Origin of the sequence: Streptomyces sp. NPDC090025, from assembly GCF_044748125.1 — a bacterium.
Lineage (GTDB): Bacteria > Actinomycetota > Actinomycetes > Streptomycetales > Streptomycetaceae > Streptomyces.
On record NZ_JBIVFL010000001.1, the window covers coordinates 941,127 to 997,490 of the forward strand.

Annotated in this window: 51 protein-coding genes (2 of these 51 running past the window's edge); 19 read left to right on the top strand and 32 right to left on the bottom strand. The window is 71.0% G+C overall.

All coding sequences use genetic code 11. The features are described from left to right. Positions 1-1,404: the 5' portion of a fumarate hydratase gene (locus ACIPXM_RS04495; RefSeq protein ID WP_401651816.1), read on the bottom strand. It extends 264 nt beyond the left edge of the window; the window shows 1,404 of its 1,668 coding nt (coding positions 1-1,404); it begins with the start codon at positions 1,402-1,404; the stop codon falls past the left edge of the window. A 174-nt stretch (positions 1,405-1,578) separates the two neighbouring features. Between ACIPXM_RS04495 and ACIPXM_RS04500 the strand changes: the two genes are divergently transcribed. Continuing rightward, complete coding sequence (locus ACIPXM_RS04500) at positions 1,579-2,322, top strand: DUF1707 domain-containing protein (protein ID WP_401651818.1); 744 nt, start codon at positions 1,579-1,581, stop codon at positions 2,320-2,322. Between the two features lie 143 nt (positions 2,323-2,465). Beyond that, a complete protein-coding gene (locus ACIPXM_RS04505) occupies positions 2,466-2,837 on the top strand; it encodes a WhiB family transcriptional regulator (protein WP_401651820.1) in 372 nt (123 codons plus the stop codon). 112 nt (positions 2,838-2,949) lie between these two features. On the opposite strand, the gene glpX is transcribed toward ACIPXM_RS04505, so the two are convergent. Continuing rightward, complete coding sequence (glpX, locus tag ACIPXM_RS04510; RefSeq protein WP_401651822.1) at positions 2,950-3,981, bottom strand: class II fructose-bisphosphatase; 1,032 nt, start codon at positions 3,979-3,981, stop codon at positions 2,950-2,952. Positions 3,982-4,107: 126 nt separating this feature from the next. Between glpX and ACIPXM_RS04515 the strand changes: the two genes are divergently transcribed. Continuing rightward, a complete protein-coding gene (locus ACIPXM_RS04515; protein ID WP_401651824.1) occupies positions 4,108-4,632 on the top strand; it encodes a DUF4245 domain-containing protein in 525 nt (174 codons plus the stop codon). Between the two features lie 78 nt (positions 4,633-4,710). Here the strand turns inward: ACIPXM_RS04515 and ACIPXM_RS04520 are convergent, their stop codons facing one another. The 4 genes from ACIPXM_RS04520 to ACIPXM_RS04535 all read right to left on the bottom strand — a co-directional run bounded on the left by ACIPXM_RS04520 (position 4,711) and on the right by ACIPXM_RS04535 (position 8,547). Continuing rightward, on the bottom strand, positions 4,711-5,301 hold the full coding sequence (locus ACIPXM_RS04520; RefSeq protein ID WP_401651826.1) for a malonic semialdehyde reductase: 591 nt from the start codon (positions 5,299-5,301) through the stop codon (positions 4,711-4,713). Positions 5,302-5,446: 145 nt separating this feature from the next. Beyond that, positions 5,447-5,758, bottom strand: a complete 312-nt coding sequence (locus ACIPXM_RS04525; RefSeq protein WP_401651828.1) for an exodeoxyribonuclease VII small subunit — start codon at positions 5,756-5,758, stop codon at positions 5,447-5,449. 74 nt (positions 5,759-5,832) lie between these two features. Beyond that, positions 5,833-7,053 (bottom strand): exodeoxyribonuclease VII large subunit, encoded by a 1,221-nt coding sequence (xseA, locus tag ACIPXM_RS04530; protein ID WP_401651830.1) that lies wholly within the window; start codon positions 7,051-7,053, stop codon positions 5,833-5,835. Positions 7,054-7,137: 84 nt separating this feature from the next. Further along, positions 7,138-8,547, bottom strand: coding sequence for an APC family permease (locus ACIPXM_RS04535; RefSeq protein WP_401651832.1), 1,410 nt, complete (start codon positions 8,545-8,547; stop codon positions 7,138-7,140). A 143-nt stretch (positions 8,548-8,690) separates the two neighbouring features. Between ACIPXM_RS04535 and ACIPXM_RS04540 the strand changes: the two genes are divergently transcribed. Both ACIPXM_RS04540 and ppgK read left to right on the top strand, forming a co-directional pair. Continuing rightward, positions 8,691-9,707 (top strand): 4-hydroxy-3-methylbut-2-enyl diphosphate reductase, encoded by a 1,017-nt coding sequence (locus tag ACIPXM_RS04540; protein ID WP_401651833.1) that lies wholly within the window; start codon positions 8,691-8,693, stop codon positions 9,705-9,707. 76 nt (positions 9,708-9,783) lie between these two features. Beyond that, entirely contained in the window at positions 9,784-10,545 is a 762-nt protein-coding gene (ppgK, locus tag ACIPXM_RS04545; protein ID WP_401651834.1) for a polyphosphate--glucose phosphotransferase, read from the top strand. Positions 10,546-10,552: 7 nt separating this feature from the next. Here ppgK and ACIPXM_RS04550 read toward each other — a convergent pair whose 3' ends face one another. Continuing rightward, entirely contained in the window at positions 10,553-11,218 is a 666-nt protein-coding gene (locus ACIPXM_RS04550) for a DUF6542 domain-containing protein (protein WP_401651836.1), read from the bottom strand. A 205-nt stretch (positions 11,219-11,423) separates the two neighbouring features. Here ACIPXM_RS04550 and ychF point away from each other — a divergent pair, with 205 nt between their 5' ends. After that, positions 11,424-12,512 (top strand): redox-regulated ATPase YchF, encoded by a 1,089-nt coding sequence (gene ychF / locus ACIPXM_RS04555; RefSeq protein ID WP_401651837.1) that lies wholly within the window; start codon positions 11,424-11,426, stop codon positions 12,510-12,512. Positions 12,513-12,991: 479 nt separating this feature from the next. Here the strand turns inward: ychF and ACIPXM_RS04560 are convergent, their stop codons facing one another. The 5 genes from ACIPXM_RS04560 to ACIPXM_RS04580 all read right to left on the bottom strand — a co-directional run bounded on the left by ACIPXM_RS04560 (position 12,992) and on the right by ACIPXM_RS04580 (position 17,566). Further along, complete coding sequence (locus ACIPXM_RS04560; RefSeq protein WP_401651839.1) at positions 12,992-14,419, bottom strand: hypothetical protein; 1,428 nt, start codon at positions 14,417-14,419, stop codon at positions 12,992-12,994. Between the two features lie 130 nt (positions 14,420-14,549). After that, positions 14,550-15,095, bottom strand: coding sequence for an HAD domain-containing protein (locus ACIPXM_RS04565; protein WP_401651841.1), 546 nt, complete (start codon positions 15,093-15,095; stop codon positions 14,550-14,552). 35 nt (positions 15,096-15,130) lie between these two features. After that, complete coding sequence (locus ACIPXM_RS04570; RefSeq protein ID WP_401651843.1) at positions 15,131-15,823, bottom strand: class I SAM-dependent methyltransferase; 693 nt, start codon at positions 15,821-15,823, stop codon at positions 15,131-15,133. 1 nt (position 15,824) lies between these two features. Continuing rightward, positions 15,825-16,736, bottom strand: a complete 912-nt coding sequence (locus ACIPXM_RS04575; RefSeq protein WP_401651845.1) for a phosphotransferase family protein — start codon at positions 16,734-16,736, stop codon at positions 15,825-15,827. Between the two features lie 80 nt (positions 16,737-16,816). Continuing rightward, the gene (locus tag ACIPXM_RS04580) at positions 16,817-17,566 is read right to left on the bottom strand and encodes a hypothetical protein (protein WP_401651847.1); all 750 of its coding nucleotides are present in this window, start codon (positions 17,564-17,566) and stop codon (positions 16,817-16,819) included. 223 nt (positions 17,567-17,789) lie between these two features. Between ACIPXM_RS04580 and ACIPXM_RS04585 the strand changes: the two genes are divergently transcribed. From ACIPXM_RS04585 to ACIPXM_RS04600, 4 genes are all read left to right on the top strand, one after another. Beyond that, positions 17,790-19,145 carry a tetratricopeptide repeat protein gene (locus ACIPXM_RS04585; RefSeq protein WP_401651849.1) on the top strand — a complete coding sequence of 452 codons (1,356 nt, stop codon included), beginning with the start codon at positions 17,790-17,792 and terminating at the stop codon, positions 19,143-19,145. A 1-nt stretch (position 19,146) separates the two neighbouring features. Next, entirely contained in the window at positions 19,147-19,677 is a 531-nt protein-coding gene (locus ACIPXM_RS04590; RefSeq protein ID WP_401651851.1) for an NUDIX domain-containing protein, read from the top strand. A 1,185-nt stretch (positions 19,678-20,862) separates the two neighbouring features. Continuing rightward, complete coding sequence (locus ACIPXM_RS04595) at positions 20,863-21,375, top strand: hypothetical protein (RefSeq protein ID WP_401651853.1); 513 nt, start codon at positions 20,863-20,865, stop codon at positions 21,373-21,375. Between the two features lie 122 nt (positions 21,376-21,497). Then, positions 21,498-22,088: a S1 RNA-binding domain-containing protein gene (locus tag ACIPXM_RS04600; RefSeq protein ID WP_401651855.1), complete on the top strand. Its 591-nt coding sequence runs from the start codon at positions 21,498-21,500 to the stop codon at positions 22,086-22,088. Positions 22,089-22,255: 167 nt separating this feature from the next. Here ACIPXM_RS04600 and ACIPXM_RS04605 read toward each other — a convergent pair whose 3' ends face one another. From ACIPXM_RS04605 to ACIPXM_RS04650, 10 genes are all read right to left on the bottom strand, one after another. Then, positions 22,256-23,407, bottom strand: a complete 1,152-nt coding sequence (locus ACIPXM_RS04605) for a hypothetical protein (protein ID WP_401651857.1) — start codon at positions 23,405-23,407, stop codon at positions 22,256-22,258. Positions 23,408-23,896: 489 nt separating this feature from the next. Beyond that, positions 23,897-25,237 (bottom strand): hypothetical protein, encoded by a 1,341-nt coding sequence (locus ACIPXM_RS04610; RefSeq protein WP_401651859.1) that lies wholly within the window; start codon positions 25,235-25,237, stop codon positions 23,897-23,899. Next, a complete protein-coding gene (locus tag ACIPXM_RS04615; RefSeq protein WP_401651861.1) occupies positions 25,234-27,234 on the bottom strand; it encodes a hypothetical protein in 2,001 nt (666 codons plus the stop codon). Before ACIPXM_RS04615 ends, ACIPXM_RS04610 begins: the two co-directional genes overlap by 4 nt. Further along, positions 27,231-28,025 carry a toll/interleukin-1 receptor domain-containing protein gene (locus tag ACIPXM_RS04620; RefSeq protein ID WP_401651863.1) on the bottom strand — a complete coding sequence of 265 codons (795 nt, stop codon included), beginning with the start codon at positions 28,023-28,025 and terminating at the stop codon, positions 27,231-27,233. Before ACIPXM_RS04620 ends, ACIPXM_RS04615 begins: the two co-directional genes overlap by 4 nt. A 306-nt stretch (positions 28,026-28,331) precedes the next feature. Further along, positions 28,332-29,585, bottom strand: a complete 1,254-nt coding sequence (locus ACIPXM_RS04625) for a helix-turn-helix domain-containing protein (RefSeq protein WP_401652499.1) — start codon at positions 29,583-29,585, stop codon at positions 28,332-28,334. 399 nt (positions 29,586-29,984) lie between these two features. Then, positions 29,985-30,149 (bottom strand): hypothetical protein, encoded by a 165-nt coding sequence (locus ACIPXM_RS04630; RefSeq protein ID WP_401651865.1) that lies wholly within the window; start codon positions 30,147-30,149, stop codon positions 29,985-29,987. A gap of 552 nt (positions 30,150-30,701) precedes the next feature. Further along, on the bottom strand, positions 30,702-31,097 hold the full coding sequence (locus ACIPXM_RS04635) for a twitching motility protein PilT (protein ID WP_401651867.1): 396 nt from the start codon (positions 31,095-31,097) through the stop codon (positions 30,702-30,704). Further along, positions 31,094-31,360 (bottom strand): hypothetical protein, encoded by a 267-nt coding sequence (locus ACIPXM_RS04640; protein ID WP_152370712.1) that lies wholly within the window; start codon positions 31,358-31,360, stop codon positions 31,094-31,096. The genes ACIPXM_RS04635 and ACIPXM_RS04640 overlap by 4 nt, the downstream gene beginning before the upstream one ends. Before the next feature lie 899 nt (positions 31,361-32,259). Continuing rightward, positions 32,260-32,523 (bottom strand): type II toxin-antitoxin system RelE/ParE family toxin, encoded by a 264-nt coding sequence (locus ACIPXM_RS04645; protein WP_401651869.1) that lies wholly within the window; start codon positions 32,521-32,523, stop codon positions 32,260-32,262. Further along, on the bottom strand, positions 32,516-32,785 hold the full coding sequence (locus ACIPXM_RS04650) for a type II toxin-antitoxin system Phd/YefM family antitoxin (protein WP_055621811.1): 270 nt from the start codon (positions 32,783-32,785) through the stop codon (positions 32,516-32,518). The genes ACIPXM_RS04645 and ACIPXM_RS04650 overlap by 8 nt, the downstream gene beginning before the upstream one ends. 139 nt (positions 32,786-32,924) lie before the next feature. Between ACIPXM_RS04650 and ACIPXM_RS04655 the strand changes: the two genes are divergently transcribed. Next, positions 32,925-33,233, top strand: coding sequence for a hypothetical protein (locus tag ACIPXM_RS04655; RefSeq protein WP_401651871.1), 309 nt, complete (start codon positions 32,925-32,927; stop codon positions 33,231-33,233). Here the strand turns inward: ACIPXM_RS04655 and ACIPXM_RS04660 are convergent. The 4 genes from ACIPXM_RS04660 to ACIPXM_RS04675 form a co-directional block, all read right to left on the bottom strand. After that, entirely contained in the window at positions 33,211-33,963 is a 753-nt protein-coding gene (locus ACIPXM_RS04660) for a 2OG-Fe dioxygenase family protein (protein WP_401651873.1), read from the bottom strand. The two genes, ACIPXM_RS04655 and ACIPXM_RS04660, sit on opposite strands and share 23 nt — an antisense overlap. A gap of 4 nt (positions 33,964-33,967) precedes the next feature. Further along, on the bottom strand, positions 33,968-34,465 hold the full coding sequence (locus tag ACIPXM_RS04665; protein ID WP_401651875.1) for a hypothetical protein: 498 nt from the start codon (positions 34,463-34,465) through the stop codon (positions 33,968-33,970). Between the two features lie 147 nt (positions 34,466-34,612). Continuing rightward, entirely contained in the window at positions 34,613-36,079 is a 1,467-nt protein-coding gene (locus ACIPXM_RS04670; protein WP_401651877.1) for a glutamine synthetase, read from the bottom strand. 92 nt (positions 36,080-36,171) lie between these two features. Further along, complete coding sequence (locus tag ACIPXM_RS04675) at positions 36,172-37,368, bottom strand: pyridoxal-phosphate dependent enzyme (RefSeq protein ID WP_401651879.1); 1,197 nt, start codon at positions 37,366-37,368, stop codon at positions 36,172-36,174. Positions 37,369-37,618: 250 nt separating this feature from the next. On the opposite strand from ACIPXM_RS04675, the gene ACIPXM_RS04680 reads away from it, so the two are divergent. After that, a complete protein-coding gene (locus ACIPXM_RS04680; RefSeq protein ID WP_401651881.1) occupies positions 37,619-39,196 on the top strand; it encodes a S8 family peptidase in 1,578 nt (525 codons plus the stop codon). A gap of 77 nt (positions 39,197-39,273) precedes the next feature. Here ACIPXM_RS04680 and ACIPXM_RS04685 read toward each other — a convergent pair whose 3' ends face one another. Then, entirely contained in the window at positions 39,274-40,473 is a 1,200-nt protein-coding gene (locus ACIPXM_RS04685; protein ID WP_401651883.1) for a serpin family protein, read from the bottom strand. Positions 40,474-40,646: 173 nt separating this feature from the next. Here ACIPXM_RS04685 and ACIPXM_RS04690 point away from each other — a divergent pair, with 173 nt between their 5' ends. After that, positions 40,647-41,996, top strand: a complete 1,350-nt coding sequence (locus ACIPXM_RS04690; protein ID WP_401651885.1) for a DUF4190 domain-containing protein — start codon at positions 40,647-40,649, stop codon at positions 41,994-41,996. Between the two features lie 236 nt (positions 41,997-42,232). Here the strand turns inward: ACIPXM_RS04690 and ACIPXM_RS04695 are convergent, their stop codons facing one another. Continuing rightward, positions 42,233-43,612 carry a glycoside hydrolase family 18 protein gene (locus tag ACIPXM_RS04695; RefSeq protein WP_401651887.1) on the bottom strand — a complete coding sequence of 460 codons (1,380 nt, stop codon included), beginning with the start codon at positions 43,610-43,612 and terminating at the stop codon, positions 42,233-42,235. A gap of 263 nt (positions 43,613-43,875) precedes the next feature. Here ACIPXM_RS04695 and ACIPXM_RS04700 point away from each other — a divergent pair, with 263 nt between their 5' ends. From ACIPXM_RS04700 to ACIPXM_RS04725, 6 genes are all read left to right on the top strand, one after another. After that, positions 43,876-44,628 (top strand): GntR family transcriptional regulator, encoded by a 753-nt coding sequence (locus tag ACIPXM_RS04700; RefSeq protein WP_401651889.1) that lies wholly within the window; start codon positions 43,876-43,878, stop codon positions 44,626-44,628. Between the two features lie 194 nt (positions 44,629-44,822). Beyond that, a complete protein-coding gene (locus ACIPXM_RS04705) occupies positions 44,823-46,580 on the top strand; it encodes a purine-cytosine permease family protein (RefSeq protein WP_401652501.1) in 1,758 nt (585 codons plus the stop codon). A 162-nt stretch (positions 46,581-46,742) separates the two neighbouring features. Continuing rightward, entirely contained in the window at positions 46,743-46,928 is a 186-nt protein-coding gene (locus ACIPXM_RS04710; protein ID WP_401651891.1) for an SPOR domain-containing protein, read from the top strand. Positions 46,929-47,070: 142 nt separating this feature from the next. Next, positions 47,071-47,499, top strand: coding sequence for a (deoxy)nucleoside triphosphate pyrophosphohydrolase (locus ACIPXM_RS04715; protein ID WP_401651893.1), 429 nt, complete (start codon positions 47,071-47,073; stop codon positions 47,497-47,499). 130 nt (positions 47,500-47,629) lie between these two features. Next, positions 47,630-48,217, top strand: coding sequence for an ATP-binding protein (locus ACIPXM_RS04720; RefSeq protein ID WP_401651895.1), 588 nt, complete (start codon positions 47,630-47,632; stop codon positions 48,215-48,217). Positions 48,218-48,361: 144 nt separating this feature from the next. Then, positions 48,362-51,106 (top strand): SpoIIE family protein phosphatase, encoded by a 2,745-nt coding sequence (locus ACIPXM_RS04725; RefSeq protein ID WP_401651897.1) that lies wholly within the window; start codon positions 48,362-48,364, stop codon positions 51,104-51,106. Between the two features lie 86 nt (positions 51,107-51,192). On the opposite strand, the gene ACIPXM_RS04730 is transcribed toward ACIPXM_RS04725, so the two are convergent. The 4 genes from ACIPXM_RS04730 to ACIPXM_RS04745 form a co-directional block, all read right to left on the bottom strand. Then, the gene (locus tag ACIPXM_RS04730; protein WP_401651899.1) at positions 51,193-51,900 is read right to left on the bottom strand and encodes a PspA/IM30 family protein; all 708 of its coding nucleotides are present in this window, start codon (positions 51,898-51,900) and stop codon (positions 51,193-51,195) included. A gap of 99 nt (positions 51,901-51,999) precedes the next feature. Then, the gene (locus ACIPXM_RS04735) at positions 52,000-54,138 is read right to left on the bottom strand and encodes a TPM domain-containing protein (protein ID WP_401651901.1); all 2,139 of its coding nucleotides are present in this window, start codon (positions 54,136-54,138) and stop codon (positions 52,000-52,002) included. 120 nt (positions 54,139-54,258) lie between these two features. Further along, entirely contained in the window at positions 54,259-55,029 is a 771-nt protein-coding gene (locus tag ACIPXM_RS04740; RefSeq protein WP_401651903.1) for a succinate dehydrogenase/fumarate reductase iron-sulfur subunit, read from the bottom strand. Next, positions 55,026-56,364 carry the 3' portion of a fumarate reductase/succinate dehydrogenase flavoprotein subunit gene (locus tag ACIPXM_RS04745; protein ID WP_401651905.1) on the bottom strand. It continues 629 nt past the right edge of the window, so the window shows 1,339 of its 1,968 coding nt (coding positions 630-1,968); the start codon falls outside the window, past its right edge; the stop codon is at positions 55,026-55,028. Before ACIPXM_RS04745 ends, ACIPXM_RS04740 begins: the two co-directional genes overlap by 4 nt.

Sequence of the window (56,364 nt, forward strand, 5' to 3'; positions counted from 1 at the left end):
CTGCGAGCGGTTGCCCTTGGCCAGCATCACCTTGGAGCCGCCCGCCGCCTGGAACTGCTCGACGTAGCTGTCCATCCGGCCGGCCGTGGTCGGACCGAAGGAACCGGAGGCGTAGCCCTCGGGGGTCTTCGCCGGGCCCGCGTAGTAGACCGGGTGGTCCTTCAGGTACTGCGGCATCTCCTCGCCCGCGTCCAGCCGCTCCTTGATCTTGGCGTGCGCGATGTCCCGCGCCACGACCAGCGGACCGGTCAGCGAGAGCCGGGTCTTCACCGGGTACCTGGTCAGCTCGGCCAGGATCGCGTCCATCGGCTGGTTCAGGTCGATGTTCACGACCTCGCCCGCGTCCAGGTGCGCGTCCTCGGTCTCCGGCAGGAAGCGCGCCGGGTCCTTCTCCAGCTGCTCCAGGAAGACCCCCTCGGCGGTGATCTTCGCGACCGCCTGGCGGTCGGCCGAGCAGGACACGGCGATCGCGACCGGCAGCGAGGCACCGTGCCGGGGCAGCCGCACCACGCGCACGTCGTGGCAGAAGTACTTGCCGCCGAACTGCGCGCCGATGCCGATCTTCTGCGTCAGCTCGAAGACCTTCTCCTCCAGCTCCTTGTCCCGGAAGCCGTGGCCGGTCTCGGCCGAACCCTCGGTGGGCAGCTCGTCCAGGTAGTGCGCGGAGGCGTACTTGGCGGTCTTCAGCGCGAACTCGGCCGAGGTGCCGCCGACGACGATCGCCAGGTGGTACGGCGGGCAGGCCGCCGTGCCGAGCGAACGGATCTTCTCCTCCAGGAACTTCATCATGCTCGCCTCGTTGAGCACGGCCTTCGTCTCCTGGTAGAGGAAGGACTTGTTGGCGGAGCCGCCGCCCTTGGCCATGAAGAGGAACTTGTACGCGCCGCCGTCGGTCGCGTACAGCTCGATCTGCGCGGGCAGGTTCGAGCCGGTGTTCTTCTCCTCCCACATGGTCACCGGGGCCATCTGCGAGTAGCGCAGGTTGAGCTTGGTGTACGCGTCGAAGATGCCCTTGCTCAGGGCCTCCTCGTCCTGGCCCCGGGTCAGCACGTTCTGGCCGCGCTTGCCCATGACGATCGCGGTGCCGGTGTCCTGGCACATCGGCAGCACACCGGCCGCGGCGATGTTCGCGTTCTTCAGGAGGTCGAGCGCCACGAACTTGTCGTTGCTCGACGCCTCCGGGTCGTCGATGATCCGCCGCAGCTGCGCGAGGTGCGCCGGGCGCAGGTAGTGCTGGATGTCGTGGATCGCCTCGGCGGCCAGCTCGCGCAGCGCCTCCGGCTCGACCTTGAGGAACGTACGGCCGTCGGCCTCGAAGGTCGAGACGCCTTCGGAGGTCACCAGGCGGTACGGCGTGGTGTCCTCTCCCAGGGGGAGCAGATCGGAGTACGAAAACTCTGGCATGGGGGCAGCCATTCCTCACTCGGCGACAGCAGCGACCGCCTCCGTTGGCGGGCGCGCCCTCCAGCGTAAGACGCGGCGGGACCGCCGATCCTGTGAGGTAAGGCTCAGTGGCCGGGCGCCGCGCCCGGGAACACCCCCTAGTCGCGATCTATCGCGTTTCGCTAGGCTGAGGTCGTGGACCTCGAAAAGCAGCCCCAGCAGCCGCCCGCCCCCGCGTCGGCCCCCGCGCCGGCACCGGCACCCGCGCCGGCTCCCGCCCCTGCCCCGGCGCCCGAATTCGCCGATCCCCAGGGGTCGCTGCGCGCCTCGGACGCCGACCGGGACCGCATCGCGGACATCCTCAGGGACGCCCTGGCCGAGGGGCGGATCGACGCCGAGGAGCACTCGGACCGGATCGACGCCGTCTACCGGGCGAAGACCGTGGGCGAGCTGGAGCCGATCGTGCGGGACCTGCCCGCCGACCGGTCGGCCGCGCAGCCGGCGGCCGCGCCGTTCTACGGCCCCGAGGAGGCCGAAGGACCCGCCGAGAACATGATCGCGGTGTTCTCCTCCTCGACCCGCAAGGGCCGCTGGCGGGTGGGCCGCCGCACCAACGCCTTCGCGCTGTTCGGCAGCATCGAGATCGACCTGACCGAGGCGATCTTCGCCCAGCGCCTCACCACCATCAACGCCACCTCGATCTTCGGGAACGTCGAGGTCCGCGTCCCGGAGAACGTGACCCTGCGCGGCAGCGGCACCGGCATCTTCGGCAACTTCGAGGTGGTCACCCTGGAGGGCGCCGACCCGCAGGCCCCGGTCGTGATGATCAACGGCTACTCGGTCTTCGGCAACGTCGAGGCGCGCCCCAAGCGCGGCAAGTGGGTCACCGACCTGCAGGGACTCATCAGCGACAAGCTCCGCAAGCGCCTGGAGAGCTGAGGCCGTGGCCTGGACCTGACCGGAATTCGCCGTCCGGTGTCCGGGCTGCGGAACGGCACGGTACGCAGTGCATAGGCGCGCGCACAGCGGGTAGGGCTGGTGCATCGTCGCTCGCTCGCGGAAGCCGTCGTCAGGAGTAGACCGTGCTGCACTCGCCGCATCAGCCCCTCCGGGTCGCCGCCGTGCCGCCCCAGCGCATCCCCGCTCGGGAGGACGAAGCCGGTCCCTGGCACGCGGAGGCCGTGTGCCGCAGGGACGAGGCCGGACTCTTCTTCGCCCCCTCCAAGGAGCCGACCGCCGCCCGGCTCTCCCGCGAGGAGGCCGCCAAGCGGGTCTGCGCCCGCTGCCCCGTGATGGTCGAGTGCCGGGAGCACGCGCTGCTCCAGCCCGAGCCGTACGGGGTGTGGGGCGGGCTCACCGCCGCCGAGCGCCGTGTGGTGCTCGCCCGGCGCCGCCGCCGTGAGGTCGAGCTGCGCAAGGCCGCCACCGCGGAGCGGATCGCCAAGGCGGGCTGACCCGGCCGCGCCGACGGGCCACAGGGACTTCGCTTCGCGCCGCCCGTACGGGAAGGGGCGCCCCCACCGCACATGGGGGCGCCCCTCTTCGTACCGTCCGTACCGCCGCGCGTCAGTTGGCGCGGTCGAAGTCGATCTGGCTGTACGCGCGCAGCTTCGAAAGACGGTGGGTCGAGTCGATCTGGCGGATCGTGCCGGACTTCGAGCGCATGACCAGCGACTGGGTGGTCGCGGTCTCGGAGCGGTAGCGCACCCCGCGCAGGATCTCGCCGTCGGTGATGCCGGTGGCGACGAAGAAGACGTTCTCGCCGGAGACCAGGTCGTTGGTGGTCAGCACCCGGTCCAGGTCGTGGCCCGCGTCCAGGGCCTTCTGGCGCTCGGCCTCGTCCTTGGGCCACAGCTTGCCCTGGATGACACCGCCGAGGCACTTTATGGCGCACGCCGAGATGATGCCCTCGGGGGTGCCGCCGACGCCCATCAGCAGGTCGACGCCGGTGCCCTCGCGGACGGCCATGATCGAACCGGCCACGTCGCCGTCGGAGATGAACTTGATCCGGGCGCCGGTCTCGCGGATCTCCTTGACGATGCCCTCGTGACGGGGGCGGTCCAGGATGACCACGGTGACGTCCTCGGGCGTCATGCCCTTGGCCTTGGCGACCCGGCGGATGTTGACCGAGGCGGGCGCGTTGATGTCGACGAAGTCGGCGGCCTCGGGGCCGGTGACCAGCTTGTCCATGTAGAACACGGCGGACGGGTCGAACATGGTGCCGCGGTCGGCGGCGGCCAGGACGGCGATCGCGTTCGGCATGCCCTTGGCGTTCAGGGTGGTGCCGTCGATCGGGTCGACCGCGATGTCGACCTCGGCGCCGGTCCCGTCGCCGACGCGCTCCCCGTTGAAGAGCATCGGGGCTTCGTCCTTCTCGCCCTCGCCGATGACGACGACGCCGTTCATCGAGACGGTGGAGATCAGGGTCCGCATGGCGTTGACCGCCGCGCCGTCCGCGCCGATCTTGTCGCCGCGGCCGACCCAGCGACCGGCGGCCATGGCGGCGGCCTCGGTCACCCGGACCAGCTCAAGGGCGAGGTTGCGGTCGGGGGCCTCGGGAGAGACCTCGAGTTCGGGCGGCAAGTGGTGCTCGGTCATCGGAGCGCACCTTTCTGTACGGCGACGGCCGGAAAAAAAGAGGGTGCAGTGACTCTATCGCCACGTCGACAAATTGAGCAGAGGGCCCCACGGATGAGCGCGAACCCCGGATGCGACCATAAGGGCGTGGCAGGTAAGCGAGGCAGGCAGACGGTACGCGGGATGTTCCAGTCCCTCGCGGTGATCATGATCGCCGCGGGCGTGATGTACATCTTCATCCCGCACGACGAGAAGGCGAACCCGGTCGAGGCCAAGGACTACCGGGTCGAACTCCTCACGGCCCAGCGGGCGGCGCCCTATCCGGTGCTGGCCCCCGTGGGCCTGGGCGAGGACTGGAAGGCGACGGTCGTCTCGTACGACCGCCAGGCGGACAACGCCTGGAAGCTGGGCTTCCTGGACCCCGACACGCAGTACGTGGCGATCCAGCAGTCCACCGCGGAGCCGAAGAAGTACGTGCCGAAGGTCACGCACGAGGCCAAGGACACGGGGAAGACCCAGACCGTGGCCGGGCAGGTGTGGCAGCGCTGGGAGGGCCCGAAGTACGACGCCCTGGTGCGGACCGAGGGCGGTGCGACGACCGTCGTGACCGGCACGGCGTCGTTCGAGCGGCTTGCGCAGATGGCGGGCGCGCTCCAGTCGAAGAAGGTCTGATCCGAACCCGGGCATGGCGAACATGGCGAAGGCCCCCGGTGCACCGCACCGGGGGCCTTCGCCGTACTCACGACCGGATCAGACGGTGGTGATCACGTCGTCGTAGCCGAGGCGCGGGGAGCGCGGGAACCAGGCGTCGTCGCCCGGCTTGCCGATGTTGACGACCATCAGCGGGGTGTGGTCGTCGTCCAGGAACTCCTTCTGGATGCCGGCGTAGTCCATGCCGGTCATCGGGCCCGCGGCCAGACCGGCGGCGCGGACGCCGACGATGAAGTACGCGGCCTGGAGGGCGGCGTTCAGCGCGGCGGACTGCTCGCGGACCGGACGCTCGGCGAAGAAGACGTCCTTGGCCTGCGGGAAGTGCGGGAGCAGGGCGGGCAGCTCCTCGTGGAACTCGTTGTCCGCGGAGAGGATCGCGACCAGCGGGGCGGCCTTGGTCTTGGCCTGGTTGCCCTCGGCCATGTGCGCCACCAGGCGGTCACGGGCCTCCTCGGAGCGGACCAGGGTGACACGCAGCGGGGTCTGGTTGAAGGCGGTCGGGCCGAACTTCACCAGGTCGTAGATCGCCTGGATCTGCTCGTCCGTGACGGGCTCGTCGGTGAACGTGTTGGCGGTGCGGGCCTCGCGGAAGAGGAGGTCCTGTGCGGTGGCGTCGAGGACGAGAGACATGCTGCGTACCTTCCGAACTGCAAAACGGGTGCTCGCTCGACGGGGGGTTCGAGCGATGACCCGACAGTACGCCCGCAGTAGGTGAAGTTTCAACTATCCCAAGCGGATAGTGATCCGCTTCACAGGTGAGTGTACGGCACAGGTGTCACGCGTCGTCGGCGCCCTCCTCGCGCCCGTCGGCGGCCCGCTCGGCCGCCAGCGAGGCGTCGAGCCGGGCCCGGGCCCCTTCGAGCCAGTGCCGGCACACCTTGGCCAGCTGCTCGCCACGCTCCCAGAGCGCGAGGGAGTCCTCCAGGGACGTTCCGCCCGCTTCGAGCCGCCGAACGACCTCGATCAGCTCGTCGCGGGCCTGCTCGTAGCCGAGGCCCTCGGCCGTTCCGGCCGTTCCGGCCGCGTCGGCGCCGACGCTCCCGCCCTTGGCCTTCCCGTCTTTGCCATTGCCATTGCCGTTCGCCATGTCCTGTGGGTCCTCCGTGCTCGTGCTCGTGTTCGTGCTTCGTGGCGGGGTGCGGTGGGGGTGAGAGGCGGTCGTCACGCCGGTCCGTCGGGCAGCCTGCGCACCCGGAACTCGCCCGCCGCGACCCGCGCCCGCAGCTCCTCGTCGGCCCCGACCTCCGCCGGGTCCCGGACCACCGCGCCGTCCGCCCGCTGGAGCACCGCGTAACCGCGCTCCATGGTGGCGGCCGGGGAGAGCGCCCGGACCCGCGCGCGGGTGTGCGAGAGCTCCGAGTCGGCCCGGTCGAGCAGATGCCCGAGGGTGCGGCGGCTGCGGGCGAGCAGCGCCGCCAGCTCGTCCTCGCGCACCTCCACCATCCGCTGCGGATGCTCCATCACCGGCCTGGCCAGCGCGTGCGCGAGCCCGCGCTCCTCGCGGTCGAGCAGCCCGCGCACCGCGCGCAGCGCCCGGTCCCGCATCCCGCGCACCCGCTCCAGCTCCTCGCCGACGTCCGGGACCACCTTCTTCGCGGCGTCGGTCGGGGTGGACGCGCGCAGGTCGGCGACCAGGTCGAGGAGCGGCGAGTCCGGCTCGTGGCCGATGGCCGACACGACGGGCGTACGGCACTCGGCGACCGCCCGTACCAGCTGCTCGTCCGAGAACGGCAGCAGATCCTCGACGCTGCCGCCGCCCCGGGCCACGATGATCACGTCCACGTCCCGGTGCGCGTCCAGCTCCTTGACCGCCTGCACCACCTGCGGCACCGCCTTCACGCCCTGCACGGCCACATTGCGCACCTCGAAGCGGACGGCGGGCCAGCGGCGGCGGGCGTTCTCCAGGACATCGCGCTCGGCGGCCGACGCCCGGCCGCAGACCAGCCCGACCAGCTGCGGCAGGAACGGCACCGGCCGCTTCCGGTCCAGCGCGAACAGGCCCTCGGCGGCGAGCGTCCGCTTCAGCTGTTCGAGCCGGGCGAGCAGCTCGCCGATGCCGACCGGCTTGATCTCCACCGCCCGCAGCGACAGCGTCCCGCGCGGCGCGTACCACTCGGGCTTCGCGTGCACGACGACCCGGGCGCCCTCGGCGACGACATCGGCGACGGCGTCGAAGACCTGGCGGTAGCAGGTGACGTTGATGGAGATGTCGTACGACGGATCGCGCAGGGTCAGGAACACCACCCCGGCCCCCGGCCGCCGCGACAACTGCGTGATCTGTCCCTCGACCCACACCGCCCCGAGCCGGTCGATCCACCCGCCGATGAGCCGGGAGACCTCGCCGACGGGCAACGGCGCTTCCGCTGACGTGTTCAGACCCATGCGCCGAGCGTAACGGGACGGTCGGACAGACCCCCGCAGGTTCGCCCACCCACCTGCCCGCACCACGCAAGGCTCAGGGCTCGGCTAGGGCTCGGCCCGTCGCGTTCCCTGCATCGCCAGCACCACCAGCCCCACCGCGAACCAGACCACACCCACCACCTGCGCCGCCGCCGACGCCTCCACGATCACCGCGATCAGGATGGCCGAGCCGAGCACCGGCAGCACCAGATGGGCCAGCCAGCGGGGCGGGCCCGCCATCCGGCGGACCACGAACCAGCCCACCACGCTCGCGTGCAGCAGCACGAACGCCGTCAGGGCGCCGATGTCGACGACCGAGACCAGATGGTCGAGGCCGTCGTCCCGGCGCGCCGCCCACAGCGCGGCGATCATGGTCACGGTCGCCGAGACGAGCAGCGCCACCCGCGGCACGCCCCCGTCCGTACGGGCCAGGGCGTGCGGCAGGCGCCGGTCGCGGCCCATCGCGAACAGCAGCCGCCCGCCCGCCGCCTGCCCGGCGAGCGCCGCGAAGGCCGCGCCGATCGCCTTCGACACCGCGACCAGATCGTGCAGCCAGCCGCCGACCGCCGAGTCGACCGCGTCGTAGAAGGCCGAGCCCTGCTTCGCCGGATCGGCCGCCAGCTCCGCCGACGACAGCGGTTCGAGGAGCGCCACCAGCCAGGTCTGCGCCACGAACAGCACGCCGACCAGCACCAGGCAGAGCAGTACGGCCCTGGCCACCTGCCGGGACCCGCCGGTGACCTCCTCCGCGAAGGAGGCGATCGCGTCGAAGCCCAGGTAGGAGAGCACCGCCACCGACACCGCGCCCACCACGGCCGCCGCCGAGAACCCGGCGTCCCCGGTCAGCGGCGACCACCAGTCGCGCTGTGCACCGTCCCGTACGAGCACCACCACCGCCGACACCACGAAGACCAGCAGCACCACGATCTCCATCACCAGGACCGCGAAGCCGACCCGGGCGGCGGCCCGTACCCCCCAGAGATTGAGCAGGGTGGTCACCACGACGGCGATCGCGGTCCACACCCACCGGTGCACGGACGGCACCAGGGACTCCATCGCGATGCCCGCGAAGAGGTAGGCGACGGCAGGGATGAGGAGGTAGTCGAGCATCGCCATCCAGCCCGCGATGAAGCCCGGGCCCTCGCCGAGCGCGGTGCGCGCGTACGTGAAGACGGACCCGGCGCGCGGGGCGACCCGCACCATCTGGGCGTAGCTGAAGGCGGTGAAGCCCATGGCGACGGTGGCCACCACGTACACGAGTGCGACCGCGCCGTGCGATTTGGCGTCGAGGGTGCCGTAGACGCCGACGGGCGCCATCGGGGCGATGAACAGCAGCCCGTACACCACCAGATCCCGGAAACCGAGATTCCGTCGAAGCGACTCGTGGTCCGCGGGCCCCGGGTGTCCCGGGCGTCCCGGACCTCCGCCGGGCCGGTCGGGGCCGCCCGCGTCCGCCACCTGCGCATCTCCAGCCATGGCGTCAGTGTCGGCCACGGCGGCGGCCATCCCGCTGACCAAAACGCCGCCGGTTGCCGCCTGATGTCGCCCGATGCGTGGGCGCGTCCTCGGCCGGTGCCCCGGCCGAGGCCCGGCCGGGCGGGCACCGGCGCGGCCTTACGATGGGGACCATGACTGCGACGCCCGCCACCAACCGCCCGAAGCGTGTCCTGCTCGCCGCTCCCCGCGGCTACTGCGCGGGCGTGGACCGTGCCGTGATCGCCGTGGAGAAGGCCCTCGAACAGTACGGCGCCCCGATCTACGTCCGGCACGAGATCGTCCACAACAAGTACGTCGTGCAGACCCTGGAGCGGAAGGGCGCGATCTTCGTCGACCAGGCCACCGAGGTGCCGCCGGGCAACATCGTGATGTTCTCCGCGCACGGCGTCGCCCCGACCGTCCACGAGGAGGCCCGAGAGGGCCGGCTCAAGACGATCGACGCGACCTGCCCGCTGGTGACCAAGGTCCACAAGGAGGCCGTGCGGTTCGCCAACGAGGACTTCGACATCCTGCTCATCGGCCACGAGGGCCACGAGGAGGTCATCGGCACCTCCGGCGAGGCCCCCGACCACATCCAGCTGGTCGACGGCCCCGAGGACGTCGCCAAGGTCGAGGTCCGCGACCCGTCCCGGGTGGTGTGGCTGTCCCAGACCACGCTCTCGGTCGACGAGACGATGGAGACGGTGGACGCGCTGAAGGAGAAGTTCCCGCAGCTGATCTCCCCGCCGTCCGACGACATCTGCTACGCCACGCAGAACCGCCAGATCGCGATCAAGGAGCTGGCCGGCGAGTCCGAGCTGGTCATCGTGGTCGGCTCGAAGAACTCCTCCAACTCGCAGCGCATGGTCGACGTCGCCAAGCAGGCGGGCGCGCCCGCCGCGTACCTGGTGGACTTCGCCAGCGAGATCGACGAGAGCTGGCTGGAGGGCGTCACCAGCGTGGGCCTGTCCTCCGGCGCGTCCGTCCCGGACATCCTGGTGCAGGAGGTCCTGGAGTGGCTGTCGGAGCGCGGCTACGCCGACGTGGAGCTGGTGAAGACCGCCGACGAGTCGCTGACCTTCTCGCTGCCGAAGGAACTGCGCAACCGCGACCTGCGCGCGGAGGCGGCGGCGCTGCTGGCCGAGGGCGGCGCCGCGTAAGCGGTACGAGCGTGGCCCGGCGCCCGGGTGCCCGATAGCCGGGTGACGGAGGGCTCCGGCCCGTAACGTTGCGTCCATGAACGTCAACGTTTTCGGAGTGGACATCGGCGGTTCGGGCATCAAGGGCGCGCCCGTGGACCTGGAGATCGGCGACCTGGCGGAGCCCCGCCACAAGGTCCTCACCCCGCAGCCCGCGACCCCGGACGAGGTCGCGGACAGTGTGGTGGAGGTCGTCCAGCACTTCGGCTGGGCGGGCCCGGTCGGTGTCACCTTCCCCGGTGTGGTCACCGGCAGCACCGTCCGTACCGCCGCGAACGTCGACAAGAGCTGGGTCGGCGTGGACGCGGGCCGGCTGCTCGGCGACCGGCTCGGCGGACTGCCGGTGACCGTCCTGAACGACGCCGACGCGGCCGGGATCGCCGAGATGACCTTCGGCGCGGGGCGCGGCCGCCACGGCACCGTCATTCTGCTGACCCTCGGCACCGGCATCGGCTCGGCGGTCTTCGTGGACGGCCGGCTGGTGCCCAACACCGAGCTGGGCCACCTGGAGCTCAAGGGCCACGACGCCGAGAAGCGGGCGTCGTCGAAGGCGCGCGAGGACGAGGAGCTGAGCTGGGAGCACTGGGCGACCCGGCGGCTCCAGCGGTACATGGCACATGTCGAGATGCTGTTCTCGCCGGAGCTGTTCATCATCGGCGGTGGCGTGAGCCGGAAGGCCGACCGCTTCCTGCCGTACCTGGACGGCATCGAGGCCGAGATCGTCCCCGCGGAGCTGCAGAACAACGCGGGGATCGTGGGCGCGGCGATGGCGGCGCGGGCGGCCTCGTCCGCCGGTTAGCCGTCGGTTAGCCCCGTTCGGGGGCGGGCCGCCGGGTCGGCCGTACGGGCGGGGCCTCGGGGGCCTGAGCGGCGGCGGGCGCGGTGGCGGGGCGCTGGCGGCGGCCCATGTCGCGGATCTTGCGGACGCTGGCGATCAGACCGGCGACGAGGGTGCCGCCGTACAGCCAGCCCGCGTGCACGGCGAGCGCGGTGACCAGGGCCATCGCCTGGCCGCCGACCCCGCCCGTACCGCCGGAGATGGGCACGACGCCGACCGCGAAGGCGATGGGCACGCTGATCGGCGCGGTGACCAGGTCGGCGGTACGGACCCAGAGCGCGGTGAGCGCGCTGACCGGCAGGAACAGCAGCCCGTACGCGAGCGGCGAGCCGTCCAGGATCAGCAGGTCGAGCAGGCCGATCACCAGCATCACGGCGGACGCGAACAGTCCGGCGCCGAGCCCGGTGAGCCGGGGGTTGGGCAGCCTGCGCAGCGCCACCACGACGGGCGGCGCGGGCCGCTCGACCCGCGGCCGCCCGGGGCGGGGGCGGGCGGCGACCCGGTAGACGGCGGCGCCCTCGACGAGCGCGCCGGGGGCGCCGGGCGGGGTGACACCGGGCGGCGTCAACGGGGCCTGCGACCGGCCCGCGGCGGGACGGCGGGGCTGCGGCTTGCGTGTTCTGTGCTGCTCCACCCCACCAACGTAGGTCGGGAAGGGCGGATAACCGGGTGCGGGACACGCCCTTTGGGTGACCTTGGCGCGAAGAGGCCCGTCTTGGCCCGGTGCGGGGCTACCAGCGCTTGGGCGGCGGGTGCCTGGGCGGTGGGCTTGGCGGCGGCCCGTAAACTGGGGGATCGACCCACCGTCCCCATCATCCGTATCTAGGGAAGTCGCCACCGTGTCGCTCACGATCGGAATCGTCGGCCTGCCGAATGTCGGCAAGTCGACCCTGTTCAACGCCCTGACCAAGAACGACGTGCTGGCGGCCAACTACCCGTTCGCCACGATCGAGCCCAACGTCGGCGTCGTCGGCGTGCCGGACCCGCGCCTGGACAAGCTCGCGGAGATCTTCGGCTCGCAGCGGATCCTCCCGGCGACCGTCGACTTCGTCGACATCGCGGGCATCGTGCGCGGCGCGAGCGAGGGCGAGGGCCTGGGCAACAAGTTCCTCGCGAACATCCGCGAGTCGGACGCGATCTGCCAGGTCATCCGGGCCTTCAAGGACGAGAACGTCGTGCACGTCGACGGCAAGGTCTCGCCGAAGGACGACATCGAGACGATCAACACCGAGCTGATCCTCGCCGACCTCCAGACCATCGAGAAGGTCCTGCCGCGCCTCCAGAAGGAGATGCGGATCAAGAAGGACACGGCGCCGAAGGTCGCCGCGGTCGAGGCCGCCCAGGCGATCCTGGAGAAGGGCGACACCCTCTTCTCGCAGGGCATCGTCCAGGGCTCGGAGAAGGCGGAGCTGCTGCACGACCTCCACCTGCTCACCACCAAGCCCTTCCTCTACGTCTTCAACGTCGACGAGGACGAGCTGACGGACGACGCCTTCAAGGCCGAGCAGAGCGCCCTGGTCGCCCCGGCCGAGGCGATCTTCCTGAACGCCAAGCTGGAGCAGGACCTCGCGGAGCTGGACGACGAGGACGCCATGGAGCTCCTCCAGTCCGTCGGCGCGGAGGAGCCCGGCCTGGCCACCCTGGCCCGCGTCGGCTTCAACACCCTCGGCCTCCAGACCTACCTGACGGCCGGCCCGAAGGAATCCCGCGCCTGGACGATCAAGCAGGGCGCGACGGCCCCGGAGGCGGCCGGTGTGATCCACACCGACTTCCAGAAGGGCTTCATCAAGGCCGAGGTCATCTCCTTCGCGGACCTGGTCGAAACGGGCTCGGTGGCGGACGCCCGCGCGGCGGGCAAGGCCCGCATGGAGGGCAAGGAGTACGTGATGCAGGACGGCGACGTGGTGGAGTTCAGGTTTAACGTCTAATTCGCTCGACGAAAGGCCGTCTGACCTGTGGTGGAGCGGGTTGGGCGGCCTTTGCGGTCCGTTCAGAGTCCGCATCGTGCTGGATGTGTCCGGCACGCAGGGGAGCGGTTACGCCGCTTTGTCGACCTACGGCTGGGCATCGGCTGACTGGTCCGCGTACGCATTGCCGACGGCGGCCCGGGTCTGCTCCTCGGAGTCGGGCCACAGGTGGGTGTAGAGCGGCACCTCGACCGTGTCCGCCACGCCCACAGCCACCGGCCACAGCAGTGGCCACGAGGCCCGAAGAGCGCAGTCGACACCGTTGACCCCGGGTGTCCCCTCCCCGCCACACGCGTCGGGGAGGGGACACCCGGGCGATTCAACGGCCAGCCGTCTGTCAGCTACACAGCTGCTCACGTTGATTTCCCACGCGCTCCGGTGGACAGGTGCGTGGCTCCGGTCAGCCCGCACTCAGGTGAGGCCGATCGCCGGACCACGATTCAAGAGCCGTTCCATTCTTCTCTGGGCAGTGCGTGCCATAGGTCGAGCCAGTCGTGGAGCAGGAAGAGGGGGCGGGTCAGGACGACGTCGTCGGCCCGCTGGGAGCGGATTGCCAGGCCGAGGTCGGTGAAGACCGGATCGCCGGCGACGCTGTACGCCAGGCTGTCAGGCCGTGTGGTGCGGTGGAGGAGCCAGTCCTCCACGTGGGAAGGTGCGCAGCCGGTCAGCGGGGCCGCTTCCAGTCTCACCTGGGGGCCGGTGAGAGCGTCTGCGGCGACGCACCCCAGGCGGCCGTCGTGAAAGAGGGCCCTGATCCCGATCTCCGTGAAGTCGGCGTAGTTGAGCTGCTGGTCTTCGCCGTGGTGGGAGTAGGACGAGACGGCCGGTTCTTCGCCGAGCGCACGGGTGATCTCTTCCAGGGTCATGCCGAAGTGCAGGGGGCCGACTCCTATGTACGGTGTGAAGGTCCACTCGGCGCGCTCCTCCTCCCGGGCGATCCGCCACTGGCCGCGGTACCCCGCCTCGCTCCCCGGGGCCGCCACGGGCGGCTCGGGTGCCGGCTCGTGCAGGGCGGCCGGTATGGGCGCGGTCCGGTGCTCACGTCGGCGGCCGAGTCGTTCCGGCGCCGCGGTGTCCTCGGGTTGCTCTTCCAGCCAGCGGATCGCCTGCTCCTGCCCCTTGCCGCTGAACGGGTCCTCCGCCAACTCGCCTGCCCGGTCCAGGGCCGCGCGGCGCTCCTCCTCGGCAGCGGCGAGACTGGTGACGTCCTCACCCCAGGCAGCCAGCCGTTCCCGGGCGATCCACCGGTGGTACGAGTCCGCGCTCACGGCAAGGACCTTGCGAACTGTGGGCGCGTACCGGGGCACGGAGGGGGCGAGGGCGGGGTCGGCCAGGAGCAGGGCGGTGGCCGCGAGCGCGGCCTCCCTCACCAGTGGATCGTCGGCGTCGCAGAAACCGGCGATGCGGTCGTGAAGTACTGGCCTCGCCGCACGAGCGGCAGCCAGATCCTGCGCCGTGCCGACGCCGTCCTCGACGTCCAGGCGGGCGATGTCGGCGAACGAAGCCAGCCAGTTCAGCAGCTCGGTGCGAAGCGACCGCCGACCGGCCCTGCGCTCCCACCGGCCCTCGGCGAGGGTGCGCGGATCGTCGAGAAGACAGGCGAGGACCAAGGCTGCCGGAGCGGTTGCCGGAAACACCTGCTCCCGATTGAGGAGCAGCCGATACAGATCCCCCACCGCCCGCCCCCGGCGGGCCGGGTCGGTGGCGAGCACAGCGCCGAGGATGTCCGGAGTGTCAGGCACACTGTGCCGGCCCGTACAGACGTGCGGCAGCTGTTCCCAGGAGGTGCCTGCGAGCCATGCCTGCGCTCTGGGTGGCCAGGAGCCGGCGGGAGCACCAGAAAGGTCTGGGGTCATCTCGTTGATCACGACCGCAGTGTTCCAGCCGACTCCGACATCGGCAGCGCCGATACGTGCCACAGACCGCAGACGGCTCACGCGCGAGCAACACTCTGATGCCCTGATGCCCCGCTGCTCGTGTTAGCGAGGGCATCAGTCGTCAGGCGGCGCGGGCTGCGGATAACTGCGCGACCCACCTCGTGACCTCGGTCAGGTGCTCGGGCTGTAGACCGAGGCGCGGGTCGGGCTGAATGAGGAGGGTCGCCGTTCCCTTGGCAGTGCGCTCCGCCGCCCAGGCGTGGTCGAGACCGGTGAAGTCGTCGTCGATCCAGACGGCGGGCGCGTCGCCCAGCCAGGCGTCGACGTGGTCGCGCTTCCACAGGTAGCCGTTGGGGTGACTGGTGGTGATCTGCGGACGCGGCAGCTCGACGTACGGCAGCGTCGGGAGGCCCAGGAGGGGCCCGATGAGGGTGGTGGCGTCCTGCCGCCAACTGGTGCACCAGACGGGGGTGACCAGGCCGGTGCGGATCACGTCCATGAGCATGGGGCCGTGGTCGGGGTTGAGCCAGACGGTGACTGGGTTGTCGGCGCTGCGACCGGCGGGGACAACGTCGTGGCGGGCGTGCGTGGCCGGGGGCGAGCCGTGCTGGCCAGGGAAGGGTATGAGGACGCCGTCGATGTCGAGAAGCAGGTAGGGCGGGCGCATCGGTTCCTCCAGGGGAAGCCGGGGCGAATGACTGGTCAGAGCTTGCGGGCACGGATCAGCAGGGTGGTGGGCCAGTGGCCCATGCGGGGGTCGTGGAACTCCTGGGCCGAGGTAAGCCAGAAGCCCGCCCGGCTGAGGTGCCTCTCCCAGCGGTCGGTGTCGAACTCCCAGCGGGCGATGGGGAGCCGGGTGCGGTCGGGGAGGGTGACGTAGTCGCGGCGAGGCCGGTCGTCGCCGGAAGGGCTTCGGCCGCCACGCTGCGGGTGGGGGACGGAAAAGGCGAGCACTCGTCCAGGCGTAAGGCGCTGGGCGATGGCCGGGAGCAGGAGCTCGGGAGCGACGAGACCGATGGCCCCGAAGACGGAGTAGATCGCGTCGAACTGCTCGTCGGAGGCGTGCAGGTAGTGCAGGGCGTGGCTGGCGACGAAGGTGAGGTTGTTCAGCCGTCCGTAGTGGGAGCGGGCGCGGCGGACCTGGAGGCCGACCAGGTCGGCGCCGGTGACGTGGGCGCCGTGGCGGGTGGCGAGGTGGGCGGCGTTGTGGCCGGGGCCGCAGCCGAGTTCCAGGAGTCGCTTGCCGCGCAGGTCAGGGCCGAGGATCTCGGCGCCAGGTCCCTGGCCGGGCCGGGTCGTCCACTCCATCCGGGCGGGTACGGACAGGGGTTCGGCGAGTCCGGCGGCGGTGCGTTGGAGGGCGTGGGCGTGCCAGGGGGATGCCTGGGCGAGCACGTCAGATCTCCAGGAGGTGGAGGACGTCGGTGAGGTGGCGGCGGACGGCCTTGATGTAGGCGGGGTCGGTGGCCGGGTCGTTGATCCAGCGGACGGCCTGCTCCATGAACCACTCGACGGCCCACATGCGGTGCCAGCCCAGGGCCCAGTGTTCGGCGGTGAGCCCGCCGCGCGGGGCGAGGGCGTCGGGGGTGCCGCCGGCGGTGACGTACTGCTCCAGGAAGACGCGGAGGCGGATGGGGTGCGGGGGCTCGATGGTGCCGTGCCAGCTGGCGAGGTCGAGCAGGCCGGGGCCGGTGAAGGCGCGGGCGAAGTCGAGCAGCCGCCAGCCGTGCTCGCCGATGTGGAGGCTGGTGGGGTGGAACTCGGAGTGCACCCATCCGAACGGTTCCAGCGTCGCTCCAGTCGAGCGGGCTTCGGCGGCCTGGGCGATCCGGTCAAGCGCGTCCTCGACGTCGTCGGCGTCCTGCCACCGGTCGGCCTTGCGCAGCCGTTCGAGGTGTTCCAGCGCCCGGACCGGAAGTGCGCGCAGCCGGTCCTGGTCGAGGACGGGCAACGGCGGAGCCGTACGGGTGCCGTGCAGGACCACGGCCGCGGCGACGCCGTCAAGGTCGTCGGCCTCGCGGACGGACGGTCCAAGGTCCTCCATGAGCACGCCGAGCCAGCCGTCCAGGACGGCGGAGGCGTGGACCTGGGGGACGGGGACGCCGAGGGTGTGGGCCAGGTGGAGGGCCTGGTCCTCGCTGTCGAACGGCTTCTTGGCGTACTTGAAGATGGCTGTGGTGCCGTCGGGGAAGGTCACGCGCTCGACGCCGGACATGGACCACACGCGTACCACCTCCCGTACGGCGGTGGTCTGCCCGGTCGCGGTGAGCAGGTTGTCGAGGAGTTCGGCGCTGGGGTTCGTGGGCACGTGGGGGCTCCGGGGAGGGGTGGTGGCGTCCGGGGCGGGCGAGGGGTGTTGGCCCGCCCCGGAGCCTGATCGGGTGGTGGTTACGCGGCGGGGTTCACGCGGTGGGCGTAGACCTGCTCGATCCAGCCCGCCTTGAAGGCCGTGAGGTCGTCGCGGAAGTTCGCCATCGAGGCACCGTAGGGCGCGACCACGCCGCCGGACTGGTCCGGCACGGACTGGCAGCCGTGCACGAGCCGGCCGCCGAGGGCGGCGTGGGCCTTGATGGACTCGATCCGGCGGTGCTCGTTGAACCAGCCGCCGTGGTAGACCTCGTCGAGCATCCCGCCCATCTCGTCGTCCAGGTCGAAGACGACGGAGGTGGCGGCGGGGAAGAACCAGCACGGTCCGACGTTGGAGATGTGCCCGTCGAGCTCGACCTTGTTGAGCGCCATGAGCGTGGCGGCCTCGCGGAGCATCCGCAGGTGGTCGGCGGTGATCTGCGGGAGGCCGAGGCCGGCCAGGTGCTCGTCGCGGAAGAGGTAGGCGTACACCTCGTACGCGGTGGCCACGACGCGGGCGGCGTCGGAGGTGGAGTTGCTGCGCTGCTTGATGAAGTCGAGCGCGAGCTGCTCGACCGCGCTCTCGGTCGTCTCGTACACGTCCAGGAGCTGGGACTTGACCAGCTCCCAGTCGGCGACGAGCCAGGTGTTGGACTCGAAGCGGAAGAAGTACTGGGCCGGGTCGATCGTGATGCGTCGGCCGTCGACCTGGATGCCGGGCAGGCGGCTCCAGCGCGGGTCGAACGCCTCGGGCAGTTCGACCGTGATGGCCGTGGTGTCGATGGTGGTCACCGTGTCTCCGTCTCTGATCGGCCGGGTTCGGGCACAGGAATGCCCGAGCCCGGTGTGGTCGTACGGAACTTCGGGGTGCCGCCCGGACCAAGGGGGAGCCTGGATCACGGTCGTGCCGTTCCGGGCGGCTGCTGATAAGTGAACCGGTGGTCACGCTGAGTGGGTACGGTGGAAGGCAGTTGAAGCGGTATACGCGGTTTACAGCTCCAGGGCGGAGGCGATCGTGGCGGCGCAGAGAGAACCCAACTCCCGTCTGCGCGACGTCATCGCGGCGGTCGACTGCACCTACGAGGCCCTCGCCAGAGACGTGCGGCGCATCGCCGCAGAGAACGGCGAGATCCTCCAGACCAACAAGTCGGCCATCTCGCACTGGGCGAACGGCACCCGCGCCCCGTCCGGCCGGGTAGGTCAGTACCTGTCCGAGGCGCTGTCCCGCCGAGCGGGACGCACGATCACCCAGACCGAGGTCGGCCTCCAGACCGGCGATGACGAAGCGTCGGCGGAAGCCGACCCCGTCCTCGCGGCTACCGACCTGGGCCGGGCCGACGTCGAGCGCCGCCGCTTCCTCGCCATCGCGGCCTTCACCACAGCCGGCGTCGCCATGCCACTCGGATACGACCACGAAGCCACCGCCCGCATGCTCCGCGCCCGCACCGGCACGTCCCTGGTTGGCGCGGAGGACGTGGACGTCGTACGGCAGATCACCGCGGCCTTCAGCGCGGCCGACGAGCGCCTCGGCGGCGGGCACGGCCTGACCACCGTCACCGCGTACCTCGCCGACACAGCCGCCCCCATGCTGCACGGGCGCTTCCCCAGCGAAGGCTTACGCCGGGCCGCCTTCGGCGCCGTCGCCGAACTCGCCTACCTCGCAGGGTGGAAGCACCACGACCTCGGCCAGGAAGGCGCCGCCCAGCGCTACTACCAGGTCGGCTACAAACTCGCCTGCGAAGCCGACCCCCACGGCCACGCCGCCTGGATGATGCGCGCCCTCGCCCACCAGGCCCTCAGCCTCAAGCAGCCCCACCACTGCGTCGACCTCGTCGAAGGCGCCCTACGCACAGGTCTCGGCCACGTCGACGGCCAGACCGAGGCACTTCTCCACATCACCCACGCCCGCGCCTACGCAGCCACGAACGAGAACCCGTCGGCCGCACGCGCCCTGCTCGCTGCCGAGGACGCCCTCCTACGGGACGATGGCCCTCAGCCCAGCTACTCCCGTGTGAGCGGACCGGCCGCCGGCACCGTCGCCAGCCACACCGCCCGCACCCTCACCGACCTTGCCGACCACGTCGGCACCGAACAGCAGCACCGAGACGCCCTCACCCGCTGGGACCCCGAGAAGTACAAGCGCGTCCATGCCCTCACCCACGCCGACCTCGGCGACAGCCTCGCCGCCCAGGCCCGCGCCGACGAAGCCGTCGCCGCCTGGTCCCAGGCCCTTGTCCTCATGGAGGGCATGACCTCCGACCGCACGCGCAAGGCGATCGCCTCGATCCGCTCCACCCTCGCGGTCTACCAGCGCCGCCGCGTTCCCGGCGCTGCCGATCTCGCCCGCCGCGCCCGCGAGGCCCTCGCCTAACATGCCCAACAACCCGCCCGACGAAGGGAACACCGTGGCCCAGCAGACCGACGACCAGCCGAGGGCCCTAAAGCCTGCGCTCGAATCCATGACCCTGCTGGTCGCGGCCGTCATCGTCCACGACAAGGCCACCAACCGCGTCGTCCTCCTCCAGCGCAGCGAGAACGCGAAGTTCGCCCAGGGGATGTGGGACCTGCCCGTCGGCAAGAGCGAACCGGGCGAGCCCATCACGGAGACCGCGGTCCGCGAGCTCTACGAGGAGACGGGCCTCGTGGTGAAGCCCGAGTCCCTCAAGGTTGCCCACATCATCCACGGTGCCTGGGGCGTTGAAGCCCCCAACGGTTTCCTCACGGTCGTCTTCGCCGCCCACGACTGGACGGGCGAGCCCGAAAACCGCGAACCGCGCAAGCACTCCCAGGTCCGATGGGTCGACACCAGTACTATCCCCGGCACCTTCGTTGACACCACGGCCAGCGCGCTGGAGAAATACTTGTCAAGCGGCCAGGATATTTCCTTGCAGGGGTGGGAGTGACTTCCTTGAAGGTCTTCGAAGGTGGGAGGAAGGAATGGATTTCGGCGGATGGTTAGCGACGGTGAAGAAAGGTCGCGATTCATTCGCGATGCATATGATGCAGTGCCTGCGATTGGGCACGGTCGGCGTTGGTACGACCTCCCCTACAAGGGGCTCTCAGCTCTTTCGGGGTCGCGACTGGGGCGACGATTCCCTCTTTCTTGGCGTCAAGCGCTAAATTTCGGTGTCAATTACCTGATTCCGTTCGACGAGCACAGGCGGAATATCGCATGGAGCCTGGATGACTCGTCGAGAAATCTGGAAGTACCGGATGCGGAAGTTGTCGAAATCCCAGCCGTTTGGTTGGTGGAATTCTTCCCGCCAAGTGAATTTGAGAGACTGAAGACCTCTCTGGAGCGGAATTCTTGGGATCGCCGCCGGGTCTGGAGCGGGATCGGGCAAGGTAATCAGGAGCATCTGGAGAGATCTCGGGGAAATTCAGGCGGCTCCTGGTGGCGTCTGGGTGAAGTGCACTCTGCCAATGCGTCGTGGTATCACCCGGATGGTGTGACACGAAAACTTCCATGGCAGTTTTCATCCATCGGGCTGACAGCGATCCAGATTGGAGGTGGGTTGACAGCAGTTGTTGCCTTCTTTCGGATGTCATCCGCAGGGGCTGCATGTGTTAACTCGGTTTGGCAAGGACCTCATGAGCCGCGGATGGTGATGAGGCCGGGGCGTCCTCGGGCTGAGAATCGACTTTCGGCTGGCCTCGGCGTCACTCAACAGGAAAGGGCGTCACTGCACGGTGCGGCGCGAGCCTGGCTTGCGGAGCACTGTCCAGGTTGGTTCGAAGCCAAGAGTGTGCCCCAGCCGGCCATCGACCTTGTCTTGCTGAGGGAGTTTGATCCGACAGACCCGCAGGCGGATGCATCTCAACTGAGAGACCCATTGAGGGCGCTAGGGGTAACAAGAAGTGAATTTAGGCATTGGGTGTCAGAGGATTTTCCTCGAATGCTCCTGGAGCCGGTGGATGAGAGCTTGTGCCCTGCTCTGAAAAATTGCTATGCACTCTGGGGTAGCGTTCCTCAAATTACGTCTGCAATCGGGGACCTCCAATTTTACGGAGGGGCGAATCCTGCTGGGCTTGCCGGGTATGTGGCAATGCGTATAAACGGTCTCGCCGTCCTGTTGGGTGTCTCGCACATGATCGATTCCAAGTCGCAGGAACGTGCTTCTCTGCGAGACCGTGCCCGTAATCGGCATGGGAGATTTTCAGGCAAGAGACTTGCATCGCTGCGGGATGATTTTCTATCTGCGAGTCTTGACCTGGCAAGCGTCGAGCGAGATGTACGCTTGCGAAATGCGTCGCATTCCTCCTTTGATGAGGAGGCTGAGTTGGTGATAAAAGACTCCCCCGCCATCGAGGAGCGCCTCCGACTTGCTGGGCGTGATGCGAGAGAGCCGCAAGGTCTCAATGCGCTGATCAGAAGCAATCAGGAAAATCGGCTCGCCGGGCTACTTGAGGCTGGCAAGGGGTACCGAGAAATCCTGGCTGCAGTCGCATCGATGGGTGCTTCAATCGACACGTTCAGAATGGGGCGGATTGCCCTGTTCGTTGCGGCAGTATCGCTCCTCGTCTCTGCTGTCGCATTGTCTCTCGCTGGCTATAGCGAAGAAACTGTATTCGGCCGCTTGTGGCAGTATGTAACAGGGTAATTGCGCGCCCGGGCGGAGTCGCAGCGTGCTGGATGAGTCCGGCATGGCCGGCCGAGAGGCGGGCTGCTGCTAGGACCTTGAGGTCTGGCTGGCAGACGACGTCGTGTGCCAGGGTGGCGGGCATGGATTGGCAGTCTGCGAGCCCGGAACTCTGGGCGTTCCTGGAGTCACTGCACCGTGGCGAGATCCTGTCCGGCACCGTCGCGGCGATCGAACGGTTCGGGGTCTTCGTAGCCCTGGACGACGGGCCTGCCCATCCCACCCTGCCCGGGGTCGGGTTCATTGTCATCCCCGAACTGTCCTGGCGGCACATCGATGCTCCCGCCGATGTCGTTCAGGTCGGGCAGCGTGTTTCGTGCGAGTTCCTCCAGTTCGACACCTTCAACGCGGAGGCCAGACTGTCCTTGAAGGCACTCCAGCCCGACCCCCTTCATGCCTTCGCCGACCGCACCGTGGTCGGCCAAGAGCTGCGCGGGACGGTCCAGAAGGTGTTGCTTCCCCTCGGTATCTTCGTAGACCTCGGAGACGGAGTTATCGGGCTGGTCCCCCTCAGAGAAGTCCACGGCCGGCCTGCGGCAAGTCCAGGAGCAGACTTTGAGGTCGGGGAGGAGATCGCCGTCGTCGTCACGGAAACCGATCGACCAACCCGACGGGTGTTCCTCTCCAGGCCAGAGAGCGCACGACAAGCAGGCGACGCCATATTGCCCATGTGACCGCCCCCGTTCCTCAGTTGGTGAGGCCCTACGCTCACGTAGCTACGACAGAAAGGACAAGTAGCTCTCTGTCACTGATGCGGGGCCGGGTTGTCATAGGATTCCTTGTTCTCGTCCCTAGCCGGCGGATGCTCCAGGACGTCTCCGGCGAAGCGGGTGGGCGGCGATCACCAGTCACGGATGGAGTCCACGCCTTCGATTAGCGCCGTGCGAGCGGCGGTCAGGTCGCGCCCGGCAGCTGTCTGCACCTCGTCCACCAGGAAGTCCAGAGCGTCGAACAGCTCTTCACGTTCCACGGTCTCGATGAAGTGCAAGCGGCTGTCCAGCGCATTGAGGGCGGCTCCGAAGGCGCGCCCGATCTCCGCGATGTTGCCATGGTGTTCGCCGCCGGTGACCTCGGCGAGGAAGGCGTCTCGGGTGGCCTTGTACTGGGCGGCGGCCTTGCGGTACCCGGTGCGGGGTATGTGCTCGCGGCCGTCCCAGTCGCGGAGCGGGTTGGTGGCGTTGGCAGCGACCCACTCCGGCTTGCGAGCACCGCGGACGTCGAGCTGCACGCCGTGTCGTACATGGGGACGCCAGGTCTTGCGCGTCGCGGCCGCGTAGTCGGCCGGAATGCCGTCCAGCCACACCTCTTCCACCCCTGGGACATGGCGCGGCAGTAGACAGTCGGACGCGTCCATCCCGAACAGCTCTCGGATCGTGAGCCCTTGCAGCAGCGGCAGCCGGTTCAGGGCGGCCGCCGACGTGAGCGTGCCCAGGTTCCCCGACAGCGACAAGCGCGTCAGATCCGGGAAGTCGGCGACGAGGCGGGCGCAGTCGAGCCGGGTGATCCCGTGGACGGTGAGGTGCTTGACGCCCGCCCGCAGCGTGCTGCGAGTGTGTTCGGCGGCCAGTTCCTGGGCTGTGCACGTCAGTGCGTACGGGGCATTCCAATCCTCGCGGCTGCCGCTGTCCCAGTGTCGCTGCCGGGCCAGTTGTTCGCCTCGCCCCCAAACCGAGGCGTAGGCGTACGAGGGTTCGGTCACCAGCGGGGCCAGGGAGCCGATCACCCTGAAGCTCCTCGGAAGGACCCACGCGTGGTTGCAGTGCGAGAGCGTGCCGCCCCAGCTGTGGTGCGTGAGCCGGAGCGGCTGCACGTTGCCCAGGTTGGCTGCGGCCGAAGGCTCGGGCCCGGACCAGTCCAGTTCGAGGACCGCAGCGCACTTTGCCGAGGCGTCGATGCCGGTGACCTGCGAGGCGGTCCAGGCACCGAGTGCCTCGGAGTACACCGCGACGACGTCGCCGACGGCGAGCGGCCTCGGTGGCTGGTCTCCTGTCATGCCCGGATGCTAGCGGCCTGCGTCCGACCCGCTGCATCCGAGGGACGGTCTCGCTGGTCACGGGCGGTTGCGGTGCCCGCAGCAGGGACAGGCGTAGCCCCGGGCAGTCCGCAGCCAGTCCGCAGGACACCCGTAAACAGCCATCTGGAGCCAACGCACGTCAACAAGGAAATCCCAGGTCAAAGCCCTGAATGGGGCTCCGTCGCAGGTCAGGATCAGTCCGCAGACATTCCGCTTTAACGTGTGACCGCAGCGTTACTGCAAGGCAGCTCCTTCGTCGTGTTCGCGGAGGACAGGGGGCCGGCCTTCAGGGAGCCGGCCCCCCTGCTGTTTCCCGTGCCGGGACGGTGCCGGGAATCCTGCTCCTCGGACCTCTGCGTTCGTATCGCCGTTTCTCGTAGCTGTGCGCAAGGGGACTGGGGCGGGCGGGCGCTCCCCTGCCGCGGTGTGCGACGAAGGGGAGCCTCGGAGAGCTGACTGTCTACCGGATCAGATCCTGTTCTCGTCGTCCTCGTCCCATGGGCTGGGTTCGGCGGGCCGGTGCGGGCTGTGCGACGGGTCCCAGAAGTGGGGAGACGGGGTGTCCTCCTCGCTCGTCTCCCACCGACCCCGGCCCCGGTCCCCGGCGTTCGCGCTGCCCTCCGCCGTCCTCGGTGTGAACGTGGTCGCACCAGGGGCCACGTCCGGGTCGGTGAACGGCGGGCCCTCGGGGGCCGGTGAGCGGGGCGGCCAGGGGCCAGTGGTGTTCCCCTCGCCCGAAGGGTCGTCCTCCTGGCTCTCGTCGGGAGCCAGGCCAAAGGCCTGCCTGATCTCGTCGGCGGCTTCGTCCAGCCCCTCTGTTTTCAAGAACCTCATCACGCGGTGCGCGAGCACCGTGTACCCGTCCATGTCCGGCTTCAGGCCCGCCTCCGTCAGCAGCAGACGCAGTCGATCCGAGACCCCTACTTCCTCCTCGCGGTCGAAAACCTCTCCTCCGTGGTCGTCCCCGTCCCACAGCGGGCCCCCGACGGTCGCTTCGTTCCGTGCGCCCACGGGCGGGACGAGCAGGTGGCGGAAGAGCTCGGGCACTTCCTCGTCGTTGGCCGCCGCCGCGACCTGGGCGAGCGGGCCGATCATGTCGACCGCCTTCTCGATTTCGTTCTCGTGGCGGGCGAGCCACCACACCACCGCGCTGCCCGCGCTCTTGAGCACGTCGTCACCGAGGTAGCGCCGCTTGTTGCGCTCGTGCTGACGCTCGTACTCCCAGATCTCCTCGTCCTTGCGGAGGTCGTTCAGCTTCTGTAGGCGTTCGCGGTCGGCGGGGGCGAGGGTCAGCGTCACATCGGCCGCCATGGCCTTCACCCGTCCGCTCAGGTCCGGGAGCGGGACGCCCAGCTGCCCCTCCAAGAGGTACCGTGCGAAGCTTGCCCGGCCTGGTTCCTCGTGACGGACGACCTCCAGGGCCCGGCTGACGAGCGAGGACACGGCGAGGGCTGAGGAGGCGCTGTCGGTCTGGCCGGCATGGTCGGGGACCGGCCTCCACCACACGGTGGCGGAGAAGAGGAAGTCGTAGCCGTTCGTCGCGCTCGGCAGCGCCGCGTCGATCACCCGCGCCTCCTGGTACGGCTGTTCCGTCGGCACCGCGGGCGGCTCGGGTTCCCCGGGCTCGTACGGGTCGGCGGACGTGTGGCCACCGCTGAGGACCGTCATCACGAGCAGCAGGGAACCGGAGGTCGTGACCATGGACATAAAGCCCCACAACCACGCCGACCAGTCCAGGAAGTGTCCGAGCACAGCCGGTGCAAGGCCGCAGAGAGCGACGAACAGCAGGCTGGGAAAACGGTGTTTCATCGTTCCTCTTCCGTGGTCCGTGGTTCGGCGTCCGCACGCTCCGTACTCTCTGTGCGGGCGTACTGCGCTTGGTCGATGTGCTGCCAGAAGAGAGTGGCGACGGCCGCCCGGGACGGGTGGCGCGCAGACCGTGCCCAGCCGCAGGCGATGACGTAGAGGCGGTGAAGAGCGGCCGTGCGGCCGCGCGTCGCCCCGACCATCACGTCCAGCGCCATCTCTTGCGTACGGTCGTCCGCCACGGCGTCCAGCCAACTGCTCACCAGCGGGTTCCAGAGTTCCGTCGGCGGTTGGGAGAACACCGTCATCCAGCCCAGGAACAGGTCCGACCAGCGAGGCGGGTCCGGTGCTCGGTTGCTCCTCAACAGCTCTGCGAGCAGGTGAAGATGGGGATTTTCCCCGGATGGTTCCTGACGCGCACGGTCCCGCAGGCGGTCGAGCAGCAGTCGGTAGAGGCGACGGTCGCGGCCGACGAGGTCGAGAAGCGCTTCCCGGGCCTCGTGCGCTGTCTCTCCCTTCCGTGCGGCGAGGTGGTGGAGGCGCACCACTGCTTGTTCTGGGTGCGTCGTGCCGAGGCTCTGGTGACAGGCGGTCGTCAGGACATGGGCCAGGCCGTCGGACAAGGAGCCGGACCTCGTGACGCACTCGTACATCCGCCTGCGGAACCATCCCCCGAACTCCTCATGGCGGAGACCGAGTTCGAGGGCCGTCGCGGCTCGCGGATCGCCGGACGCTCTGGCCGCGCGATTCGCCCAGCGCACCACGAGGCCGAAGAGGTGGTCGGGCCTCCCGACGGCCAGAGACCGCTCGCCGAAGCGGACGACGATGTCCACTTGATCGTCGGCGGTCAGGCCGTCCAGCCCGGCGGCGCAGTCGATCCAGTCCCTGAGGTCGTCGCGTACCCCGGGGAAGTTCGTCCAGAAGTACGTCCGGACCGCGTCGGCGTACGCCAGCCGCTCGAAGCGGAGTCGTCTGTCCGGCGCCCGCTCGATCCCGAGCACTTTCAACCGCTCCCCGAAGTCCGTCTGCGCGAACTCGGAGGTCACCTCCTCCTTGTGCCCCACCTGCTTCATCAGGCCCTGCCATGCCTCGTAGACGGTGTCAGCGCGAGCCCCCTCGAACACCGCCGCCGCGAGCAGCAGGGCCCGCTCGGGCGCGGTGCGGACCGCGACCATCTGCCGACCCACTTCATCGGCGCGGTCGGTCACCGCGTGTATCGCCTGGTCGAGCCATCCCGCGAAGTCGGATCCGAACCGGCCACTGTCGCGGGCGGCCTTCACGAGCCCCGCGAGCCGTGCCAGTTCCCGCATGGGGGAGCGGTCGCACAGGCGCTGGAGGTCGACGCTCCTCAGATCCGCAGGGTGGAAGGCCATCCGGTCCATGCGGAGGTACCGGGTGACGACAGCGACGCCCCGGGGACGCTCCAGCCTCACCCTGTACGGTTCGAAGTCCGGCGCATGGGCGTGCTCCATGACCGACGGCAGGACGACGACCATGTGGGCCCCCGCCTCCTGGACTTTCGACCGGTGCGCGGCCAGACGGTGCTGGGCCCTGGCGTACTCCTCTTCGCCGGTGATCCCGGAGAGGTCGAGAAGGAAGCGGTCCCCCTCACCGGGGGTGAGTGGCTTGTCGTTCCTGTTCTCGTCCTTGGCCGTGGCGGGAAGCTCCTCGACCCGGACCCTTTCCTCGTCGGTGCTCCTGTCCTCACCGAACCCGTGCAGCAGCATGATCGCCGCGGCACGGCGGCCGCTGCCAGGCGGTCCCTCCAGCAGCACCACCGACCCCGGTTTCTCCAGGTGGTCGGCGGCGATGCGGTAGCCCCTGGGGGGAACGAACCGGTTGGCCAGGCGCACCCGGTCCTCGCGGGCGATCCGGAGGGACTCGATTCCTTTGCGGGTCATCCAGTCCGTGGCGGCGCCGTAGAAGACGTACTGGGGCCCCTCGCCGTTGTTCACCGGGCCGCGCGGATCGTTGACGGTGACGCGGTCCTGCTCGGTCATCGCCCGTCGTCCGAGCGCCGGCGCTCGCGCTCGAAGCGCTGGTGGACCGTACCGCTGTTGTCGCCGGCGGTGAACTGGACCCCGGTGTTGTCGCCCTCGAAGTGAGGTGCGTTGTACTGGTGGCCCCGGCCGGTGTTCACGGGCCCCTGCGGCTCGTTGACGAAGGTGCCGAACATGTCTCCGTTGAGGTTTCCGATGCCGCCGCGCACGCGCTGTTCGACGTCACGCGTCCGCATCCTGATGTGCCCGGTGTCCCGGGCCGACTTCTCGCGTGACTTCGCCTCCGTCCGCTCCCGCGCCGCACGGCCTTCGCGGTCCGCCCTGCTCAGCTCGGGCAGCAGCCGGGCGAGGGTGTCCCCGAGCGTCGTCAGGTCCGACTCGGCGTTGCGGTGGTCGAACCGCCTGTACTGGAAGTCCGCCAGCTCCAGCAGATCGTCAGGAAGGACGGTGCGGTCGATCCGCGTGGCCTTTCCGACGAGCACGGGAATCACCAGGATCCCGCGGTCGAGCGCGGTCTGGATCTCGCGACGGGTCCAGTCCTGTTCGGCTTCGAGCGCGGGGCGGCCGTCGGTCCCCCGTACCTCCGCCCAGCGCGGGCCGATCACGGCGAGGAGCGCCTCGCACTCCTCCACCGCCCTGACCAGTTCCGCCGGGAAACGGCGTCCGGGATCAATCGAGTTGCTGGCGAAGAAGATCCGCTCGTCGCCGAACCTCCGGGCGAGTTCCCGGGCGATCATGGTCGCGGCGGATTCCTCGTCCCCTGTGCGGTAGTTGACGAAGACGTCGGGCATGAAGGTTCCCTTCGTGAGAGAAGAACGAATGAACGGACACGGGGCTGTGGACCGGGGTTCCGGTTCGCCGAGTCAGGGGTCCCGACCGTGTGACGGCATGGCGCGTCCACGGGAGGGCATATAAATGGAGGGGCACCGCCTGTGCGTCACTGGCTGCGGCCAGCCCGGAGAAGCCGGAAGGCGCGATGCGACGCGTCGGGCGAGAACCAGAGAGGCCCGCGGGGATCATGGGATCCGGAGGGCCGGAGGGGGCGGCTAGCGGGGCGAGCCGGGCGGCTCGAGTCCGTCTCGGTCGTGGAGCGGCTGTCAGCTGTGCGCGGGGGCGAGTACGCGTGCCAGCGCGGGCTGCAGATCACGTACGGCGCGGCTGCTCCGGAACCGGGACAGTTCCCGCGCGAGGCGTCGGACGTCGCTGTTCACCGTCGCCGAGGGCACGGCCGGCATCACTCCCAGGAGCTCCCCGGCGATCGCGCACGCGTGCTCTACCTCCCCGGAGGCGGCGTGTGCCAGGGACCTGCGGAAGCCGTATCGGGCGCGGGTACGCAGCGCGTGCGGCGGGAGGCGGCGGTACTCCCGGTCGAGCACCTCGGCAGCGGCCTTGGGGCGCCCGAGGTCGTGCAGACACCAGCCGGTCGACATCGCCGCCGGATCGCTCACGTGTGAGGTGCCGATCACGGGCTCGGCGCCGTTGAGGGCGTCGTCGTCGGCGAGCAGTTTCCGCGCCCTGTCGAGGCTGCGGAGGCAGTCGACTTCGTTGCCGACGAGCGCGTGCCCTTGGGCCTCTCGTTGGGCCGCGAGTCCCCTGATGCGCGGTGGGAGTTCGCTGCTCTGAGCACGGCGGGCCAGGGCGACGGTGCCAGCGGCGTCCCCGCCGTACATCGTGACTAGGGCGCGCCGCACCAGTGCGTAGGAACCGAGGTACGGGTCACCCCCGGCGCGCGCCAGTTCGACGGCCTCGCCCGTCCAGCCGAGTGCCGCGTCGCTGTCCCCGGCCTCCTGAGCCATCCAGCCGGTGAACTCCGCGAACCGTGAGGCGAGCAGGAGCGCGGGGGCCTGGGAGGCGGACCGGGCGCCGGAGGCGAGCCCGGCGACCATGCGGGTCTGTGTCTCCAGCAGGGGCAGCAGGACCTTGGGAGCGGTGGACTGACCGAGCTTCCGCAGCTGGTCGAACTGCATGCGGTAGGAGCCCAGGAGGGGGTCGTCGGCGGAGGACAACGCCTGACCGCCGAGTTTCAGACCGAGGTCGATCAGCACTCCCGTACCCGCTGAGAGGACTGCCCGACGCCCGACGAGCCAGCGGCTCGGACCGGCGGGGGACTCGGCGGAGCTCGAGTCCGAGCCTGCTTCGGGGCGGGCGACCAGGCACTGCAGCTCGCCGTCCGCGCCGAGGAAGGCGTCACACCGCCGGGCCAGTTCGGGGGACGGGGAACGCTCTCCGCGTTCGACCTTGCTGAGGTGTCCCTTGTCGTAGTTGAGCGCCACGGAGAACTCGGTAAGAGTCAGCCCCGCTTCCACTCGTAAACGGCGAAGTTCCGGGCCAAAACGTAAAGTCGTGCTCATCATCAACCTCCCCTTGAACAGTGACCGCGAGAGCCGTCGGCCCTCACGGGAGCCGTCATCAGACGATCACCGATCGACGCGAAACCCGGCGGTGAACACCTGCTGTAACGGCGTCGTTTCACTTCGCGTCCAAAGCTGAGTCTGGCACGACCCTCGTCTGGAGAATCGGGGTTCGGCGGTGTTGCCCGTTGCCTCTTTCGTTCTTCGCTGTTCCCCGCCCGTTCCTCGGAGTGACCGGGATTGACCATGATCGGAACAAAGTGTTCGAGAGCGATGGGGTCATGGGCGGGGTCCCGTCCTTCACGAAGTCGCAGTGCTCGATTAGGTAGCCGCAGCTGGTCTCCGCGGGTGCCGGAACGGCATCGGTCACCTCGCCGGGGACAGGTCGGTACGGTCGATTCAGGCGGGGGCGACGAAGATGTTGTCGCCGGTGGGGGCGGAGGCGGAGGCACCCAGCAGGGGCCACGTGCGGGACTCTTCGACCAGGTGCTCCCAGGGCGCGGTCCATTCGGGTTCCCAGTCCAGATCGGTGCCGGAGATGACGTACGTGCGGCTGGCGCCCACCTGCCAGAACTGGGAGAGAGGATCACCTGGGTGTGGTCGGCGAGGTCGTTGATGATCTCGGTGAAGTGGGCCGAGGGCAGCCGGGGACGTCATCTGTAGCGGTCGCTCGGAGGCGTGCTGTGAGCGGAGGGGCGACAGGGCTGCGTGCGCCGAGTTCGGTCAGGGCCCAGCGGATGTCGGGCGGCTCGCTCCAGTCCGGCGGTGTCGCCCGTTCCAGGCGGGCACGGTAGGCGCTCGACCGCGCCTTGAATCTCCAGGCTCGCCAAAACCATCGCCGCCCATTCCCGGACGGTGGAGTCGTTGCTGCTCAGGAGGGCGATCAGGTCGGGTATGTCAATCGAACTGGCTCTGGCCTGCATTCGGTGGTGACCGAGAGGGCTGGTCGAGCCGGTGGATGCCTACCCGGGCCAGCTGCCTCTCCACCCACACGTCCAGGGTCGCGGAGCCCTGAACGACGAGTCGAATGGGCGCATCGCTGCGCGTGACTATCGTCGCCGTGCGTCACCGCCGGATGTGAGCCGGAGTCGAACGATTTACGGTCCCGCGGCTGGACTACTGGACGGTGCGGATGACAGGGGCGGGTTTGATGTCATGGGCGTCGATGAGGGTGCGGATGTCGTTCGGGTCTGAGGTCCAGATGATGGCGCCGAGGGTGGATGCCATGGTCACGACGGTGGCGTCGACGATGTCGGAGGTGCCGGCCTTGCCGCAGAGGATGCCTGCGGCTTTGGCGGTTTCGAGGCCGACGGGTACGACGTGGCACCCGGCGAGGAACTTGCCGAGTCTGACCTGGCGGCGGGAGTCCCGCCATGCCTGGCTGACGATGACGGACGGGACGTGGATGTCCCGGCCGTCGTCGAGGGCCAGGCTGTGGCGGGCCCACATGCGTCGGTCGTCGTTGTCGATGGCGATGAGTACGCCGGCGTCGTACAGGTAGGGGATGTTCACGCGGCCGAGGCTCCCGGGCTGCTGAGGTACTCGGCATCGGCGGCGGCAAGGTCCGCGCGGGCGGCGGCTAGCTCTTCGGGAGTGAAGGCGCCGTGTTCTGCCTGCCACTCCTGGATGACGGCCCGGCCGGCCCGCAGGCGCAGCTCGCGTTCGGCTGCTCCGGCGACGAGACGGGAGAGTGGGATACCTTCTTCCTCGGCGGCTCCAGCCAGGGCTTCGACCAGAGATTCGTCGAGAGTGATAGTCACCTTCTTGGTAGCCATACATCAACCATAGCGCGGTATGGCCTTCGATGCTTGTGCACGGATCACACGCATGCAAGCGCGGAGGGCGTGAGCGCATCCAGCGAGGAGGGTCTCGCCGATCCGATGGCCCGCGGGACCGTGGGGAGGGGCTGGGTCCGCATTCGCCGGAAAGAGGGGTTTGGCGGTGAAGTCCTCGCCCGTCCGTGAGGTGGCGGTGCACGGTTTCGAGCACGGGCCGGGCGGAGGGTCGTGGGGGGCTTGGGGTGGCGAGCGTCTTTCAGAGGTGCAAGAAGGACGTCCGGGACCGGAACTTTCCCTGTGATCGTCCGCGGTGTCGGCATGGGTGGACGGCGCGCTACCGGGAGTCGGGCGGTAGGCGCGGGTGTCCACACGCCGCAACTACGAAGGGTCCTATCCGTAACCATCTCGGGCCGCGTCTGGGACGGAAGACGCTGGCTGGGCTGGCGCGACGCGACTTCGAGGAGTTCGCCAAGGACCTGCATGCCTCGGGTGAGGGGTTGGCGGTCTCCACGGTCAATGACCGCATGGTGATGGTGGCCGCCATCACGGAGGCGGCGGACGTCGACAAGCGCATCACGGAGAACCCTGCCCGAGGCATCCGGATATCCCGTAGGGATGTTGTGGCGGTGGACGAGGACGCAGTGCCGACGCCAGCTGAGGTTGATCGGATCGCTGCGCATATCACGCCACAGTTCCGCCTCGCCGTCTACCTTCAGTCCGGTACAGGTCAGCGCCCCAGCGAGGCCCTGGCCTTCTCCACCGAGTGCAGGCGGTCATGGCTTCACGGTAGCGGCCCGCAGCTCAGAATCAGAAGGGGGCGACTCCTCCGCGAAGCGACCCTTCGTCGTCACGGTGCTGGATCGGTGCTGGATGTCCTGACGCCTGATCAGCCGCTGTCAGGTGTCGTAAACAGTGGACCGGTGCCCGACGTGTACGACCCACACCACGAGCTCTCCGTTGTCGAGCGTGTAGACGACTCGGTAGTCGCCGACCCGCAGGCGTCGGCGCTCGGGCTGCGACACGAGGGCGGTGGTGTTGAAGCCGAGAGGGTCGCTCTCCAGCTCGGTCAGTTTGGCCAGGATGCGCAGTGCCGTGTCGCGAGGGATCTTCCGGAGCTCCGCCTGCACCTCGGGGCGGAATACGGTTCGGTACTCACTCACCGCGCGCCAGTGTCTCCCTCATGATGTCCTCGATCGGGATGCCGGGTGCGGGGTTGGCCATGCGCTCGTCGATGATCCGGTTGATCTCGCGTTCTTCCCACTCCTGGTACTTGCGGAGCACCTCGATGGAAACGACGGCGGCGACTTCCTTGCCCCGGCGCGTGATGACCGTGGGCACGTCGTCCCGATCGGCTCGCTCGACGACCTCGGCCAGGTGTGCGCGCACATCGCGGATGGACTCTGTGGGCAGTGGCTGCGTCATGCGCTCAAGCGTACCGAGTGTGCCATGTGTACACCGGCTGGGATGAGAGCTCCCAGAATCGCGCTCATCGTGTTTCCGTATGCCGGGCCGGGAGAACCACCGCCCCGGGTCGCGCGTCCGGCAGGGTATGAGGAAAGACGTGGTCGGGGCGTTCGGGTTGCTCTTCGCGTTCGCCGCCGCGCTCGTCGTGTGGGGGGTCGGGGCCGAGGGGGCGGTGAGTGGGGGGTTTGAAGGGGAGGGGCGGGATCTCAGTGTGGTGTGGGTGGAGCTGCCGCTGATGCTGGTGGGGTTTCCGGGGGTGGTGCTCGGGGTGTGGGCGGTGTTGCGGAAACGGTCCGCCTGGGTCATCGCGGTCGCCCTCGTGGCGGCGCTGGCCCTCATGAGCTGGGGGAGCGCCGAGTGGCTCGCGGGGCGGGGGCCCGTGGTCAGCCGGGAGCCGGGGCTGTGAGCTCGGTCGTCCGGGTGAAGCTCATCAGGAGCATGTCGCGGTGGCCCGGGCCGGGTTCCGGGCCCGGGGCGAGGGGGGTGACGTCGTGGAGGATGCGGGCGTCCTCCGCGTACAGGGTGTCCAGTGGCGCGGTGAAGGTGCGTTCGGCGAGCAGCTCGCCGGACGGCGTGTGCAGGGACGTGTGGCCGCCGGTCACGTTGTGGCGGGCGACATGGTGCAGCGCGATGTAGTCGAAGCCGTCGCGGTGCCGGCCCTCGGGGGACGGCCGGCCCGGTGTGCCCGGCCGGGCGGTGACGCGGACCAGATGGGCGTCGACCTCCCACGCTGACGGCGCCGAAGGCCCGGCGCAGGCGTCGAAGAGCGCCGCGTCGTGCCGTACCAGGGCCACGAAGAACGGATTCGTGGCCTGCGCGTCCCGGAACGGCGCCAGCTCCCGCACCCGCCCGCCGAGCAGCGGGTTCGCCTCCGCCGTCTGCCGGTACCCCGTGCCGTGCAGCCTGCTCGGCCCGGCCGCCGCCGTCACCAGGAACTTCGCGTGCCGCCGCCAGCGGTAGCTCGCGCCGCCCGGCAGATACGCGTCGAGCGCCAGGTCGTCCCACGCGCCCCGGAACTCCGCGAAGGCGCGCGCCGCCGCCCCGTCCAGGACGAACTCGCCGCCCTCGACCAGGCGGTAGCCGCACCCGCCGATCGCGCCGACCGGGTCGACGCCCTCCGCCAGCTCGATCCGCACGGCGCTACGCCCCTTCCGGCGAGGTCTGTTGCTGACCGGGCAGCCGCGTCCCCGCGAACTCGCCCTGCGAGAAGTAGAGATCGGTGATCGTCGGATGCCAGGCCAGATGGTCGAGGTGGTACGCCCGCAGCACCGGGCTCAGCGCGAACATCGACCCCACGTAGTCCGCCCACGCCTGCCGGTCGACCTCCGAGATGCCCTCGCGCCGGTGCCAGATCCACTCGAACACGTCGAGCATCAGCTCCGCGACCGCGTGCACCCGGTCCCGGTTCGGGTCGTGCGGTTCCAGCACCTTGCCGTCGTAGAAGTACGGTCGGACGTGCGGGTATTCGACGAAGACCAGGTTCAGCTGCATGAACAGGTCGGTGCCCGCGTGGTACGAACTCGTCTCGTGGCTCTTCGTCGCCGTCTGATGGCTCTTCATGGAGGCGCGGTACGCCAGCCAGGAAGCGGCGAACGAGATCACGATGGCGAGTACGGCGATGTAGTCGGATGGCTGCATGTGACCCCCGTCAGCGTCCGCATCCGCGCTCGGCGCACGGCGCCAAGGATGCCCGGCGGCCGGTGACACGCACAAGAGGCACGCGCCGCCCCGCCCCGCCCTCGGCGCCGAACCGCCGGCACCGCCCACGTCCTCACCGCCCCTGCCTCACCACCGCCACCGCGTCGCCGCCACGATCTCCGCCGCCGAACGCCCCGCGAACAGCTCCGCCTCCCCGCGCCGCACCGCGAGCACCGCCTCGAACAGCGGGTCCCCCATCGCCCGCCGCAGCGCCTCGTCCGCCGCCAGCCGCGCCGTCGCCTCCGGCAGGCTCGCCGGCAGTCGCCGTACCCCGCGGGCCGTCAGCTCGTCGGCGGTCGCCCGCGACGGATCGCCCAGGAACTCGGGCGGCAGCGCCAACTCCGCGTCGATTCCCCCGAGTCCGGCCGCGATCACCGCGCCGACCAGCAGATACGGATTCGCCGCCTGGTCGAAGGACTTCAGCTCCGCGTGCCCCCCGTCGGTGATGAACCGCAGCGCCGCCTCACGGTTCTCCCGCCCCCAACACTGGTACGCGCCCGCCCAGTTCGCCGGTACGAGCCGCAGATAGCTCGCCGGATTCGGGCAGCCGAGCGCGGTCAGCGCGGGCAGTCCGGCGAGGACACCGGCCAGGAACGACTCGCCCTCCGCGGTCATCCCGTACGGGCCGGGGCCGCCGCCCGCCAGGACGTTCCGGCCGTCCCGCCACAGGCTGAGGTGCAGATGCCCGCCGTTGCCCGCACCCTCGGGCGTGGTCAGCGGGGCGAAGGAAGGGCGCAGCCCGTGCCGCGCCGAGACCGTCCGCAGGGTGTGCCGGACGAGGGCCGTCGTATCCGCCGCCCCGACCGGGTCCTCAGGGGAGGTGGACACCTCGTACTGGCCGGTCTCGTACTCGGGATGGATCTGGAGTACATCGATGTGCTGGGCGGTGAGTGCGTCCGCGATGTCGAGGAGGTACGGGCCCGCGCCGACGAGCCGGGCCAGGCCGTACGCCGGGCCCAGCCCGGAAGACCCGGAAGACCCGGAAGACCCGGAAGACCCGGAAGACCCGAAAGAGCCGAACAGTTCCGCCTCGCCCACCGATCCGACATCCGAAGCCCCGGCCCCGGCCTCCGCCGCCCCGGCCCCGGGCAGCACCGTCCACTCCGTCTCGAACCCCATCCGCAGTTCGAGCCCCCGCTCCGCCGCCGCCCGTGTCATCCGGGCCGCGAACGAGCGCTGGCAGCCGGGGTACGGCAGACCGTCCTGGTCGTGGCGGTCGGCCGGGGCCCAGCCCCAGCCGGGCTGGGCCGCGAGCGGGGTCACCCGGCGGAGGTCCGGCACCAGCCGCAGGTCGCCGACCGGGCCGCCGTGCGTCGCGTCGATCACCCGGCTGTCGTCGACGAGGTAGGTGTCGAAGACCGGTGCCATGCCGATGCCCTGCCGGGCCGCCTGTCCGAGCCGCCCGACCGGGACGGCCTTCACCCGGCTGATCCCCGCGCTGTCCACCCAGCTCACGGCGACGAGCCGGACCCCTTGCGCCGCGAGGGCCGCCAGGTGCTCCCGCTCTTCCGCACGTCGTCGGGCTGTCTCCGGGTCACCGGCCGTACTCGCCATCCCCGCATGATCCAGCAGATTCGCCCCGGAGGACAGGCCGCCGTCCCGCCCGGCCGCCCCGCCCGGTACCGGATGCCTCGGGCCCGTACGCCTCAGGACGCAGCCGGCGGCGCCATCCCCGTCTTCGCGCCCGCCCCGCACAGCGGCACCACCACCGAGCCCGTCGGCGGCTCCGTGCGGACCGCCGCCCAGCAGGCCACGCCGGTCGGCTCCACGTACAGGCCGCGGGCGGCCAGGTCGAGCTGGGCGGCGCGGATCTGGTCCTCGGTGACGGTACGGAAGGTGCCGCCGCAGGCGCGGACGGCGGCGAGGATCTGGGCGGCGCGGGGCGGGGCCGGGATGGCGATGCCCTCCGCGAGGGTCGGGCGCTGCTCGGCCGGGGCGGGCGGCTCGGTCGCCCCCGCGTGGAACGCGGCGGCCAGCGGCGCGACCGCCGCCGCCTGGACCGCGACGAGCGCGGGACGGCGGTCGATCAGCCCGTGGCCGTACAACTCCTCGACGGCGAGGGCCACTCCGAGCAGCAGGGTGCCGTTGCCGACCGGCACGACGAGGGTGTCGGGGAGGCGTCCGCCCAGGTCCTCCCAGAGTTCGTACGCGTAGGTCTTGGTGCCGTGCAGGAAGTGCGGGTTGTAGACGTGCGAGGCGTAGAACACCCCCGGCTCGTCCGCCGCCGCGCGGGCCGCGACCGCGGTGGCCTCGCGGTCGCCGGGGACGACGACGGTACGGGCGCCGTGCGCGCGGATCTGCTCCAGCTTCTTCGGGGAGGTCCCCTCCGGCACGTACACCGCGCAGTCGAGCCCGGCCCGCGCCCCGTACGCGGCGATCGCCGTGCCCGCGTTGCCGCTGCTGTCGGCGATCATCGTGCGCGGTGCGAGGCGGCGGCCCAGCTCGGCGAGCATCACGGCGCCCCGGTCCTTGAAGGACAGCGTCGGGCTGAGGAAGTCGAGCTTGGCCGAGACCGTGTCGGTCAGCGGCACGAGGGGCGTCCGGCCCTCGCCGAGGCTGACCGGCGGCGGCACGGCACCCGGAGGTGTGACCGCGCCCGCCGCCAAGGGGCCCGCCGTCACGAGGCCGGCCGCCACGGGGCCCGGTTCCGCCGCCAGCGGCAGCGCCTCCTCGTAACGCCACAGTGAATTCACCCGGGACGGGAGGGACTTGAGCGACACCGGGCCCGCGCCGAAATCGAGGTCCCAGGGGCCCCGGCAGCGCGGACAGCACCAGGTGAGCGCGGAATCGGAGGAGTTGACCCGGCAGCGGGGGCACACGTACGTCGACATGATCGGCAGCATGTCAGCCGTGTGACGCGCGTGTGGCGAGGCGCCCGGAACCCTTGTGGGATTCCTACGGATCGGCCAATCTTTCGCTCGTCGGACCGCGACGGCGGGCGGGGTGAGAGCTCCGCGCCTCCCGCGCTTCTTGTCATGCGCATGGCGATTGATTGCCCGTTCAACGGTCCGTGCTCCATCCGTACTTCAAGGGCAGTACCGCACCATCCACCCCCACACAGCAACGCACCACCCACTGAGGAGGACCCCTCACATGTCCGTGATGCGTGATGCGCGGCGTCGACTCGCCGCGGCCGGAGCCATGGCGGTCGCCGCCCTGGCGTTCGGCTCCCTCTCCGCCCTCCCGGCCCAGGCCGCCGGGACCGCCGCCGAAGGCGTCGTCCTGAACGCCGGTGCCGAGGGCACGGTCGCCAACAGCTACATCGTCACCCTCCGCGAGTCCGCCGCCCAGGCGGAGACCGCGCGGGGCCGGGCGGTCGCGACCAAGTTCGGCGCCAAGATCAAGCGGACCTACACCTCCGCGCTCAACGGCTACTCCGTCGAACTCTCCGCGGCCCAGGCCCGTAAGCTCGCCGCCGACCCGGCCGTCGAGACGGTCAGCCAGAACCGCCGCTTCACGATCGACGGCACCCAGCCCTCCCCGCCGTCCTGGGGCCTGGACCGGATCGACCAGAAGGCCCTCCCGCTGAACCAGAGTTACAGCTACCCGGACAGCGCGGGCCAGGGCGTCACGGCGTACATCATCGACACCGGTGTCCGCATCACCCACAGCGACCTCGGCGGCCGGGCCTCCTATGGCTACGACGCGATCGACAACGACAACACCGCGCAGGACGGCCACGGTCACGGCACCCACGTCGCCGGCACCGTCGCGGGCAACAGCTACGGCGTCGCCAAGAAGGCGAAGATCGTCGGCGTCCGCGTCCTCGACAACTCCGGTTCCGGCACCACCGACCAGGTCGTCGCGGGCATCGACTGGGTCACCCAGAACGCCGTCAAGCCCGCCGTCGCCAACATGAGCCTCGGCGGCGGTGTCGACACCGTCCTCGACGCGGCCGTCCGCCGCTCCATAGCCTCCGGCGTGACGTACGCGGTCGCCGCGGGCAACGACGGCGCCAACGCGAGCAACTACTCGCCCGCCCGCGTCGCCGAGGCCATCACCGTCGGCGCGACCACCTCCACCGACGCCCGGGCCAGCTACTCCAACTACGGCAGCATCCTGGACATCTTCGCGCCGGGCTCCTCCATCACCTCGTCCTGGAACACCAGCGACTCGGCGACCAACACCATCTCCGGTACGTCGATGGCGACCCCGCACGTCGTCGGCGCCGCCGCGCTCTACCTGGCCGACAACCCCACCGCCACCCCGGCCCAGGTCTCGGCCGCGCTGACCGCCGCCGCCACCCCGAACGTGGTCACCAACCCCGGCACCGGCTCCCCGAACCGCCTCCTCTTCGTCGGCGGTGGCGGCACCACCCCGCCGCCCGGGAAGCGCTTCGAGAACACCGCGGACTACGCGATCAACGACAACGCGACCGTCGAGTCCCCGGTGACCGTCACCGGCGTCACGGGCAACGCCCCCGCCGCCCTCCAGGTCCCGGTGAACATCGTCCACACCTACATCGGCGACCTCCAGGTCCAGCTGATCGCGCCCGACGGCTCGGCGTACACGCTGAAGGCGTTCGGCACCGGCGGCAGCTCGGACAACATCAACACCACCTACACCGTGAACGCCTCCTCGGAGGTCGCGAACGGCACCTGGAAGCTCCGCGTGACCGACAACGCCAACGCGGACACCGGAAAGATCGACTCCTGGGCGCTCCAGTTCTGACCCGCACTGCTCATGACACATGACACATGACGTGTGACTCGTGAGTGAGGGGTGGTCGCCGTGACGGCGACCACCCCTCATGCGTGAAGCGTGTCCTCGTCTTCGTCCTCGTCCTCGTCCACGTACGGCACCGGCTCGGCCACCCAGCCCGCCGTCAGGACCAGCCGCGACGAGCGGTGCACCGTCAGGAAGCCGAAGGGGCGGTCGATGTCGAGGCCGACGTGCCGGACCGTGTACGGCCGGGCCGGTATCCCCGCCGCCATCATCGCGACGGCCGTCACCGACCCCGCCTCGAAACCCTTCGCGTCGAACCGGGCGACGGCCGTCTGCCGGGCGTCGTCCACCGCCAGCGGCGGATCGTCGGCGACCCCCGGGAAGTGGCCGCGCGACGCGTCCATCGCCGTGCTGAGGCCGAACACCTCGGCAAGGCCCGTCAGATCGTGCTCCGCGGCCAGCGCGAACGGCGAGGTCGTCACCGAGAGGGACGGCTCCCGGTCGCTGCTGCGCGCCAGCGCGACGCTCAGCCCCGGGCCCGGCTCGCCGAGCGGCAGCAACGTGCCCGGTACGAGGGGATGGCGGCCCGCGAGGACCGCGAGGCCGGACGTCAGGACGGCGGACCGGTCGGCGTCCTCGGGGCCGAGCAGCAGATGGACGTCGACGCCCGTGCCGCCCAGGACCTTCAGCACCGTCAGCGGGCCGATGCCGGTCTCCGCGACCCCGACCCGGTCCAGGACCGCCGTCCTGCGGCGCAGCGACCGTAGCGGCCGCATGTCGTCGTCCGGCGCCGCCCAAGGCCCGCGCTCGGGGAACATCACGCTCTCCTCGAACGGGCGCAGCCACGTCGTGCGGACCGCCTGGGCCGAGGCCAGGACCAGCTCGGTCCTCGCGCCGACCTCGACCGGCACCGCCGGGATCAGGCCGCCGGTGCGCTCCGCCGCCCACGCGTCGAGGCGTCGTCCGCTCTCGGCGGGGTCCGGGCCGAGGACGCCGAGCGTCGCCTCCGGCAGGCCCGCCGCCCACTCCTCGCGGAGCGCGACCCGGGGCCTGACCCACAGGCCGAGGGCCGATCCGACCCGGGGGACACGGGCGAGGTGGGCGAGCAGTTCACGGGCGAGCTCCGGTGCCCGGTCGGCGGGTACGCGGAGCGCGTCCGCCAGTTCGTCGCGGGCCGGGCCCGCGGCGGCGTCCGCGAGCAGGCCGAGCAGCGGCCAGAGGCCGGTCGCGGACAGCACGGTGTCGCCGCCCGGACCGAGCGTCGCCGCCCAGCGGGCGGTCATCCCGTTCACGGTGTGCGCCGTCGAGCCCCGCAATTCCGCCCCCGCCCCCGGACCGCGTACGATGCGCGCGCCCGTTCGAATCACCGGTCACCCGGTCGCCGATCACCCGGTCGCCGACCACCGATCACCGGATTCCCGGCCCCGACGCCGAGAACCTCAGGAGCACCGTACTCGTGGACCCCGCCCAGCCGCCGCAGGAATTTCCGAGCCCTGACCAGGCCCCTGACCAGGGCCAGGCCCCCGACCAGGGCCAGGCCCCCGACCAGGGCCAGGCCCCCGCGCCGGCCGCCCCCGCGGACGCTCCCGCCCCGCCGCCCTACCCGGCCGCCCCCGGCCCGTACGGCGCGCAGGCCCCCGGCCCGTACACCGCGCCGCCGGTCGGCCCCCACCCGGCCTACGGCCAGAGCTACGGGCCGGGGCAGCCCGGCCCCTACGGCCCCTACGGCCCGTACGGGGCGCTCCCGCCGCGCCGGACCACCAACGCGTTCGCCGTCGCCTCACTGGTCTCCGGCATCGTGTGCTGCCTGCCGCCGCTCGGTCTCGTCTTCGGCCTGATCGCGCTGCCGCAGATCAAGAAGCGGCAGCAGGGCGGCAAGGGCATGGCCGTCAGCGGTGTCATCCTGTCCTCGCTCGCGACCCTCCTGGTGATCATCGGCCTGGTCACGGGCGGCATCGGGGACGCCTGGCGGGACTTCGAGCAGGGCATGGACGAGGCGGCGCAGGACTCGGCGTTCTCGCTCCGCGCCGGTGACTGCTTCCGGATCAAGGGCAAGCTGGAGTCGTACACCGAGAACGTCGACACCGTGCCCTGCACCTCCGCGCACGAGGGCGAGGTCACCGGCACGTTCAAGCTGACCACGTTCACCAAGTGGCCGGGCGAGGACGCCATCGACAAGCTCGCGGCCGAGCGCTGCGAGACGGTCAACACCGGCTACGCGATGGACACCTGGGCGGTCCCCGCGCAGGCCGTCACCTACTACTACCTCCCCACCAAGCAGAGCTGGCGGCTCGGGGACCGCACGGTGACCTGCGCCCTGGCGGTGGAGAAGAAGCCGTTGTCCGTCTCCGTACGCGGCGACGCCAGCACCCTGGACGCGAACCAGCTGCTGTTCCTGCGGAGCATGAACCCGATCGACGACGCCGTCTTCGAGGAGCCGGACGAGGACGCCGACACCGACCTCGCCGCCAACACGGCCTGGGCCCGCCAGGTGCACGGCACGATCGTCTCGGCGCGCACCGGGCTGAGCGGCGCCGCCTGGCCCGAGGCGTCCCGCGCCCCGCTCGCGAAGCTGACGACGAAGCTCGAAACGGCGGCCCGCCTGTGGAACAAGCTGGCCGTGGCGAAGGACTCCGACGCCTTCTGGGACGTCTACGAGGACGCGTACGACGCGCTGTCCAACGACATCGCGGTCGACTCCCGCAAGGCCCTCGACCTGGCCCACGTCGTCCCGGACGGCGACAGCGACAGCACCGGCGGTGGCACGGGCGGTGGCACGGGCGGCGACACCGGCAAGAAGGTCTGACGTACGGGAGTGGGGGCGGGGCCGGCATCGGACCCGCCCCCACTCCTCATGTCCCCCGGGGGCGGCGACGGCTAGGGCCTGTCTGACAATTCCCGTCGGGTCCGGCCCGCCCGGCACGCACGCTCGCCGCACGGCCGGGGCGCCCAAGTAGCTCCGCTACAAGGGCGCCCCGGCCGCACGCCGATCGCACGCACCGAACGCCCCGGCCTGATCCGACGCGAATTGTCAGACAGGCCCTAGCGGTGTCCGCCCAGGACCCCGTGCACGGCGCCGATCAGCTGCCCGTCCGCGGTGTCCCCGTCGAGCGACCAGAACATCGCGCCGCCGAGGCCCTTCGCCCGGACGTACGCCGACTTGGTGCGCAGCACCTGCGGGTCGTCGTAGGTCCACAGGGTGGTGCCGTCGAACAGCCAGGCGTGGCCGCCCTTGCGGTCGCGGTGGACGGTGTACGCCCCCGAGTCCGCGAGCTTCTTCAGTGCCTTGTAGTCCTCCGAGCCCGCCGCCCAGGTGCCGGGCGCCGCGCCGGTGGCCGGCTTGCCGAGGCCGGTGCCGCCGCCGGTGACGCCGGTCCAGCCCTGGCCGTAGAACGGCATGCCGACGACCAGCTTGCGGGCGGGGGCGCCGCGGCGCAGCCAGTCGTTCACGGTCTGGTCGACGCTGAAGTCGCCGCGGGCCGCGAAGAGCGCGGACTGCTGGGCGGTGGTGGTCTCCCAGCTGCCGTGGAAGTCGTAGCCCTGGAGGTTGACGAAGTCGAAGTCCCGCATGATCTTGCGGACTTCGAAGCCCGCGTCGATCTTGGCGGGCGCGGTCGGCACGAACGCCGACAGCTCGTAGTGGGTGCGCTTCTTCTGGGTGCGGGCGTAGGCGTCGAGCTGGGTGCGGAACTCCCGTACCAGCGCGGTGAAGTTCTGCTTGTCCTCGGGGCGGTAGACGGTGTCGGTGTCGCCCGCCGAGCCCGGCCACTCCCAGTCGATGTCGATGCCGTCGAAGAGGCCCTTCGCCGCTCCGGCGCCGCCGCGGGCGCCGTCGGCGGGCAGGTTGCCCTTGAGGTAGAGGTCGACGCAGGAGGCGACGAGCGCCTTGCGCGAGGCGGGGGTGCGGGCCGCGTCGGAGAAGTGGGTGGACCAGCTCCAACCGCCCAGCGAGATCATGACCTTGAGGCCGGGGTGCTTCGCCTTGAGCTCGCGCAGCTGGTTGAAGTTGCCCGCGAGCGGCTGGTCCGCGGTGTCGGCGACGCCGTCGACCGAGCCCGCCGCGTCGAGCGGGCGGACGTAGTCGGCCCAGGCGTCGGCCTCGCCGGGGACGTTCCCGGTGAAGCACTTGCCGTCCGCGCTCACGTTGCCGAAGGCGTAGTTGATGTGGGTGAGCTTGGCGGCGGCGCCGCTCGTGTCCAGGTCCTTGACCTGGAAGTTCCGTCCGTAGACGCCCCATTGGGTGAAGTAGCCGACCCGCTTGTACGCGGGCTTGGCGGCGTGCGAGGTGGCGTGCGTGGCGGTGTGCTCGGCGGCGGGGCCGTGCTGCCGGTCGGGGGTGGCGCCCGCGGAGGGCGCGAGGGTGGCGACGAGGCCGAGGGAGACCGCGGCGACGGACAGCCGGGAAAGGGTTCTGCGACGCATGGGGCTCATTTCCTGTGCGTGGTGCCGGAACGGAGCGGTGCGCACAGGAAGTTATTGGTCTGGACCATTAACGTCAAGGTCGCCGACGCGGGTAATGTCTGGAAATCCGACAGGAGTTCGGTGGTCGCACGGGCGGCTATACCCGCGCGGAGGGGTCGCGTAAAGGGAAATCATCACTTCGGGTGAAACTTTGGCCCATGCTTGCGGCTGTGCACCCTCGGTTGTCAGGCTGTAGCTGACAGTCAAGCTGAGGGGAGTGTCCAGTGACGTTCGGTGAGCAGCCCGCCTATTTGCGCGTGGCGAGCGATCTCCGCGAGAAGATCGCCAACGGCTCGCTTCCGCCGCACACCCGGCTGCCCTCGCAGGCGCGCATCCGCGAGGAGTACGGGGTCTCGGACACCGTCGCACTGGAGGCGCGCAAGGTCCTGATGGCCGAGGGCCTGGTCGAGGGCCGTTCGGGATCCGGCACCTATGTGCGCGAGCGCCCGGTGCCGCGCCGGATCGCCCGCTCCGGCTATCGGCCCGCCGCCGGTGCCAGCCCGTTCCGGCAGGAGCAGGCCACCGAGGGCGCGCGCGGCACCTGGGAGTCCGGCAGCGAGCAGGAGCCCGCGAGCGCGGAGGTCGCCGCCCGGCTCGGCATCGAGCCGGGGGAGCGGGTGATGCGGACGCGGTACGTGTTCCGGGACGCGGGCGAGCCGATGATGCTCTCCACCTCCTGGGAGCCGCTCACGGTCACCGGCCGCACCCCCGTGATGCTCCCCGAGGAGGGGCCGCTCGGCGGCTGCGGGGTGGTCGAGCGGATGGCGGCGATCGACGTGGTCGTGGACAACGTGGTGGAGGAGGTCGCCGCCCGCCCCGGGCTCGCGGAGGAGCTGCTGACCCTCGGCGGGGTGCCCGGCCATGTGGTGATGGTGATCGAGCGGACGTACTTCGCGTCGGGCCGGGCGGTGGAGACGGCCGATGTGGTCGTCCCGGCCGACCGCTTCAAGGTGGCGTACCACCTGCCGGTGCGCTGAGGGGGCCCGTCCCCGGCCCCGCGCCCGCTGGGCGGGGTCGCGTGTCCGGGTGGGTTCACGTCGAGTTGACGAGGTGCCGGATTCCGTAACCGGCGGGCAACGCCGGGCCGTGACGGTTCGACACGCCCCACTCCTAGCTTGCCCGTCCGTACCCGCACACCGGCCGGACGACAGGAGCCCCCATGACGGACCCGATGACGGACACCGCCACCCGCGGCAGCGCCGCCACCCCCGCACCCCCGCCGCCCCCGTCCGGCCCGTCGGCCGAGGCACCGGCCCGGCGCCGGTACGCGCGGCTCGCCGCCGACGAGAGCCGCGAGGACTACTCGCTGCGCTACGCCCCGCACTCCTTCCGGCGCTGGTCGCCGGGGACCGTCGCCGGTACCGCGCTCGGTGGCATCGCCTATCTCGCCGACTTCGCCATCGGAGCCTCGATCGTCTTCACGTACGGCTTCACCAGCGGGTTCGCCTCGATCCTCACCGCCGCCGTGATCATCTTCCTGACCGGCATCCCGATCGCCCGGGCCTGCGCCCGCTACGGCCTCGACATGGACCTGATCACCCGGGGCGCGGGCTTCGGCTACTTCGGCTCCACCCTCACCTCGCTCATCTACGCCTCCTTCACCTTCATCTTCTTCGCGCTCGAAGGCTCGATCATGGCCCAGGCCATGCACCAGGCCGTCGGCCTTCCGCTGCCCGTCGGCTATCTGCTCACCACCCTCATCGTGATCCCGATCGTGTTCCGGGGGATGGGCGCGCTCGCCAAGGTGCAGGCGTGGACGCAGCCGCTGTGGCTCGTGGGGCTCGTCCTGCCGTTCCTGGTCCTCGCCTTCGAGGCGCCGGACGCCTGGGGTTCGTTCACGTCGTTCGGCGGCACCGAGGGGGCGGGCGCGGGCTTCTCCTGGATCGGCTTCGGGCTCGGCACCGGCGTCGCGCTCTCGCTCATCGCGCAGATCGGCGAGCAGGCCGACTATCTGCGCTTCATGCCGGCGAGGACGGCGGCGAACGCGCGCCGCTGGAACCTCGCCGTGCTCGCCGCCGGGCCCGGCTGGGTCGTGATCGGCGCGGCCAAGCAGCTCGGCGGCGCGTTCCTCGCCTTCGTCGCGCTCGAAGCGGTCGGCAAGACCCACGCCCTGGAGCCGATCGCCCCGCAGATCGAGGCGCTGCGGCCGTGGCTCGGCTCCTTCGCGCTGCCCGCCGCCGCGCTGTTCGTGATCGTCTCCCAGATCAAGATCAACGTCACCAACGCCTACAGCGGCTCGCTGTCCTGGTCGAACTTCTTCTCCCGGGTCACCCACCGCCACCCCGGCCGGGTCTGGTACATCTTCCTCAACCTCGCCATCGCGCTGACGCTGATGGAACTGAACATGTTCGCGGCCCTGAACAAGCTGCTCGGCTTCTACTCCAACGTCGGCATCGCCTGGATCGCGGCCGTCGCCGCCGACCTCGTCATCAACAAGCGGGCCGGGTGGAGTCCGCCGTACATCGAGTTCAAGCGGGCCTATCTGTACGCGGTGAACCCGGCCGGGTTCGGTGCGATGGCGGTCGCCTCGGTCGTCTCCATCCTGGCCTTTTTCGGCCTTTTCGGGACGTACGCGCAGGCGTTCTCGACCTTCATCGCCGCCGGGCTCGCGCTGCTGCTCTGCCCGCTGATCACCTGGGCCACCAAGGGCCGCTACTACCTGGCCCGGCCCAACCCGGTGACCGGCCCTGACGCCGAGGTCGCGGACCTGACGGCCACCCATGAGTGCGCCGGGTGCGAGACGGCGTACGAGCTGCCCGACATCGTCGACTGCCCGGCCCGTTCCGGCCCGGTCTGCTCGCTGTGCTGCTCGCTCGACGCGGAGTGCGGCGACGTCTGCCGCAAGGATCCGTCGGCCGCCGGTACGGTGCTGCTCCCGGTCCCGACCCTGCCCAAGGCGCCCGCGACCGGGGGCGCGAACCCCCGCTGAAAGCGGTCGGGGCCCCTCCGTCGGTGGTTACTGGCCAGATACGTATCTCTTTGTGAAAACACGTATCCGCTGCGTGAAGTCCAGGCGTAAGCTCGGGCATATGCGCAGCGCGGTTTCCAGGAGATCGTCAGAAGCGGCCGGACCGGCGGAGGGAGAACCCCGATGAGCGAGAGCGGTCCCGACCTTTCCTGGCTGGTCATACGCCAGGACGACAACGGCAACCGCTACCGCGTCGGGCGGTACGCGACGAAGGACGAGGCCCAGCGGGTCGCCGACAGCCTCGACGACCGCGGCCACAAGCAGCTCTACTGGGTCGAGCGGATCGGCGAACCGGCGCTCGACGTCTGAGCGCGCCCCCGCGAGCACGCGTCGTGCCGCCGGGCACGCGTCCTGCCGCCGGGCGTGCGTCCTGGCCCCGAGCGCGGGTCCTGACTCCGGGCATGAGCTCCGGTTCCGGGGCCCGGTCGGCGCCCGGGTTACGCTCCGGCGCATGACCGAACACCCCACCGCCCCCGTCGTGGTCGTCGCCGCGGCCCTCTACGACGACCGGGGGCGGCTGCTCGCCGCCCGCCGCAGTGCCCCCGCCGAGCTCGCCGGACGCTGGGAACTGCCCGGCGGCAAGCTGGAGCCGCCGGAGACCCCCGAACAGGCCCTGGTCAGGGAGTTGCGCGAGGAGCTGGGCGTCGACGCCGAGGTGGTCGAGCGGGTGCCGGGCGAGTGGCCGCTGAAGCCCGGCTATGTGCTCCGGGTGTGGAGCGCGCGGCTGCGCCCCGGCTCACCGGAGCCGAAGCCGCTCCAGGATCACGACGAACTGCGCTGGCTGGCCCCGGACCAGTCGGCCGAGCTGGCGTCGGTCGACTGGCTCGACCAGGACCGGCCCGCCGTCGCGGCGGCGGTGCGCCGGGTCCCGCGCGGCTGACCGGAGGGCGTGCGCGCCGTACGTCTACGCCGTTCGTGCCACCGTGCGCCGACCGGGCCGGTCGGCGGGATATCCCACTCCTAATATCGGGTATGTCGTCATTAACCCCCCGAAATAGGACGTGGGCCACGTGATCGACACCGAGGGCGACATCGCCGAGTGGCACTTTCCCGCGGAGGCCAACGCCGTGCGCACGGCACGGCACGCGGTGCGCGACACCCTGAGGGTCTGGGAGCTCGACCGGGTCGTCGGTGATGTGACCGTGCTGCTCGTGAGCGAGCTGGTCACCAACTCCCTGCGGTACGCCTCCGGGCCGATCGGCGTCCGGCTGGTCCGCCTGGGGACGGGCGCGGGCGCGGGCCCGGGTGCCGGGCCGGGTTCGGGGCCGGGTTCGGGACCGGGATCCGTCCCCGGTGCGGGCCCGGGGCACGGCAGCGGGCACCACCTCGGCGACGGCTCGGACCCCGGCCTCCGGCCCGGCCCCGGCCGCCGCCCCGACCCCGCCGCGGGACCCGCCCCAGGCCCCGGCCACGGCCCCGCACTCCTCGTGGAAGTCTCCGATCCGCTTCCGGACAAACCCACCGAACGGCCCGCGGGACCGGACGACGAAGGCGGTCGCGGACTCCAACTGGTGGCGTGCTCCGCGCGCCGCTGGGGTATCCGGGCCGGGAGCGGCGGGAAAACCGTGTGGTTCGAGCTGGCCCTGCCTGGTGAGTAAAGAGGGTGGGACGACGATCAGCGGGCCCCGGCCGGAAACGACCGAGACCACCCTGTGATCGTGAACGTCGTGCCGACGGGGGCCATGGTGCTGAATACTGCCGTCATGGCCGGTCCGGTGCGGTGAGCTGGAGGGGACGGTCGCGTGAGCGAGATACCTGAGACGGCGAGCGATGCCGGCGGTGCTGTCGTGTGGCAGAGCAGCCCGCCCGGGTCGATCTATGACTACATCCGGGTCGCCTCTTTCTCGATAGGCCCGGACGGGCTGGTCGACCAGTGGAGCAGGCGGGCCGTCGACCTGTTCGGCGTGACCGCCGAGGAGGCCAGGGGCAAGGACCCGGTCGACGCCTTCATGCCGCCCGACCTGCGCGAGCGCGGACACCGCAGGGTCCGGGAGATCCTCGACGGCAAGGAGTGGACGGGCCTGGTCCCGTTCCGGATGCCCGGCGAGGACCGCCCGCACGGCATCGCCGAGATGTACGTGATGCCGAGCGAGACGGCGACGGGGGAGCGGGCCGCCCTGTGCATCGTGGTCGACGTGCGCGCCCTGCGCCGTATCGAGACCGACCTCGCCGCGTCCCAGGCCATTTTCGGACAGTCCCCGTTCGGTTTCCTGCTCTTCGGCACCGACCTCACGGTGAAGCGGGCCAACCGGCGCTTCGCCACCGTCTTCGGCGGCTCCGCCGACGACCACCGGGGCCGGACCGTGTACGACTACCTCACCCGGCCCGAGGCCGACCGGATGACGGCCGCGCTGCGCAAGGTCCTGGAGACCGGCGAGTCCGTCTCCGAGCTCCAGATCATCGGCGCCCCGCCCGGCTCCAGCGACCGGCGGCACTGGTCGATCAACCTCTACCGGGTGCACAGCGGCTCCGGCCGGCCGGTCGGCGTCGCCGGGCTCGGCATCGATGTGACCCGCCGCCAGAACGCGGCCCGCGAGGCCGCCAGCGCCCGCCGCAACCTCGCCCTCCTCAACGAGGCAGGGGCCAGGATCGGCAACTCGCTCGACCTGGAGGCCACCGCGCGCGAACTCCTCGACGTGGCCGTGCCCGGCTTCTGCGACCTCGCCGCCGTCGACCTCTACCAGGGGCTGCTCACCGGCGACGAGGCGCCGCCGGGCCGCTGGGGCAGCTCGCACGACGTCGGCTACGGGGCGGGCAGCGCGGAACTGCGCCGGGTCGCCGTCGCCAGCGCCGTACCGGCCGGGACCGTACGGGTCGGCAGGCCACGCCCGAGCACGGAGGACGGACCACGGCCCGACGCCCCGGCACCGGCCCACCCGACGACAACCCACCCGACGACAACCGGCCCGACCACCGCCGCACCGGGCGGCGCGACCACCGCCGACCCGGCACCGGCCGACCCGGCGCCGGAGGCGCGGCCCGCCCCCGCCCCGCCGCACGACATCTGCGGCGACACCCACCCCATCGAGGTCGGCTCCGTCCACCGCTACGCCTTCAACTCGCCGTGCGCCGGGGCGCTGCGCACCGGCCGGGTGGGGACCGTGCCCGGCGCCGAGGACGGTCTGGTGCAGTCGACGCTCGTCGTCCCGATGGTCGCCCAGGACACCGTGGTCGGCCTGGTGCAGTTCTCCCGGGTCAAGGGCAGTGAGCCGTTCGGCGAGCGGGACCGCGCGCTCGCCGTCGAACTCGCCGCCCGCGCCGCCGTCTGCATCGACAACGCCCGGCTCTACCGGCGCGAGCACGAACGCGCCCTCATCCTCCAGCGCAGCCTGCTGCCGCCCGGTGACCCGGAGGCGGCCGGTCTCGACATCGCCTGCCGCTATCTGCCCGGCACCGTCGGCTCCGAGGTCGGTGGCGACTGGTTCGACGTCATCGAACTGCCAGGACACCGCACCGCCCTCGTCATCGGCGACGTCATGGGCCGCGGCCTGCGCGCCGCCGTCGCCATGGGCGAACTGCGCACCGCCGTCCGCACCCTGGCCCAGCTCGACCTGGAACCCGCCGAGGTGCTGTCCCACCTCGACGAGATCGCCCGCGGTCTCGGCGCGCCCGCCGGGGCCCAGCAGTCGGCGCGCGCCCACAAGGCGCGCGGTCCCGAGCTGGCCGAGGTCTATCTCGCCACCTGTGTGTACGCGGTGTACGACGCCGTCACCCGCCGGGTCACCTTCGCCAACGCGGGCCATCTGCCGCCGGTCCTGGTCGAACCCGGCGGGGAGGCGCTGCTGCTCGACGTGCCGCCGGGGATGCCGCTCGGCGTCGGCGGCGAGCCGTTCGAGGAGGTGCAGGTCGAACTGCCCGACGGGGCGCTGCTCGCGCTCTACACCGACGGGCTCGTCGAGTCCCGCGACCATCCGCTCGACGAGGGCCTGAGCGCGTTCCGCAACGCGCTCACCCAGCCGGAGCGGCCTCTTGAGGACGTCTGCGACCACGTCCTGACGACGCTCGACACCCGGCACGGCGAGGACGACATCGCGCTGCTGATGGCCAGGGTGCGGGGGCTGCCCAGCGAGGCGGTCGGCGACTGGCGGCTGCCCAGGGAGCCGCGCTCGGTCGGCCGGGCCCGCGAACTGGCCCGGGCCCAGCTCGCGGGATGGGACCTGGAGCCGCTGGTCGACACCGTCGAGCTGCTCGTCAGCGAGCTGGTCACGAACGCGCTGCGGTACGGCGAGGGCGAGATCAGGCTGCGGCTGCTGCTCGACCGGACGCTGGTCTGCGAGGTGTGGGACTCGGGCCTGGTCCAGCCGCGGCGGCGGCGCGCGAAGGACACCGACGAGGGCGGCCGGGGCCTCCAACTGGTCGGGCTGCTGAGCGCGGCCTGGGGGTCACGTCGTACCCCGCGCGGCAAGACCGTCTGGTTCGAGTTGCAGCTGCCGGACGGCGAAGGGGCCGCCGAACCGACCGTCGACCAGCTGCTCAGCATGTTCTGAGGGCCGGGGGCGGTCCGCGAGGACGCCCCTGCCCCCCCGCCCCGAGAGCCTGGCCCCGCCGAAAGCCCGCTCCCGCCAAGAGCCCGCTACCCCTTCAGCTTGGCGAGCCGGGCCTCGATCTCCGCCTGGTCGCCAAGCGCGTCCAGCTGCTCGAACTGCGCGTCGAGCGACGACGCCGCCAGCTCCTGCTTGCCGAGCGCCCTGGCCTCCTCGCGGCGCACCTTGTCCTCGAAGCGGTTGAGCTCGCTGGTCGGGTCGAGGACGTCGATGTTCTTCACGGCGTCCATCATCTGGTTCTGCGCCTGGGCCGACTTGGCGCGCGCGACCAGCTCGTCCCGCTTGGCCTGGAGCTCGCTCAGCTTGCCCTTCATCTGGTCGAGGCCGGTCTTGAGCTTGGCCACCACCTCGGTCTGCGCGGCGATGGTCGGTTCGGCGGTGGCCGCCTCCTTCTCCGACTGGAGCTGGCGGCCGAGGGCGACCTTGGCGAGGTCGTCGAAGCGGTCGGCCTCCGCCGTCTGGCCCGCGCCCCGCAGCTCGTCGCCCTTGCGGCTGGCGGCGAGCGCCTTCTCGCCCCACTCCTTGGCCGCGTCCACGTCCTCCTGGTGGTCCTGCTCCATCAGCCGCAGATTGCCGATGGTGGCGGCGATCGCCTGCTCGGCCTCGCCGATGTTGTTGGAGTAGTCGCGGATCAGCTGGTCCAGCATCTTCTGCGGATCCTCGGCCTGGTCGAGGAGGGCGTTGATGTTGGCCTTGGCCAGCTGGGTGACCCGGCCGAGGATGGTCTGCTTGCTCATGGTCGGACTCCTTGCGTGCGGATGCGCGTACGGAACAGGCGACGGGAGACGGGCGAACGAGAGAGGTACGGGTACTCGGGTACGGGAACGGGGGCACGGTCAGAAGCGGCCGCCACCGCCCAGCCGGCCGCGGGTCCCGCCGCCGCCGAAGCTCCCGGGACCCCCGCCGAGACCACCACCACCGCCCCGGCCCCCGCCGCCGAAGCCCCCGCCGTAACCACCACCGCGGCCGCCGCCCCCGCCGCCGAACAGGCCGCCGAGGATGATCCCGCCGAGCACCGCGCCGCCGAGCCCGCCGCCCCCGGCCCCGCGCTGACCGGCCGGGCCGCCGCCGAAGCCGTCGGGGTTGCCGTACCGCCGCACGTCCTGTTCGGCGAGGTCCTGGGCGCGCCGGGCGAGGGCGTCGGCCTGCTGGGCCTCGGCGAGCGCGGCCGTGGGGTCGGACGCGGCGAGCTGCGCCGAGGCGTCGAGCCGCCGCTGGGCCTCGGCGAGCCGGGTGCGGGCCTCGGCGCCGACGGCGCCGCGGTGGGTGGTGATGTAGTCGCCGGCCGCGCCGATGGCGGAGCGGGCGGTGAGCGTGGCCTGGTCGAGCAGGGCGGCGGCGCGCCGGGTGCCGGACTCGCGTTCGCGGGCGCCGACCAGGGCGTCGTCGAGGGCGGTGTCGGCCTCCTCGATCCGCCGCAGTGCCTCGATCGGGTCGTACCGGCCGGTCTCCATCGCGGTGCGGACGTCGGCGAGGACGGATTCGGCGCGGCCGATCCGGCCGCGCAGGTCGGCGGTCGGCACGCCCTCGGCGGTGCCCTGGAGCAGGCCGCGGGCGTCGGCGAGGTCGGCCTCGGTCTCGGTCAGCATGGCGGACAGCCGGCCGACGGCCTCGGCGAGTTCCTGGGCCCTGCGGTCGACGGCCTCGATCAGCCGGGCGGCCTGGTCGACGGCGCCCTCGGCGGCCCGGATCTGGACGGCGGCGCCGCCGTTGTCGCCCTGGTCGATGAGCTGGCGGGCGTGGTTGACGGTGCTGGTCGCGAACACCAGCCGGTCCTTGGCCTGTTCGACGTCGCCGGAGACGGGGGCGGCGGCGGAGTCGGTGTAGCGCTCGCGCATCGCGGTGAGCGCGGCCTGCGCGGTGCCCACTCGGCCGGTCTGCTCGCGGAACGCGGCCTCGACGGCGGCCAGCGCCTCGGGGGCGGTGCGTTCCAGGTCGCGCAGCCGGTCGAAGTCGGCGGACTCGGCGTCGAGCCGGGTGTTGACGTCGGCGCAGCGGGCGAGGATCTCCTCCAGCATCGCTCGGCGGGTGGCGTCGTCCTCGGGGAAGGCGTCGTCGAGCTGCTGGCGCAGCCGGAAGGCGGCGGTCAGCTCGCCCTCGGCGTAGCGCACGGCCTCGGTGAAGGGGGTCACGGCGTCGTCGCCGAACTGGGCGGTGGCGAAGCCCAGCTCCTCCTTGCTGGTGCGGACGGCGTCGTCGGTGGCGACGAGGGCATGCCGGGCGCGACCGTCCAGTTCGGCGAGGGTCGGCTGCGGCGGCCCCTTGGGGGTGCCCCAGCCCGGTCCCGTACCGCCCGTTCCGCTGCCGCCGCCCGGGGTGGTGCGGGTCGCGGTCCTGCGGCGGCGTTTGGTGTACGCGTACGCGGCGACGGCGCCCGCGCCGCCGACCAGGACGACCGGGAGCACCAGGTCGGAGGCGGTGGTGGTGTCGTCGGCGGGGGAGCCGCCGGGGTCGGCGGGTCCTGGGGTGACGGCGGGCGCGGGGACGGGCTGTCCGGCGAGGACGGCGGTGTAGCCGTTCGCGGCGCCGATGGCGGCGCCCGCCCAGTCGTTCTGGCGCAGCGCGGGTTCGATGGCGGTCCTGGCGACGTCGTCGAGCTGTGCCTGGGTGAAGCGGGAGTCGGGGTCGGCGCTGTAGCCGTACTGCCGGTCGTGGGTGGCGACGGCGAGCAGGACGTCGTCGCGGCCGAGGCCGTTGCGTTCGGCGGTGGTGTCGGCCCAGTTCTGGGCGGAGCGCCCGGAGAAGTCCCGTACGTAGACGACGAAGAGCTGCACCCGGCGGGCGTCGTACAGGCCGTCGAGGGCGCGCACCACCTCGGTCCGCCGGTCGCCGAGGGCGTCGGCCCGGTCGGTGATCTGGCCGTCCCTGGACAGCGTGACGGGGTCGTCGGCCCGGGCGCCGGTCCCGGCGGGCACGAGCAGCCACCACGCCGCCACCAGCGCGGCGAGCAGGGCTCGGGTGGCTGTTCGTGTCACACGTGTCACAAAAGGGAGGTTATGTCCGCCCCTGTGCCCCCGCGACCGGACCGCCGGAGCGACCGGACGCGGCCGGAGCGGACCCCGGCCGCGGGGGACCCCGTGGGGCGGGGCGCCGGGTCAGCCCTTCCGGCGGCGGATCTTGTCGCCCAGCCAGACCACCGGGTCGTACTTGCGGTCCACCACCCGTTCCTTCATGGGGATCAGCGCGTTGTCGGTGATCCTGATGCCTTCCGGGCAGACCTCGGTGCAGCACTTGGTGATGTTGCAGTAGCCGAGGCCGTGCTCGTCCTGCGCGGTACGGCGCCGGTCGAGGCCCGCCTCGGGGGACGCGTCCAGCGGGTGCATGTCGAGTTCCGCGATCCGCATCAGGAAGCGCGGGCCCGCGAAGGCGGTCTTGTTCTCCTCGTGGTCACGGACCACATGGCAGGTGTCCTGGCACAGGAAGCACTCGATGCACTTGCGGAACTCCTGCGAGCGGTCGACGTCCTCCTGTTTCATCCGGTACTCGCCGGGGCCGACTCCGGCGGGCGGCACGAAGGCCGGGATCTCGCGGGCCTTGGTGTAGTTGAAGGACACGTCCGTGACCAGGTCCCGGATCACCGGGAAGGCCCGCATCGGGGTGATGGTGAGGGTCTCGGCGCGGTCGAAGACCGACATCCGGGTCATGCACATCAGCCGCGGCCGGCCGTTGATCTCGGCCGAGCAGGAGCCGCACTTGCCCGCCTTGCAGTTCCAGCGGACGGCCAGGTCGGGGGCCTGGGTGGCCTGGAGGCGGTGCACGATGTCGAGGACGACCTCGCCGTCGTGCACCTCGACGGTGAAGTCGGTGAGCGCCCCGCCGTCGGCGTCGCCGCGCCAGATCCGGAAGCTCGCGTCGTACGTGCTCATGCGTCAGGCCCCTTCGTGTCCGCACCGGAATCGGAACCGGGGCCGGCACCGGAACCGCCAACGGCGCTGCTCGCGTCCAGCTCCTCCGCCGCCAGGTACTTCGCCAGTTCCTCCTTCTCGAACAGGGCGAGCAGATCGGCCCGTACCGGCTCCGTCCGCACCCGTTCGAGCGCGATGCCGCCCGCGCCGCCCTCGACCGCCCGGCACAGCAGGTTCACCGGCCGCCAGGCGCGGTCCATCGCGGGGAAGTCCTCCCGGGTGTGGCCGCCGCGTGACTCGGTCCGCTCCAGGGCCGCGCGGGCCACGCACTCGCTGACCAGGAGCATGTTCCGCAGGTCGAGGGCGAGGTGCCAGCCGGGGTTGAACTGCCGGTGGCCCTCGACGGCGACCCGCCCGGCCCGCTCCCGCAGGGCCGCGATCCGCTCCAGCGCCTCGGCCATCTCGCCCTCCCGGCGGATGATCCCGACCAGGTCGTTCATGGTCTGCTGGAGTTCCTGGTGCAGCGTGTACGGGTTCTCCGGGTCACCCCCGGCCGCGGTGTCGCGGAACGGCGCCAGGGCCTCCGCCCGCGCCGCCGCCACCGCCTCCTCGGCGACCTCGGGGGCCGCCGCCCCGGTCGCGTACTCCGCCGCGTGCAGTCCGGCCCGCCGCCCGAAGACGAGCAGGTCGGAGAGCGAGTTGCCGCCGAGCCGGTTGGAGCCGTGCATCCCGCCCGCGACCTCGCCCGCCGCGAACAGGCCGGGCACCCCGGCCGTCGCCGCCGTCTCGGAGTCGACCGCGATGCCGCCCATCACGTAGTGGCAGGTCGGCCCGACCTCCATCGGCTCGGCGGTGATGTCGACGTCCGCCAGCTCTTTGAACTGGTGGTGCATCGACGGCAGTCGGCGCCTGATCACCTCGGCGGGCATCCGGGTCGACACATCGAGGAACACCCCGCCGTGCGGGGTGCCGCGGCCCGCCTTCACCTCGGAGTTGATCGCCCGGGCCACCTCGTCGCGCGGCAGCAGCTCGGGCGGCCGGCGGTTGTGGTCCGGGTCCTCGTACCAGCGGTCGCCCTCCTCCTCGCTCTGCGCGTACTTCTCCTTGAAGACCTCGGGGATGTAGTCGAACATGAACCTGCGGCCCTCGGAGTTGCGCAGCACCCCGCCGTCGCCGCGCACCGACTCGGTGACCAGGATCCCCTTCACCGACGGCGGCCAGACCATGCCGGTCGGATGGAACTGCACGAACTCCATGTTCACCAGCGGCGCCCCGGCGAGCAGCGCGAGCGCGTGCCCGTCGCCGGTGTACTCCCAGGAGTTGGACGTCACCTTGAAGGACTTGCCGATGCCACCG

Excerpts from the sequence above, each read along its gene's own strand:
- ACIPXM_RS04730 (WP_401651899.1), bottom strand. The coding sequence starts at position 51,900 with ATGAGCAAGCAGACCATCCTCGGCCGGGTCACCCAGCTGGCCAAGGCC.
- ACIPXM_RS04565 (WP_401651841.1), bottom strand. The coding sequence starts at position 15,095 with ATGCGCCCGCCCTACCTGCTTCTCGACATCGACGGCGTCCTCATACCC.
- ACIPXM_RS04600 (WP_401651855.1), top strand. The coding sequence starts at position 21,498 with ATGGATTGGCAGTCTGCGAGCCCGGAACTCTGGGCGTTCCTGGAGTCA.
- ACIPXM_RS04680 (WP_401651881.1), top strand. The coding sequence starts at position 37,619 with ATGTCCGTGATGCGTGATGCGCGGCGTCGACTCGCCGCGGCCGGAGCC.
- ACIPXM_RS04590 (WP_401651851.1), top strand. The coding sequence starts at position 19,147 with ATGCCCAACAACCCGCCCGACGAAGGGAACACCGTGGCCCAGCAGACC.
- xseA (WP_401651830.1), bottom strand. The coding sequence starts at position 7,053 with ATGGGTCTGAACACGTCAGCGGAAGCGCCGTTGCCCGTCGGCGAGGTC.
- ACIPXM_RS04685 (WP_401651883.1), bottom strand. The coding sequence starts at position 40,473 with ATGACCGCCCGCTGGGCGGCGACGCTCGGTCCGGGCGGCGACACCGTG.
- ACIPXM_RS04640 (WP_152370712.1), bottom strand. The coding sequence starts at position 31,360 with ATGGCTACCAAGAAGGTGACTATCACTCTCGACGAATCTCTGGTCGAA.
- ACIPXM_RS04595 (WP_401651853.1), top strand. The coding sequence starts at position 20,863 with ATGATCGATTCCAAGTCGCAGGAACGTGCTTCTCTGCGAGACCGTGCC.
- ACIPXM_RS04675 (WP_401651879.1), bottom strand. The coding sequence starts at position 37,368 with ATGCTGCCGATCATGTCGACGTACGTGTGCCCCCGCTGCCGGGTCAAC.
- ACIPXM_RS04740 (WP_401651903.1), bottom strand. The coding sequence starts at position 55,029 with ATGAGCACGTACGACGCGAGCTTCCGGATCTGGCGCGGCGACGCCGAC.
- ACIPXM_RS04620 (WP_401651863.1), bottom strand. The coding sequence starts at position 28,025 with ATGCCCGACGTCTTCGTCAACTACCGCACAGGGGACGAGGAATCCGCC.
- ACIPXM_RS04665 (WP_401651875.1), bottom strand. The coding sequence starts at position 34,465 with ATGCAGCCATCCGACTACATCGCCGTACTCGCCATCGTGATCTCGTTC.
- ppgK (WP_401651834.1), top strand. The coding sequence starts at position 9,784 with ATGAACGTCAACGTTTTCGGAGTGGACATCGGCGGTTCGGGCATCAAG.
- ACIPXM_RS04625 (WP_401652499.1), bottom strand. The coding sequence starts at position 29,585 with ATGAGCACGACTTTACGTTTTGGCCCGGAACTTCGCCGTTTACGAGTG.
- ACIPXM_RS04710 (WP_401651891.1), top strand. The coding sequence starts at position 46,743 with ATGAGCGAGAGCGGTCCCGACCTTTCCTGGCTGGTCATACGCCAGGAC.
- ACIPXM_RS04535 (WP_401651832.1), bottom strand. The coding sequence starts at position 8,547 with ATGGCTGGAGATGCGCAGGTGGCGGACGCGGGCGGCCCCGACCGGCCC.
- ACIPXM_RS04670 (WP_401651877.1), bottom strand. The coding sequence starts at position 36,079 with ATGGCGAGTACGGCCGGTGACCCGGAGACAGCCCGACGACGTGCGGAA.
- ACIPXM_RS04615 (WP_401651861.1), bottom strand. The coding sequence starts at position 27,234 with ATGACCGAGCAGGACCGCGTCACCGTCAACGATCCGCGCGGCCCGGTG.
- ACIPXM_RS04540 (WP_401651833.1), top strand. The coding sequence starts at position 8,691 with ATGGGGACCATGACTGCGACGCCCGCCACCAACCGCCCGAAGCGTGTC.
- ACIPXM_RS04705 (WP_401652501.1), top strand. The coding sequence starts at position 44,823 with ATGACGGACACCGCCACCCGCGGCAGCGCCGCCACCCCCGCACCCCCG.
- ACIPXM_RS04695 (WP_401651887.1), bottom strand. The coding sequence starts at position 43,612 with ATGCGTCGCAGAACCCTTTCCCGGCTGTCCGTCGCCGCGGTCTCCCTC.
- ACIPXM_RS04715 (WP_401651893.1), top strand. The coding sequence starts at position 47,071 with ATGACCGAACACCCCACCGCCCCCGTCGTGGTCGTCGCCGCGGCCCTC.
- ACIPXM_RS04650 (WP_055621811.1), bottom strand. The coding sequence starts at position 32,785 with ATGACGCAGCCACTGCCCACAGAGTCCATCCGCGATGTGCGCGCACAC.
- ACIPXM_RS04525 (WP_401651828.1), bottom strand. The coding sequence starts at position 5,758 with ATGGCGAACGGCAATGGCAATGGCAAAGACGGGAAGGCCAAGGGCGGG.
- ACIPXM_RS04610 (WP_401651859.1), bottom strand. The coding sequence starts at position 25,237 with ATGAAACACCGTTTTCCCAGCCTGCTGTTCGTCGCTCTCTGCGGCCTT.
- ACIPXM_RS04520 (WP_401651826.1), bottom strand. The coding sequence starts at position 5,301 with ATGTCTCTCGTCCTCGACGCCACCGCACAGGACCTCCTCTTCCGCGAG.
- ACIPXM_RS04605 (WP_401651857.1), bottom strand. The coding sequence starts at position 23,407 with ATGACAGGAGACCAGCCACCGAGGCCGCTCGCCGTCGGCGACGTCGTC.
- glpX (WP_401651822.1), bottom strand. The coding sequence starts at position 3,981 with ATGACCGAGCACCACTTGCCGCCCGAACTCGAGGTCTCTCCCGAGGCC.